This window comes from Ruegeria sp. F11, assembly GCF_056533855.1.
Genome location: NZ_JBQFOW010000018.1, coordinates 1 through 53,564, shown reverse-complemented (window position 1 = coordinate 53,564; position 53,564 = coordinate 1). Strand labels below are relative to the sequence as shown.

Sequence of the window (53,564 nt, the reverse complement as noted above, 5' to 3'; positions counted from 1 at the left end):
GCCGCTCACCCCGAAAGGCGCGCTCGACTTGCATGTGTTAGGCCTGCCGCCAGCGTTCGTTCTGAGCCAGGATCAAACTCTCAAGTTGAAAGCACATTGCTGCGCTATCCTTGACGTTCGAACCTCTGCACATCTTTAGTTGTGCTACCGCCTATTCGGCTACTTGAGCACGAGTAAGCAGTACACCCTCAGCCGGCTAGCCGAGAGTACAACTAAAAGTCATCTGTTTGATGTACACTGGTTTCATCAGAAACCGGTGAACCACTCAAACAGTGAAGCTGACACTGGTCATCGGGACATTCATCCCTACCAGCGCGATATACAGACATCCAATCCGTCGAAACGAACCAAACCGCCCACATATCTCTTCAGTTATCCATCAATGTCAAAGAACAAAACACCCAAGACCCAAAATCAGACCATAACGCCAATCACTCAGCGCCACCGCCCAACACATTCCCTCAGATGCCACCGTCTCTCCGATGTGTCTCAGCCGTCTCTCCGACCCGTCAACAACGCCTCAGCAGCGCCGGTGAAGGGGGTTCTAAGGTCTACAAACAACCGCCGCAAGCAGAAAATTACAAAAAGGCGATAATTTCCTGTGTTTCACTTTTTGGTGCTTATTATCAAATATTTAATCAACGGTGATCACGTCTATTGAGCAACAAAACCGGACCCCGACACACAGAATCGCAGCCGTAAACGGCTTATTCACACATTTGCCCACAGACTCATCGAAGACTCAGGCGGAATCGACCCGGCGGACCCGTGTGAACAGACGCGGCACGGGCAATCGGAGGATCAGAAGCGCTACAATCACAGTCAGATATATCAAGGGCTCAATCTGAAACCCCTTGGCCAGCATCACGTAGTGCAGCCCCCCAAGGAGGGCGGCGCCATAGACCAGTTTGTGCAGGTTGCGCCAACGCGGGCCCAGCTTTCGCACCGACCAGTTGTTCGAGGTCAAAGCCAAAGGCAGCATCAGCAGGAACCCGGCCATGCCGACCGTAATATAGGGGCGCTTGAGGATATCCGCCCAGATCTGACTGAGCACCTGAACATCCAGCACCAGCCAGACCAGCAGATGCAGCGCAACATAGAGGAACGCCAGTACCCCAATGGCGCGGCGGAACTTCATCAGGTTCAGCCCGAAATATTGCCGCAGAGGGGACACCGCCAGTCCCAGGATCAGCAATTGAAGGGCAAGCTCGCCTAGTTCATGTTCCAAAGCCTCGATGGGTTCGACCCCAAGCCCGCCGGTCTGGGCCAGATAAAACAGCCAAGGCACCGGCAGCACCCCAACCAAATAGATGGCCCATACCGGTATCCGGCAGAAGATCTGATTCACTGCGTGCATGGTCTTAGTAGTTCTTTTCCAGATCCATTCCTTCATAAAGGCCTGCGACGTCTTCCTCATACCCATTGAACATCAGCGTCGGCTCGCGTTTGGCAAACAGCCCCCCACCGATGCGGCGTTCGGTGGCCTGCGACCAGCGCGGATGATCCACGTACGGATTCACATTACTATAGAAACCGTATTCACGTGGGTTCGACATGTTCCAACTTGTCGGCGGCTCATCTTCGGTCAGGGTGATGCGGACAATCGACTTGATAGATTTGAAACCGTATTTCCATGGCACGACCAGACGCAGCGGCGCGCCATTCTGGTTCGGAATCGGGCGGTCGTAAATCCCCGTGGCCATAATCGTCAGCGGATGCATGGCCTCGTCCAGCCGCAACCCCTCGCGATAGGGCCATTCGAGGACGGGGAAGCGGACACCGGGCATTTCGTCCGGGCGCAGCGCCGTTTCGAAGGCCACGTATTTCGCACCTTCCTGCACGCCAACCATGTTCAGCAAGTCAGCCAGTTCAAACCCGTTCCACGGGATCACCATCGACCAGGCCTCGACACAGCGGAATCGGTAGATACGTTCCTCGACCGTCATCTCGGACATGACATCCGCAAACTCGTAGTCACCGGGGCGGTCGACCAGGCCGTCGATCTTGATGCTCCACGGCTCGGTCACCAGCGTATGGGCATATTTCGCCGGATCGTCCTTGCGTGTGCCGAATTCATAGTAGTTGTTGTAGGACGTGATTTCTTCCCACGTATTGGGCTCCAACGCATCCTGCGCCCGTGACGGCTTTGGCAAGGTCGCCAACCCAACGCCTGCCAGCCCGGCCATTACCTGCCGCCGGCTCAGAAACGCCGCCCTCGGGGTGACGTCGGCATGTGTCAAAGTGTTGGTCCAGCGATGCGCCATGTAAGTCTCCGTATTTATGCACCTCAGCTACGAGGTAGGCCGCTGATAGCACAGAGCAAAGGAAACAGGCGTAACGATTGAGAGACGGGATTGTAACGTATGGCCGGATGGAACGACCGTGATGGCCGCAATCTTTACAAGGCGTGTGCCAAACGTGCAGTCTTGCTCGCAAACAAAACAATAATGAAAAGGTAGCCCGATCCATCCGGACTGTTGAACAACCTCAGTGGGAGAAGACGAATGTGTGATATTTGCGTTATGAATGCGGTCAAAGACAAAATGCTGTCGCGGCGAAACTTCTTCAAAGTGACGGCAGCCTCGGGTCTTGCGGCGGCTGCAACAAGTGCGTCCGCGCCTGCCGCGCTGGCGGCAGGGCATGGCGGGGTTGAGGATATGACACACACGCTCAGCCCCGATTTCCCAACTTGGGGCGGCGATCCGGGCATCTCGGCAGAGCAGGTTTTCAACTTTGGGGATCATGGCTTCAACCTGTTCAGCCTGTCGATCAACGAACATACCGGCACGCATATCGATGCGCCTCTGCATTTCTCGGCGGATGGCACCTCGGTGGATGAAATCCCGGTCACCGATCTGATCGCGCCTTTATGCGTGGTGGATATCGCTGCCCGCGCTGCCGAAGACGCCGACACACGCGTTACGCCGGATGACCTGAAGGCGTGGATCGCAGCCAATGGCGACATTCCCGACGGGGCTTGCGTGGCGATGCACTCGGGCTGGGGCGGCAAAACGGCGACAGACGGATTCCGTAACTTCGACGGCGAGGCCCAGCATTACCCCGGCTTCCATGTGGAAGCAGCACAAATGCTGATGGAAGAAACCGGCGCACGGTCGATTGCCGTCGATACGCTGTCTCTGGATCATGGCATGTCCGCCGATTTCGCAACCCACTATGCCTGGCTGCCCTCGGGTCGCTTCGGGATCGAGTGTCTGGCCAATCTGGATCGCGTGCCAGCCTCGGGTGCCACGTTGGTGATCGGGGCACCCAAGCATAAAGGAGGCACCGGCGGCCCGGCGCGGATATTTGCCCTGATTTAGGGTGTGAAACACTGGCCCGCCTGTCTGGCGGGCCGCGAATGTTGGACCCCGGGTTCGATTTCCTGCTACCAAAACGGTGATCCTTTGACGCCGAGAACGTCCAATGGCCCAGCCGACCTCTGGCACCACGCTCCGCTATGACACTGCCGCGCCAAAGTGGCGGGATAAGATGCGCATGCTTGGTTATTATGATGCGTATCTCGGGTTTCTTTCAGCAGGGCGGCGCGCGCCTGATTTACACGATCGCGTGGTGGATATCGGGGCCGGAACCGCGTCTTTTGCCGAGGCCTGGGTCGCCATTCACGGGCCACTAGCCGAGATGACATTGCTCGACCCAAGCTCGGCCATGCTAGCGCATGGTCAGAGCGCTTTGCGAGCACGAGGCGTGGAATCGAGCATCGTGGAAGGTCTGCTGGGCGAGGTTGATCTGGAACCCGCGGATGTGGCGTTGGCCGCACATGTGATTGAGCACTGCCCGGACCCTTTGCAAGCGCTTGAACAGATTCGCGATCTTCTGCGCCCCGGTGGCCGCCTGTATCTTGTGGTGTCAAAACCGCATTGGTGCAACGCGATCATCTGGCTGCAATGGCGTCATCGCACCTTTGGCAGGTCGGAAATTCTGGCCCTGTTGAAGCAAGCGGGTTTCAACTGCACCAGCACGTACTCCTTTCCTGCAGGCCCGCCGTCGCGGACCAGTCGGGGCATCGTGGCGCAGCGTCGGGACTAGACCGCTCTGAACGAAAAGACCCGCCGGTGTGGCGGGTCTTTTCTGTTTGATTGATCAATGGACCACCGCATCGTCCGGGCGGGGGCGGTCGGACGTGCCCAGCCGGTCGCCGATGATCAGCCCCTCGGCCCCGGCGGTGACGGGAACGGTCTCGCCATCCTTGATCTCACCCCCCAGCAGCGCCTCGGCCAGAGGGTTCTGCAGGGCGCGCTGGATCACGCGTTTCAGCGGACGGGCCCCAAAGACCGGATCGTAGCCTTCATTGGCCAGCCATTCCTTGGCGCCATCATCCAGCGCAAGCTCGATCTTGCGGGTGGCCAGACGTTTCTGCAGACGCGCCATCTGGATATCGACGATGCCATCCATATCGGCCCGCTTGAGGCGGTCAAAGATGATGGTCTCATCCAGACGGTTCAGGAATTCGGGCCGGAAATGCGCCCGGACCGCATCCATCACATCCCGCCGCGCCTGCGCGCTGTCGGCCCCTTCGGGCAGTTGGCTGAGCGCCTGAGAGCCAAGGTTCGACGTCAGGATGATCAGCGTCTGCTTGAAGTCCACCGTGCGGCCCTGACCATCGGTCAGTACGCCATCGTCGAGAACCTGCAACAGCACGTTGAACACATCCGGGTGCGCCTTTTCGACCTCGTCAAACAGCACGACCTGATAGGGCCTGCGCCGCACGGCCTCGGTCAGCACACCGCCTTCGTCATAGCCGACATAGCCCGGAGGGGCCCCGATCAGACGGGCAACCGCGTGTTTTTCCATGAACTCGGACATATCGATGCGCACCATCGCGTTGTCGTCGTCGAACAGGAAGTTCGCCACGGCCTTGGTCAGTTCGGTTTTCCCCACACCGGTCGGCCCGAGGAACAGGAACGAGCCCAGCGGACGGTTCTCATCGTTTAGACCCGCACGCGCACGGCGCACGGCGTTGGCCACGGCGGTGACCGCCGCATCCTGACCGATGACGCGGGAATGCAGATCGTCTTCCATCCGCAGCAGCTTCTCGCGCTCACCTTCCAGCATTTTCGAGGTCGGGATGCCGGTCCAGCGTTCGACAACGCTGGCGATCTGTTCCGGGCGCACCGTTTCCTCGGCCATCATGGCGTTGCTTTCGGCGTTTTCGGCCTCGGTCAGCTTCTTCTCAAGCTCGGGGATGACGCCATAAGACAGCTCCCCCGCTTTGGCGAGGTTGCCTTCGCGCTTGGCGATTTCCAGATCAGCCCGCGCTTTGTCGAGCTGTGCTTTCAGATCACGCGCGCCCGCGAGTTTATCGCGTTCGGCCTGCCATTGGGCGGTCATCTCGGCGGATTGCTCCTGCAGGTCGGCGAGGTCCTTTTGCAAGGTGTCCAGACGGTCCTTCGAGGCCGCGTCATCCTCGAGCTTCAGCGCCTCTTCCTCGATCTGCATCTGCAGGATCTGGCGGTCCAGCTGATCGAGTTCCTCGGGCTTGGAGTCCACCTCCATCCGCAGACGCGAGGCGGCCTCATCGACCAAATCGATGGCTTTGTCGGGCAGGAACCGGTCGGTGATATAGCGATGCGACAGGGTCGCCGCCGAAACCAGCGCCGAATCCGAGATGCGCACACCGTGGTGCAGCTCGTATTTTTCCTTGATGCCGCGCAGGATGCTGATCGTGTCCTCGACTGTGGGTTCAGCCACCACAACGGGCTGGAACCGGCGCGCAAGCGCCGCGTCTTTTTCCACGTATTTGCGGTATTCATCCAGCGTGGTCGCGCCGATGCAATGCAGCTCACCCCGGGCAAGCGCGGGCTTGATCAGGTTGGCGGCATCCATCGCGCCGTCGGATTTGCCCGCGCCGACCAGCGTGTGCATCTCGTCGATGAACAGGATGATTTCCCCGGCGGCTTCGGTCACTTCGGTCAGAACGGCCTTGAGGCGTTCTTCGAACTCACCACGGTATTTCGCACCTGCGATCAGCGCGCCCATGTCGAGCGCCAGCAGCTTTTTGTCTTTCAGCGATTCCGGCACGTCGCCGTTCACGATGCGCAGGGCCATGCCCTCGGCAATCGCGGTCTTACCGACGCCGGGTTCCCCGATCAGGACCGGGTTATTTTTGGTCCGACGCGACAGAACCTGCATCGAGCGGCGGATTTCCTCATCGCGCCCAATGATCGGATCGATCTTGCCCTCAGCCGCAGCCTCGGTCAGGTCGCGCGCGTATTTCTTCAGCGCGTCATAGCCTTCCTCCGCCGAGGCGGTGTCAGCGGTGCGGCCCTTGCGGATGTCGTTGATCGCCTCGTTCAGTTTCTGCGCGGATACCGCACCGGCCTCCAAAGCGTCCTTGGCTTTGGATTTGACCATGCACAGCGCCATCAGCACCCGTTCGACCGGCACAAAGCTGTCGCCTGCCTTGGTGGCGATCTTGGCGGCCTCGTCCAGCACTTTGGCGGTCTGGCCGTCCATGTAGATCTGGCTGGCATCGCCGCTGACCTTGGGGATCTTGCCCATCGCGGCATCCAGCGCCTCGACCACGCGGTTCGGCGCGCCGCCCGCGCGGGTGATCAGGTTGCTGGCCAACCCCTGATCGTCATCCATCAATGCCTTGAGTATATGTGTGGGCTCCAGCCGCTGGTGCCCTTCGCGCAGCGCAATGGTCTGCGCCGCCTGCACGAAACCTCGTGCCCGCTCGGTGAACTTGTTCAAGTCCATAGCATTCTCCTTTTCCAAGCGCCCCGTGTTGACATGCCCGCCAGGCAGCACATGTCGGTCGAAGCCTCACATTCAATCTGGGAAATTTCTGACTGGGTTCAAGAGGCTATGGCGCAGAAACAGCGCTTATTCGCGCTGGATCGTGTAGACGGTGTAACCGCCGGTCTCTGCCACCTGAATTGCACCGAGGTCGTCCACCAGCGACTGCGCCGCAGCGCTGCCCGTCGGGCATGAAACGAGATCGGCAGTGTGGTCCAGAAACTCGCCGGCAAAGGCCGTTTCGCCGGTCAGCTGACACCAATCCTCCTCAGCCCGGTAGCCACCGACCAGCAGCAAATCATCGTTGGTTGGGGGTGGGGCCACCCCACTGTCGGATGCGCCGTTTTGCGCGGTCTCATCACAGGCCGCCACAGCCACAAGCAGCCCAAGTGCAACCAGTCGTTTCATATCCTGTCCCTTTTTCAAATCGCTCGCCGGAATTGGGATGCAGGATAGCACAGAAAAATCCACCGCGTGGTGCTGTTCAACGAGGTCCGCTGATGGACAGACCGCCCCGAACCCGCTAGGACGCAGACGTTTGCCAAAAAGCAGGAGCCCACCCCATGTCCGATGACCGCCTGATCGTAGCCCTCGATGTTCCGAACGCCCTGCAGGGGCTGGCCATGGCCGAACGGCTGGGGGATGCCGTATCCTTCTACAAGATCGGACTGGGGATGCTGACCGGCGGCGGGCTGGCGCTGGCCAATGAGCTGAAACATGATCACGGCAAGCGCATCTTTCTGGACATGAAGCTGTTCGACATCGGCAACACGGTGGAAAACGCCGTGCGCGGGTTGGCGCAGTTCGATCTGGATTTCCTGACCGTGCATGGCGATCCGCATGTGGTGCGCGCGGCCAAGGAAGGGGCTGCGGGCAAGGACCTGAAAATTCTGGCGGTGACCATCCTGACCTCGCTGAACCGCGACGATCTGGATGCCAGCCTGCTGAAAGCGGGCGACGTGCAGGAGCTGGTGGTAGAACGTGCGGCAATGGCGCTGGAGGCCGGGGCCGATGGCGTCATCGCCAGCCCGCAAGAGGCCGCGCTGATCCGCGCCCTGCCCCAGGCCGAAGGTCGTCTGATCGTCACCCCCGGCGTGCGCCCGGCGGGCGCGGCCTTGGGCGATCAGAAACGCGTCGCCACCCCGGCCAGCGCCATAGGAGACGGGGCCGATCATATCGTCGTGGGCCGTCCGATTTATCAGGCGGACGACCCCAAAGCCGCCGCCGAGGCTGTTCTGAACGAGTTAAATTCTTTGACACGCCACTAAACAGCGCAGGGGAATCAGCCTGATTTTGCCCCTAAAACGAGCGACAACCCGTTGACGTAAGGTCAATTTTTGCATCCGCCGCGCCAAATTGCCCCTGTGCCTGAAAACACACATCCAAAACGCGCGTTAGGTATGGGCTGTGTTCAAACTATCGCGTGAACGCAATTTGCGCGATTCTAGGGATGAGACACTCCCCAACGAACCGTCTCTTCCTGAGGTTCGTTACCTCCCCCCGCCAGTCGCGGGGGGTCTTCTTTTGGAAAACCCCGCACTCCTGACGGGCCTGTGATCATCCGCAAAGGGTGCTATAAGAAGCTTCCCGAACCCTGCGCATGTGGACGCAAATGCCCGGTCTGTGCCGAGATTGCCTGACTTCGCTCAACGATGAACGGCGCTGCCCCTCTTGCGGCAGCCCGCGTGTCAAATCTCATCCCGAACTGTTTGATCTGACCATCGCACATATGGATTGCGACGCGTTCTACGCATCGGTGGAAAAGCGCGACAATCCTGATCTGGCGGATAAGCCGGTGATCATCGGCGGTGGCAAGCGCGGCGTGGTGTCGACCGCCTGCTACGTGGCGCGGATCCGGGGCGTGCGCTCGGCCATGCCGATGTTCAAGGCGCTGGCCTTGTGCCCCGAGGCGGTGGTGATCAAACCGCGCATGTCGGTCTATGCCGGGGTCTCGCGTGAAATCCGCGCGATGATGGATGAACTGACCCCGGACGTTGAACCCCTATCCCTGGACGAGGCGTTCATGGACCTGTCGGGCACCCAGCGTCTACACGGCGCGCCGCCTGCGGTGATGCTGGCTCGGCTGGTCAAGCGTATGAAAGACGAACTGGGCCTGACCGGGTCCATCGGCCTGAGCCATAACAAGTTTCTGGCCAAAGTCGCCTCGGACCTCGACAAACCGCGCGGGTTTTCGGTGATCGGCAAGGCCGAAACCGCCGCGTTTCTGCACGACAAACCGGTGCGGCTGATCTGGGGCATTGGCCCGGCGGCACAGGAATCCCTGGACCGCGCCGGCATCCGCACATTTTCAGACCTCCTGCGCTGGGATCAGGAGGCGCTGACCGCCCGGTTCGGATCAATGGGCTATCGCCTGTGGCATCTGGCGCGGGGACAGGACAAACGCCGTGTGTCGGCCCATGAGCCGATGAAATCGATCAGCAATGAGATGACGTTTTTCGAAGACACCTCGAGCATCGAGATTCTGGACGGGCACCTGTGGCGCATGGCCCTGAAGGTCTCGGACCGGGCCAAGGCCAAGGGACTGGCCGGGCGGGTGGTCACGCTGAAGCTAAAGAAGGCCAACCACAAGATACTAACACGGCGGGTATCCCTGCGCGATGCAACCCAGATTGCCGACCGGATTTACCGGACCGCACGCGCGTTGTTCGATCAGGTCGGTGATCAGGGGCCTTACCGCCTGCTGGGCTGTGGGTTGTCCGATCTCTGCCCCGAGGATCAGGCCGATATCTCGGGCGATCTGCTGGACCCGGGCGCAGCGCGCCGGTCTCAGGCCGAGCGGGCGACGGACGAGATTCGCAAGAAATTCGGCACCGATGCCATCGTGAAAGGGCGGGCTTTGCGCTAGGGCTTATTCAGCAGCCAGACGCTGAGACTGCGCGCCGATACTGGCGATCTCGGCGATCACCTGCCGCAGCACTTTAGAAAACGCCATGAAATTGGCATTCGGCGTGATCTTTTCCTCATCCATGTACAAGGCCCGATCAATCTCGATCTGCACCGCATGCTGGTGCCGCCCCGGACGCCCATAGGTCTGCGTGACATAGGCCCCGGCAAAGGGCGCATTCCGCGCCACCGTCAGACCCGCCGAGGCAAAGGCTGCTTCGATCCGCTCGACAATCTCGGCCGAAGCGGACGCGCCGAACCGGTCGCCCAGCACGATCTCGGGCCGTTTACTATGCGCGGCGCTGGCCATCGCAACGGCCTCGTGCGGCATCGAATGGCAATCGACCAGAATTGCCTGTCCGAATTTCTCATGGGATTCTGCCAGCAGCGTTTTCAGGCGCGCGTGGTAGGGCCGCCAATAGGTGTCGATGCGCAAGCGCGCCTCGTCCATCGTCAGCTTACCGCGATAGATCGCGCGCCCGTTGGCAACGACGCGCGGAATCACCCCCAACCCCGAGGCGACGCGCGGGTTATGTCCATGCCTGCGCGCACCGCTGATCAGCACCGGGTCAAGCTCATCGGCGCTGCGGTTGAGGTCCAGGTATGCGCGCGGCATGGCGGCCTTGATCAGCGGTGCGCCACAGTCGGCCGCAGACGCAAAAAGCTGATCGACAAACGCATCTTCCGAGGATCGAATCATACTCGGGTTCAGCACCGAGCGCTTCAGAAAGGCCTCAGGATAGTCGCGCCCGCTGTGCGGCGAGGAAAAAACCGCGCAGGATGTGCGTTTGGCGGGCATATCCAGTGTGTAGGCTGCGTTCTGCATGATCACTCCGTCTTCGCAGCTAACATAGACCGGAAAATAGTTCTTCCAAACCCCTTGAACCCCTTTGCGACTCCTTTTATAGACCCCGCTACCGGCGCGGGTATCCGCGCCCCATTTCGTTATGGGGCAGGGCACGCAAAGGTTCGTGGGCGGTTAGCTCAGCGGTAGAGCACTTCGTTGACATCGAAGGGGTCACAAGTTCGATCCTTGTACCGCCCACCATCGTTTCACTGTTCCGGGCTTTCCGGGGCACCCGCTAACCCAGGCGCTGGCCACGTCTTTGATGAAGGCGCCGCAGATTGGAGACAGACCAATGAAGGTCAAGAACTCGCTCCGCTCGCTCAAGAACCGGCATCGTGATTGCCGGATTGTGCGTCGCAAAGGCCGCGTCTACGTGATCAACAAGACGCAGCGCAAGTTCAAAGCACGTCAGGGCTGAGAACTGCACAAACCGAATTGAAAGAACCGCGCCTTCGGGTGCGGTTTTTTTGTTGGCGGAAGGGATAAGTTAAGCACTGACCATCAAGCTGTCCCGCCTGAAACTTTGAAAGTTTCAGGGACGGTTTCTTTTCAAGAAACCGCTTTTCGGCGCAACAGTGACCATTTGACCAACTAAATTTGTCGGAAATCCTTGCATCCTCTAGGGAATCGTTTAATTGACCAAATCAGTCGGGTTATTACCCGCCACACATTTCAATGTTGGGACCAAAAGATGCTGAAATCCTCCACCTGCGTTGCCGCCGCCCTGACGGCGCTGATAGCCACCTCGGCCTCCGCCGAGGGTGAACTGAACCTGTATTCCTCACGCCACTACGACACCGACGAGCGTCTGTATTCGGACTTTGAAGAAGCCACGGGCATCAAGATCAACCGGATCGAAGGCAAAGCCGATGAGCTGATCGCCCGCATGGAGGCCGAGGGTGCGAACTCCCCAGCGGATGTGATGCTGACCGTAGACACCTCGCGTCTGGCCCGCGCCAAAGAGGCCGGTATCCTGCAATCCATCGACAGCGCCGTTCTGGAAGAGCGCGTTCCGGCCAACCTGCAGGACAGCGACAACGAATGGTTCGGCTTCTCGCAGCGCGGACGGATCATCTTCTACAACAAGGACAAGGTCGCCAACCCACCCGCCACCTATGCCGATCTGGCCAAGCCCGAGTATCAGGGGCTGGTCTGCATCCGCTCGTCCAGCAATGTCTACAACCAGACCCTGCTGGCCTCGATCATCACCCATGAAGGTGCTGATGCGGCCAAAGGTTGGGCCGAAGGCATCGTCGCCAACATGGCCCGTGACCCGCAGGGCGGCGACACCGACCAACTGCGCGGCATTGTTTCTGGGGAATGCGACATCGCCGTGTCGAACACCTATTACTTTGCCCGTTCGATCCGCAAAGACGTCAAAGGCCTGTCGGCGGACCGCGACATGATCGGCTGGGTATTCCCCAACCAGGACAGCTATGGCGCGCATATGAACCTGTCCGGTGGCGGCGTCGCAGCGCATGCGCCGAACAAGGACAACGCGGTTCTGTTCCTGGAATACCTCGCCAGCGATCAGGCGCAGCAGTATTTCTCGGCCGGGAATGACGAATTCCCCGCCGTCCAAGGCGTTGAACTCGCCGAGTCGGTGAAGGCCTTGGGCGATTTCAAAGCGGATGAGATCAACCTGTCCGAGGTGGCCAAGAACATCCCCGAGGCACAGAGGATCTTCAACGAGGTTGGCTGGAAGTAATCCTGCCTAAGTATCGAGCAGTTCTGGGGTGCGACGCGGGTTCGCACCCCTTTTTCGTTGCACAGTTTTATCATTTTCAGGATAATATTTTCATAATTGGAAAATTTTCCCGGATTCGATCTATGCTGGATACCCTCTCTGACCGCCTCGCCACTCGCCTGAAAGAACTCCGTCAGGGGCGTGGCTGGTCACTGGACCAACTCACCGACCACAGTGGCATCAGCCGCGCCACGCTGTCGCGGATGGAGAAGGGCGATGTAAGCCCGACCGCCGAAAGCCTTGGCCGATTGTGCGCCGCTTACGGCCTGCCGATGTCGCGCCTGTTGATGATGGTCGAAGACAGTTTCGATCCCAAAGTCCCCTTTGAACGTCAGCCCGAATGGCGCGACCCCGAGACCGGGTTCACCCGCCGCGCCGTGTCGCCCCCTGCCCCCGGACTGAACGCAGAGGTCCTGGAATGCCACCTGCCCCGCGACACGGTGATCACCTATGATACGCCGCCCAAGCCGGGGCAGGAACATCACCTGATCGTCCTCGACGGCGCGTTGACGCTGACGGTCGATGGCACCGCGCACGTTCTGAACGGTGGGGATTGCCTGCGCTATCACCTGTCAGGTCCGACCCGCTTCGAAACCGGTCCCGCGCGTGGTGCCCGCTACATTCTGGTGCTGGTATGATCACCCGGCTGACCGACGCCTATTTTGACGGGGCGCTGGAAGACCTGACCGAGATTCTGCACGCCTGCGTCCACACCGGCGCGAGCATTGGCTTCATCCTGCCGTTTTCGCACGACGATGCCCGCGCCTATTGGCAGACCCGGGTCCGACCCGACCTTGCCACAGGCGCGCTGGACCTGTTTGTCATCTATGACGCAGGGCGCATTCAGGGCACCGTCCAGCTGATCCCAGCCGCAATGCCGAACCAGCCGCACCGGGCGGACGTAGCCAAGCTACTGGTCCATCCGCAGGCCCGGCGGCGCGGATTTGGGCGGGCTTTGATGGCTGCCCTCACCGACCGCGCGTCGGAACTGGGGCGCTCGGTTCTGGTTCTGGACACCCGCAGCAGCGATCCCTCGCGCATCCTGTACCAGAGCCTTGGGTTCCAGATCGCCGGGGAAATCCCGAATTACTGCCGCAACCCGTTCGAAGAAAGGCTGGAGCCGACCACCTGTATGTACAAAAACCTTGCGGTCTGACGTGGTATTCAACCGTTACTCAGCGGCGGTGGCTTTCTCGGGAAACTTGTTGGGCAACAACCCCATCGCGCGGGCCTGTCGCACATCCGCAAGCAGATCGCGTTCGGCAGCGGCAAACAGGTCTTCGGGGTCGTCGAGGACGAAATACCCCATCTGATGCATGTCGATCCGGTAAGGCGTGCGCAGAATGGTCAGGATATCGAACGGGTCCCGGTCGGGAATGTCGCTGGTGACAGCATAAACAAGCTCGGTCGGAGACGAGGCTAACCCGGAGCCCAGCGCCTTGATCTGACCATCCTGACGGCGCAGCCCGAATTCGATCGAGAACCAATACAGCCGGATCAGCCAGGCATAATCCCCCACATCCGCCTGAACCCCTGCCTGCCCGATGGCATGGCTGAACGCGGCAAATCGCGGATCGCTCAACAGCGGCGTGTGCCCAAAAATCTCATGAAAGATATCGGGCTCTTCGATGTAGTCGAAATCCTCGCGCGAGCGGATGAAAGACGCCGCCGGAAACACCCGGTCCGCCAGCATGCCGAAGAAGGTCTTGAACCCGATCAGCGCGGGCACCGGCTGTACGCGCCAGCCGGTCAGGTCCAGCAGGCGCTCGGAGATATCTGCGCAGGACGGCACCTTTGTCTTGGGCAAGTCCAGACGTGCCAATCCGTCGGTGTATTCCCGCGCCATGTAGCGCTGCACATTGTCTTCCTGCGCAGCGTAAAGATCGGCCCAGACGCGGTCTTCATCGGCGGTATAGTCGATGTGACCCCGTGCATCGGCCACTTTAGCAACGTATTTGGTCGATTTGGGCATAGGTCTCCTCCTGCTTTCCAACAGGATAGCTGCTCGGATGCGGTGGAATTTGTTTTGATTCCGGGAAAATTTGGTCTATTTTGACGAATTCATTTAGGTTTCATCAAAAAAGCGAAACATATGCTTCAACCCGCCGATATTTCGATCCTGCGCGAATTGCAGATCAGCGGCCGCCTGTCGATGCAGGATTTGGCCGAAAAAACCGGCCTGTCGGCCTCGCAATGCTGGCGGCGGGTGCGCGATCTTGAGGCCTCGGGCGTTGTCTCGGGCTACCGCGCGCAGGTGGCGGCCAAGGCGGTGGGTCTGAACGCCATCGCCTATGTGCATGTCGCGCTACGGGACCATCAGGAGGACAGCATCGCCGACTTCCTGCGTCTGGTCGAGACCGAGCCGCAGATTGTCGAATGCGCGTCGATCACCGGGGATCACGACTTTATCCTCAAGGTCTATGCAAAAACGCCGGAAGATCTTGAGATGTTCATCATGCAGCGCCTGCTGAAATCCGGGCTGGTCCGCGACACCCGCAGCAATTTCGTGCTGCGCCAAACCAAGACGCGGGGGCCGCTCCCCATCCTTTGACCCCGCGCTCTTGGGCGACAACCGGGCCCTGATGTGGTATAGGTTTTCGAAACGACCGAGGCATCGCATACGCCAGGAAACTCCAACTTGGGAGGTATCGGTATGATTATGCGGATTTTTCAGGTCGTCACCCGCCCCGGCAAGGAAGCCGAATTTGCGAAGTTCTTTCACGAAACGGCAATTCCCTTGATGACCCAGACGGACGGGGTTGTCTCGGTCCTGCCCGGCGCGGCCCGGCAGGAGACCCCGCGCGAGTTCAGTTTTGTCATGGTCTGGCGCGATCTTGAGGCGCTCAAGGCCTTTGTGGGCGAGGATTACACGACGCCGCATATCGATCCGGCTGAGGCGGAACTGGTCGAGTCGCGCATCATCCGGCATTACGATCTGGTCGAAACCTGATCGCGCGACCCTAGGCCTCGGTCCGGGGGTTGGCTTTCACCTCGTTCAGCTTCAGCAAGACCTCGGCCTTCCAGCCCGCCTGAATTCTCAGCGACAACTGAGACGGCGGTCGGTGCGTGGGCGTCAGGATGGCATATTCATAGCGCAGGGGGGCCTGAAACGGCACGAATAGGATTTTGCCATCGGACAAGTTCATCTCGCGCTCGGTCGCGACGGTCAGCGGGTCAACGATGGAACAGCACTGACCGGAACTGATGAACGGGATCAGCGGCAGGAAATACTGGCAGGTGACGGTGGGGTTATATGTCGCCGGGGCGTTCTGGAATTCCTGCCGGACCTTGCGTTGGAATGGATGGGTGGCATGCAGACCGCCCATCGGGACCCCGTCCAGATCAGCGATCGTGATGAACGCGCGGGATGCCAATTCATGGTCCCGACCGATGGCGCAAAAGCAATCCGCACTGATGATCTCGGCTGAAAACTGAGGTTCCTTGCCGGTGGGATGTTCGAAATCGGCAAATCCGAAATCGATATTCTGACTGCCCGCAAGCTCCATGATCTGAGGCGAACTGCGCGTCGACAAGGTGATACGGACCTCGGGGTTTTCGCCAACCGATCCGCTGATGAAACGCGGAAACAGAAAGGCCGAGGGGCCCGGCATGGTGGCGATGTTCAGGCTGCCGGAGATTCCCTTGATCAAACCTTCCATCGTGCTGGAAATGGTCGATAGCCGTTCGAGAATGCCGGTGGTTTCGGCCAGCAGGTAATGCGCCTCGGGCACTGGAACCAGCCTGCGCCCGCGGCGTTCGAACAGGGTCAGGCCAAGGCTTTTCTCAAGGTTCTTCAGTGCCAGGCTGATCGCGGGTTGGGTGCGGTTCAGTTTTCTGGCGGTCTGAGAGATGGAGCCCGTCTCCATCACCTCGCGAAAAACGGTGAGCTGCGTCAGGTTCATGCCGGATACATAAGCGAAAAATTAGTTTTGTGAAATATAACAAATTTGAATTTATGAAAATTGCGTCTAGGCTGACAGGATTGAAATTCGGAAAAACCGAATCCAAATTTGGGAGACTGTAATGAATCTAGTGAAATGTCTGACCGGTCTGGCCCTGGCTGGCGCGCTTGCTGCGCCGGCGCTGGCACAGGACCCGACCTTTTTCCGCATCGGCACCGGCGGCGCGGGCGGTACTTATTTTCCGATCGGCGGAACTATCGCCAACGGTATCTCGGCCCCTCCGGGATCGCGCCCCTGTGAAGAGGGCGGCCAATGCGGTGTGCCCGGTCTGATCGCGATTGCGCAGTCCACGACCGCCTCGGTCTTCAACAACGCAGCCGTGCAAAATGGCGAATTGGAAGCCGGGCTTGCTGCGGCTGACGTCACTCGCTCGATGTATCTGGGCGAGGGTAAATTCGACGGTAAACCCCATCCCAAGCTGCGTATTGTCGCCAACCTGTTCCCCGAAGACCTGCATCTGGTGCTTCCGGCGGGTGAAACGATCACTGACCTGAGCGATCTGGAAGGCAAGCGCGTGGGCATCGCACAGGCGGGGTCTGGCACGCAAGTGGCCGTGCTGCAGATGCTGGATGCCTGGGGTGTCAATCGCGACAACATGGATGAGGCCGAACTGAACAACAGCCAAAGCGCCGAGCGTCTGGCGGATGGTCAGCTTGACGCCTATTTCTACGCCGCTGGCTGGCCCGTAGCCGCGATGGTGCAACTGTCCTCGACCAAGGGGATGAACCTGCATTCCTTCACCGACGAAGATATGGCCAAGATCAATGAGATCATTCCGGCTTATATCCCCTCGACCATTCCGGGTGGTGTTTATGAAGGCATCGACTCTGAGACCAAGACACCTGCGGTCAGCGCAATGCTGGTGGTGTCTTCGGACCTGTCGGACGATCTGGTCTACCAGATGACCAAAGCTCTTTGGAACGACAACACCCGCAAGCTTCTGGACAATGGCCACGCCAAAGGCAAGCAGATCACACCCGACACGGCGCTGGACGGGGTCGAGGCCCTGGGCGTGCCGCTGCATCCGGGGGCCGAGAAGTTCTATAAAGAAGCCGGTCTGCTGCAGTAACCCGAACCTGCTGAATACAACCATCCGGTGCCCTTTTCAGGGCACCGGATTCTCCAAACGCGCGATCTCAGGGGGCCATCATGTCCGAGACCCAGAAACTTGATGACCACGAACTGACGGCCGAGGAACTGGCCGCGATCGAGGAACAGTTCGACGAAGGCGCCGCCGTCCGGCAGGTCACGCCGACGGCGGGCAAGGTCCTGCGGGTCGTGGCCCTGATCTTTGCGTTCTACGAGTTTTTCACGGCGGGTTTCGGCCTGCCCGCCGATCACTGGCATATGGGCATCTATCTGGCCCTGCTGTTCATTCTGGTCTACGCGACGATCCCGATCGTGGGGTCCAAAAACCTCTATGCGCTCAAGGTCAGCCGGTTTCGGATCGGGAATATCCCACTTTACGATCTGGTGTTCATGGCGCTTGGCATCATTGCTGCGCTTTACGTCGGCGTTGCCTGGCGCGGCATCCCGTTTCTGGGGATCGAGGAACAAACCTTCCGCATGGGCAACCCCAACACCTATGACGTTGCTCTGGGCGTCGTCATCATCCTTCTGGTGCTGGATATCGCGCGCCGCACGCTGGGATGGGTGCTGCCGCTGATCATCTGCGTGTTCATGTCGTATGCCCTGCTGGGCCCCTATTTCCCCGGTCTGCTGCAGCATCCGGGAGTTAATTTCAAAACCTTCGTCTCGTCGATGTATTTCCCGCAGGAAGGCATCTATGGCGTCACGCTGTGGGTCGTTTCAACCATCGTGTTCCACTTTGTGCTGTTCGGCGTCATCGCCCAGCGCACCGGTTTGGGGCAGTTGTTCATCGACAACGCAACCATTCTGGCTGGGCGTTACACCGGCGGGCCTGCGAAAGTGTCCGTCGTATCCTCGGCCTTTTTCGGAACCATTTCGGGCTCGTCGGTTGCCAACACCGTCTCGACCGGGGCGCTGACCATTCCGAACATGAAGCGTCTGGGCTATCCCGGCCATTTCGCAGGCGGGGTCGAGGCCGCGTCTTCGGCTGGGGGCCAGATCACCCCGCCGATCATGGGGGCCGCAGCCTTCATCATGGCTGAATTCCTCGAGGTGCCCTATACCACCATCGTGATCGCCGCGATCTTCCCAGCGATCCTGCATTATGTCGGCGTCTTCGCCGTTGTGCACCTGATGGCGCGCAAGCTGAACCTGCAGGGTCTGGCGAAAGAGCAGCTGCCGCAACTGAAAGCGGTCTGGGCCGAGGGCTGGGCCAATATCGTCCCACTGATCGGCCTGCTGGTGGTGCTGTTTTCCGGCTACACGCCGTTCATGTCGGCTTTTTGCGGCATCTCTCTGGCGGTGATCGCGGGCATGTCGCGAATCAAGCAGCCACCGACCCTGATCTACGCGGCGGCGTTTCTGGCCTTTGTTCTGTGGAAATTCTCGGATGGCGGCTTCGATCTGACCATGACCGCAACCCTGTGTGCGCTATCCGTCGTCGCCACGCTCAACCCGCAAAAACGCATCGAAGTGCCCGAGATGCTGCAGGCGGTCGAGTTGGGCGTTAAATACTCGCTGGCCGTTGGCGCGGCGGCGGCGGCCGTGGGCATCGTAGTGGGCGTGATCAACACCACCGGCATCGGCTTCCGTATCGGGTTCATGGTGACGCAGGGCGCGGGCAATCTGGCGTCGGATCTGTACAACATGATCTCGTTCGGCAGCTTCCAGCTGTTTGCCATGGAAGACCTGCAACTGTTCATCTCCTTGGTCTTTATCGCGGTGGTCTGCATCCTGATGGGCGCGGGCATCCCAACGACGGCGCTTTACATCATGCTGGTCTCGGTCGCGCAGCCTGCGCTGGCGCAACTGGGGGTGCCGCCGATCGCAAGCCACTTGTTCGTGCTGTATTACGGCGTGGTGTCCGAGATTACGCCACCGGTGTGCACCTCGGCCTATGCGGCGGCGGCGATTGCCAATTCGAACCCGTTCCGAACCGGCCTGTCAGCTTTTACCCTCGGGCTTGGAAAGGTCATCGCACCGATGGCCTTTGTCTACGCCCCGGTTTTGCTGTTCGTGTCTTCGACCGGGTTCAACCTGTGGGAATTCACCTATACCGCATCCAGTTGTATCGCCGGTGTGATCGCCCTGTCTGCGGCTGTGGTCGGCTATTGGCTGCAACCCCTGAACGTGGCGTCGCGCATATTGATGGCGATCGCCGGGGTGATCTTTGTCGCGCCCTCGCTGACCGCTGACCTGATCGCGCTGGCCGTGGCGTCGCCGGTGATCGTGACGCAACTGATCGCGCGCAACCGCAGCCATTCCACGGCCTGATCTGATGGCCGAGCAGGTTACAATCATCGGGGCCGGGATCGTTGGCATCTGTTGCGCCCTGTCGCTGCAGGATCGGGGTGTCCGGGTTCGTCTGATCGACCGGGGTGAGCCAGGTCAGGAAACTTCCTTTGGCAACGCAGGCGTGGTGTCGCCCTGGTCAATCATCCCTCAGTCCACGCCCGGCATTTGGAAGAAGCTGCCCCACATGCTGCTGGACCCCAAAAGCGCCTTGTCGGTCCGGATGTCGTTCTGGCCCAGAATGATCCCGTGGGGCATGCGGTTCCTTGCGAATTCCGGCGAAAAGACCGTGCGCGCAACCGCCGACGCGATGGAGTTGCTGTGCCGCCCGTCTATCGAGCTTTACCGCATGCATCTGCAGGGCACCGGCCAGGAAAACCTGATTGTCGACAGCAACTACATTCACGCCTACCGCCGCCCCGAACAGGCCAATCTTGAGGGTCTGGATTACCTGATCCGCACCGAAAAAGGCAGCGAGTTAGAGCGTGTTGACGGCGATGAGCTTCGCCGCATTGAACCTGCGCTGAGCCGGGACTACAAGGCCGCCGTTGTAATCAAAGGTCAGGCGCGGATCACATCGCCCGGTCGGGTCGGCGCGGTTCTGGCCGAGAAGGCTCGTCAGCGGGGTGCCGAGATCGTAAAGACCGAAATCACAGGGCTGACAAGTGCCGACGGTGGGGGCTGGCATCTGCAAACCCCTGCCGAGGCCTTACACGCGAACACGGTCGTTCTGGCCGCCGGTGTCTGGTCCGCCGACCTTCTGAAACCGCTGGGGTTGCCGGTGCCGCTTGTGGCCGAACGGGGATATCATGTTGAGTTCCCATCCCCATCGGCCTGTCTGAACAACTCGGTGATGGATGTGGATGCGAAAGTGGTCGCAAGCTCGATGCAGGATGGTCTGCGGGTCGCGGGCACTGCCGAGTTTGGCAGCATCGACGCTCCTGCCGACCCCCGCAAACAAGCGATCCTGACCGATCAGGCAAAGGCGATGATACCCGATCTGGATAGCAGTCAGACGCGGTTCTGGATGGGGCGACGCCCGTCCTTTCCCGACAGCCTGCCCGCAATCGACCAAATCGACGGAAAACCTGGGCTTTTCACCGCCTTCGGACATTCGCATTACGGGCTGATGATGGCCCCGAAAACCGGCGAGCTTGTGGCAGATCTTGTGTCCGAGCGCCGTCTGAACGTCGACTTGAGCCCCTATTCTCTGGCCCGGTTCTGAGGGGCCGTACACGATCACCGAAAGGACCTGAACTCATGCCGATTTACCAAGGCGGACAGAATATCTGCGGGGCATCCATTGGGGTTCTGTGCCTTGAAAGCTATTTCCCGAAACCGCCGGGGCATATCAAGAACCCCTCAAGCCTGCCCTTCCCCGTTCTTTACGAAATGATCGACGGGGTCACTGTTCGGACATTGCTGAACAACCCGAGCCCCGATCTTCTGGACCCCTTCATCAAGGGCGCGCAGCGGCTCGAGGCCGAGGGCGTGCGCGCCATCACCGGCAGTTGCGGCTTTCTGGCCTTGTTTCAAAAGGAACTGGCCGCCGAAGTTTCCGTGCCCGTCTTCGCGTCGAGCCTGATTCAGGTGCCGCTGGCCTATCACATGACCGGGGCAAGCGCGCCGGTTGGGGTTCTGACAGCGGACGCCTCGGCCCTGACCCCGCGCCATTTCGCGGGCGTGGGCGCGGCCGGCATTCCGGTGGCCGTGAAAGGGCTGGAAGCCACGCAGGAGTTTGCCGAGGTCATCCTGCGCAACACCCGCACCCGAATGGACACCGACCTGATCGAGGCCGAGGTGCTACAAGCCGCCCGAGACCTGAAACGCGATACGCCCGAAATACGGTCCATCGTTCTGGAATGCACCGATTTGCCGCCCTATGCCGCGCAAATTCAGCAGGCGTTGGAGCTGCCGGTTTTTGACCTGACAACCCTTGCGCAGATGGCGCACACCGTGACCACGCGTGCGCCCTATTCCGGGATCATGCCCTGGGGGTGAAGGGTGGTTTCAGGCGTCGCCGAAAAAGGCTAAACCACGCCCGGTCACAGACGTTACTAAGGGGAAAAGGTGCCCGCAGAACTCGCCATCCTGATGATCGCCATCTGCCTCGGCGCGATGCTGCAGGTCGGGATCGGCATCGGCTTCAGCATCGTCGCGGGCCCGCCGATGATGATCCTGCTGGGCACGGCCACCGCTGTTCCGGCGCTGTTGTTGCTCAACACCATTGTGTCAGCCGTCGCCACAGATTGGCGCATTGTCAGCGCGGAGCAAAAGACCATATCCACCGCGATCCTCGGATGCCTTGCGGGCGTGATCCTCGGGCTGGCCATCTATCCGTGGCTGAGCGAACCATTCGTGCTGGCCCTGACCGGAACTCTTCTGCTGATCGGCGTGCTGACAACGCTGATCCCGGCGCGGACGGCCATCGGCACAACCGGGTTTGCCACCGTTTCGGGCTTGTCCGGGCTGGCCACGGTCTGGGCCGCGACGCCAGGGCCGCTGATGGTGTTTGGCCTGATGGCCAAGGGCCGCCCGGCCCGCGACGTTGCGCGGCTGGTGCAACCCATCGCGCTGGTGGCCTATGGCATCGCCTTTCTGCTGCACAGCCTGTCAGACTGGCAGTCAATCCCGCTTGGTCCGCAGCTTTGGGCCTTTGCGGGGATCACGGTGCTGGGCAGCCTCGGCGGGCGCATGGCCCGGCCCTACCTGCCGCAAGCCGCGATCAAGACGGCAATCCGGGTGATCTCGGTGATTGCCTGCTATGTTCTGTTTCAACGCGCCTATGGGATGGCGTGAACCGGGTGGATGCATGATGACACAGACCGATCTGTTGGCACAATTTCCAAGGGCGCACCTGATGTCCGGCCCGACCCCGCTGGACCGGTTGGAGCGCCTGTCCGACGAACTGGGGATCGACCTCTGGCTCAAGCGTGACGATCTGACCGGGCTTGGGTTCGGGGGCAACAAGACCCGGCAGCTCGAGTTCTATTTCGGTGATGCGCTGGCGCAGGGGGCCGATACGATCCTGATCACAGGCGCGGTGCAGTCGAATTACGTTCGGTCTGCTGCAGCGGCCGCGGCGCGCCTGGGCATGAAATCCGTTCTGCAGCTTGAGGAACGGGTGCCGAATATGGGGCCGGACTATTACACCTCGGGCAACGTGCTGCTGGCGAAAATTCTGGGCGCCGAGCATATGAGCTATCCCGTCGGGGAAGACGAGGCCGGGGCCGATGCCGCCCTGCATGCCCGCGCGGATGAGTTGAAAGCGCAAGGCCGCACACCTTATGTCATCCATCTTGGGCTGCACCATCCGCCGCTGGGTGCGCTTGGCTATGTTGCTGCGGGGCAGGAGCTCTGCGCGCAGATGCCGGATTTTGACGCGGTCGTTGTGCCATCTGGCAGCGGCGCGACCCATGGCGGGCTTCTGATCGGGGTCGCGTCATCAGGTTCCAAGGCGCGGGTGTTCGGCATCTGCGTGCGCCGCGATGCCGATCAACAGCGCGCGCGCATGTCTGTTGTCCTGCAAAAGCTGGCGGACCTGCTGAAGATTGATCCGGCGCTGGTGGCCGACAGGGTCGATGTATGGGACGGCGCGCTGGCTCCGGGCTATGGTCAGGTGGGTCCAAAAACGCGATCGGCGTTAGAGAGAATGGCCCGGACCGAGGGCATTTTCCTCGATCCTGTCTATTCGGCCAAAACCTTTGCCGGGTTGCTGGATCTGGTCCACGAGGGTCAGGTCACAACGGGTCAAAAGGTGGTCTTGCTGCATACCGGCGGGCTGCCCGCCCTGTTCGGGTATCAGAGCGAAGTGCTGGCCTCACACGAGACGTAGCGAAGTTTTACCCCCACGGCCCACTGCCGGGTCGGCGGGCTCTTTCCGGTTTGGGCGCGCGGGACGAACCTGCCTCTCCGGCCATCTTGCGCAAGGCCGCTATCCGGTTCGCCGTCGAAGGGTGCGTCGAAAACAGTTTGTCGCGCGTATGCACATGCAGCGGGTTGATGATAAACATATGTGCCGTCGCCGGGTTCCGCTCGGCCGCATCATTGTCGATCCGGGCCGCGCCCTGCTGGATCCGCTCAAGCGCTGAGGCAAGCGCCAGCGGCTGGCCGCAAATCTCGGCCCCCAGACGGTCGGCGGCGTATTCCCGTGTCCGGCTGATCGCCATCTGCACCAACCCAGCAGCCAGCGGGGCCAGGATCATCAGCGCGATGGTCCCGACCAACCCGACCCCGCTATCCCGCCGCCCGCCAAAGAACAGCGCGAAATTCGCCAGCATCGTGATCGCACCCGCGAAGGTCGCGGTGACGGTCATGATCGCGGTGTCGTGGTTCTTGATATGGGCAAGCTCATGGGCCACAACACCCGCCAGTTCCTCGCGCGACAGGGTCCGGATCAGGCCCGAGGTCACGGCAACGGCGGCATTGTTCGGATTGCGCCCGGTTGCAAACGCGTTCGGCTGCGGGGTGTCCAGCAGATAGACTGCGGGCGTCGGCATCCCGGCATTGCGCGCCAGATCATGCACCATCTGCGACAGGCCCAGCCGATCCCCGCTGGGAACGGGTTGCGCATTATGCATACGCAGCACCATTTTATCCGAGTTCCACCAGGTGAACACGTTCATGCCCGCGGCAACGACCAGAGCCAGAACCATGCCGCCGGTCCCGGCCAGAAGATACCCAAGCCCCATAAACAAGGCGGTCATGGCGGCCATCAGCAGTGCCGTTTTTGTGTAACCCATCTGTTGCAAACCCTCAGGATGCGCCCGTGGCAGAGCCGTGAACGCGGTGTGATTGAGGTAAGTATTGCCCCGATCCGTGACAATACCGGGAACCGCGCGCCCGGTGCGAGCCTCACGGCCTGTGGACAAAAAAACCTCCGCAAACCTCTCATTCCATTGAAACAGTGTGAAGTGTTTCACTTTGGCACGAATCGCTTTGCGGTAGTATGCTTGAGCCGTGGTGAGTGAATAGTGTGAGTTTTTTGATGTATTTGTCGAAGGTCGACGGGCGCAGTGACGCCGTCAGAAACACCCAGAAAGACGATTTCGCGCGGGATTATCCTTTGCTGGATGACAGCGCCGTGCACGCTCGGTGGAAGGGTGGCGCGTGGCATCTGACGCGGATCGGCGATATCTGGAAACGGACCGGAAAGGTACTTTCCCTGCCTTATCAAGGCACTGACGCCTACCCGTCCTTTCAGTTCGCCGAAGATGGCACGCCCCTGCCGCTGATGGAGAAAGTGCTGCAAGCCCTGCCCCACAGCATGACACCGTGGCAGCGCGCTTTCTGGATGACCTCACCCAAGAAAGAACTTGGTGGTGCGGTCCCGGCGCAATGCATCAAGGCTGGCGATGACCGCGTGATCAAGGTTGCCGGACAGGCCTGCGAGATTTTCTGAACCCAGGCTCCCAAGGCAGCCTAGGATTTGCGGCCACAGTCGCGGACATCATCTCCGGATTGACGCCTTTAGGCGAACAATCTGTGCTAGTTTGTATCTGAGGACATTCTAGCAGGAGTTTTCCCGTTGCTGACCAAGCCGCTCCGCCTTGCCGCCGTTATGGCTGTCGCATTCTCGTCAACCATTGCCCACGCGCTATCGTCCGACATTCCTGCCTGGCTGCAGAAACATGTGGGAACCGGCGAAGGCCAGATCGCACCGGTAGTTCTGCAACGGGCGCGGGCACTTTATCAGGAAAAACGTCGGCAGGGGGTGGTCAGAAACCCCTGCTACCTCGCCAAGGATGCGACCCGCCCCAGCACCTCGCCCGGGGGCAATCCGGGGCGGCGGTTTTATGTGATTTGCGAGTCTCAGAAGGTCTTCCGCGCCGTGTCCTCGGGCTATGGCAACGGGCGCAAATTGCAGCGGGCCAATTTCTCGAACGGTCGGCAATGCGCAAAGAACTTCAGCAACGCCGAGGGATCGAAGCTGACGGCGGGCGGGTCCTACATGACGGCGGAAACGCGCACCTCGTTCAAAGGTTACTACAACCAGTCGGGCAAACGCACACCGTTCTACCGCACCTTCCTTCTGTTCGATGGCGAGGGTGAAACGAGCAATGCAAGGGAACGGGCCATCGGCGGCCACCCCGCCGTTTTCCTTAAATGGCAATGCCGTTTCAAAAACCCGCAAAGCCCGCATGCCGATGCCGAAGGCTATGTTCCCTACGGAAGACTGGTGAACTACACCGGCGGCCGCAGCAATGGCTGCACAACCTGGTCCCAATCCGCGTCCAAGGACATCCTGGCGCTGGTCGAGGGGAACCCGACAACGCTGTATATCTATCCGGAATCCAAAGACATCAATGCGGTGGCAAAAGCGGTGAAAAAGGGGCGATCCCTGTCCCGCGCCGGGCTTTACTGGAATGCTGCCTGCCTGCAGGCCATCGGCGCGCCTAAGTTCTGGCCCAAAAGCAAGTTACAGCCGGTCATAAACCAATGGAGGCAGTCTCTGCCAAAACAACCTCCGTTGGTGTTGCCGATCTGTAAATAAGCGGCGTGGCGGCGAGGGCCGCTAGAAATCCAGGTTTTCCACGCTCAGTGCGTTCTGCTGAATGAACTCGCGGCGGGGCTCTACCACGTCGCCCATGAGTTTGGTGAACAGATCGTCAGCCTCGACCATGTCATCGACGCGGACCTGCAGCAGCGTGCGCGCATCCGGGTCCAAAGTGGTTTCCCACAGCTGGTCCGGGTTCATCTCGCCCAGGCCTTTGTAGCGCTGCAGCGATAGGCCCTTTTCGCCCTCTTCCAGAATCGCGCGCAGCAGATCCAGCGGGCCGTGGATGGCTTGCATCCGATCGCGGCGTACCAGCGTGGCGGGCGTGTTATAGACCTCTTGCAGGCTTTGCGTGAACGACCCGGTCTTTCGCGCCTCACCCGAGCGCAGCATGGGGCCGTCCAGTGTTCGGACCTCTTCGACGCCGCGCAGGATGCGGGCAAGGCGGATACCATGATCCTGCGTGATGCGGCCTTGCCAGCCGCGTTCGTATTCCAGCGCGATCAGGTCGAGACGGGCCGCGACCTTGTCGGCCACACCCTGCAGGTCGGCGTCAACCGCGCCCGGCACGAAAGCTCCGGCCACCGCGGCCTGTTCCAGAATGTGACGCGGGTAATGCGTCGGGAAGGCGTCCAGCACGCGTTTCAACTGCCGCGCTTCGTCAACCACGCGGGTCAGATCCTGACCGATGATTTCCTCGCCCGAGCCCAGCTTCAGCACCGCACCTTCGACGCCCTGATTGATCAGGTAGTCATCCAAAGCGGCCTGATCCTTCAGGTAAACCTCTGATTTTCCACGCGAAACCTTATAGAGCGGCGGTTGCGCGATGTAGAGATATCCGCCCTCGATCAGCTCTGGCATCTGGCGATAGAAGAAGGTCAGCAGCAGGGTGCGGATATGCGCCCCGTCCACATCCGCGTCAGTCATGATGACGATCTTGTGGTAGCGCAGCTTTTCGATGTTGAACTCGTCGCGACCAATGCCGGTGCCCAGCGCCATCACCAGATTGCCGATTTCCTGCGACGACAGCATCCGGTCAAACCGCGCGCGTTCGACGTTCAGGATTTTCCCGCGCAGGGGCAGCACCGCCTGCGTCAGACGATCCCGACCGGTCTGGGCTGATCCACCCGCTGAGTCCCCCTCGACCAGAAAGACTTCGGTCTTCGAGGGGTCTTTCTCGGAACAATCCTTCAGCTTCCCGGCCAGATAATTCACATCCATCGCCGTCTTGCGACGGGTCAGTTCGCGGGCCTTGCGCGCAGCCTCACGCGCCAAGGCGGCTTCGATGATCTTGCCGACGATGGTCTTGGCCTCATTGGGGTTCTCCTCGAACCACTCGGCCAGCTTTTCATTCATAAGACCTTCGACCGCCGGGCGGACTTCGGACGACACCAGCTTGTCCTTGGTCTGGGATGAGAACTTGGGATCCGGCACCTTGACCGACAGAACGCAGGTCAGACCTTCGCGCGCGTCATCGCCGGTGAAGCTGACCTTTTCCTTCTTCGCAATCCCGCTGGACTGCGCATAATTGTTGATCGTCCGGGTCAATGCGCCCCGGAAACCGGCCACATGCGTCCCGCCATCGCGCTGCGGAATGTTGTTGGTAAAGGGCAGCACCGTCTCGTGATAGCTGTCATTCCACCACATGGCGATTTCGACGCCGATGTCGTCGCGCTCGCCCTTGATATAGATCGGTTCGGGCATCGCCGGGGTTTTCGACCGGTCGAGATATTTGACGAATTCCTTAACGCCGCCTTCATAGAACAGCTCGGTTTCCAGCCGCTCTGCCGGACGTTCATCAATCAGAATGATCCGCACACCCGAATTCAGGAAGGCCAGTTCGCGCAGGCGCTTTTCCAGCGTCTCAAACGAGTATTCAAGGTTCGAGAACGTGTTGGTCGAGGCCAGAAACCGAACCTCGGTCCCGGTGCGGTCGCCGCATTCGCCCACGACTTTTAGATGCTCCGCCGTCTCACCGCCCTCAAAGCGCGCCACATGTTCCTTGCCCGCACGCCAGATGCGCAGCTCCAGCCAGTCGGACAGGGCATTCACCACCGAAACACCCACTCCGTGTAGGCCACCTGACACCTTATACGAATTGCTGTCGAACTTCCCGCCCGCATGCAGCTGGGTCATAATGACCTCGGCCGCTGAAACACCCTCTTCCGGGTGAATATCGACCGGGATTCCGCGCCCGTTATCGCTGACCGAAACGCTGGAATCCGCGTGGATTTTGACGGTCACATGGTCCGCATGGCCGGCCAAAGCTTCGTCAATTCCGTTGTCCACAACCTCATACACCATATGGTGCAGACCCGAGCCATCATCGGTGTCGCCGATATACATCCCGGGGCGCTTGCGAACCGCTTCTAAGCCTTTGAGAACCTTGATGGAATCCGCGCCGTATTCCTGCGGTGCCTGTGCGTCTTCGGACATTAAGTCAGTACCTATATTATTTTGGTAACTTATACGTTTTCTGGTGGGCATTGTCACGCGATCCCCCAACATTTTGTGTCGGAATCTGAGGGTTGGCGAGGATCAAAGCCGATCCAGATCCGCCGCGATATCAGCGGCAATTTCCGCCGCATTCACGTCGCTGCGCTCCGCCGACAGACGCAGGCCCAGAATGTCAGACTGATAGCGCGCGGCCAGACGATCAGGGTCGTGGTCAGGTCCGATTTCCCCAGCCTCCTGCGCCCGGCGAAACAGCGTCGCGAAACTGTCCTTCATCTCGGCCATATGGCATCCAGCCTTGTCGGCCAGATCGTGCCCCCTAGCCTGTAATTCCGCATAAGTCTTGGCCAGCATGCAGGCGCGCGCGGGCATTTCGCTTTCGTCGATCACCACATGCGGCTGCGCCTTGAGCGCCGGCAGCGGCCCGATCTCATCGGCCAACGCCATCAGACGGGCCACGCCATCCTGCGCGTATCGTTCCAGCGTCAGCGCATACAGCGCATCCTTGGACCCGAAGGCGGCATAGAAACTGCCGGGTTTCAGGTTCAGGTCCCGCTCCAGATCCTTCAGCGAGGTCCCGGCCCATCCCTGCCGCCAGAATAGATCCCGGGCCTGCGCAATCAGCGCATCGCGGTCATATGAGGGCTTACGGGGCATCGGCTTCACCAATTCTTGAACGTTCGCTCAAATATATACTTGAGTGATCGCTCAAGAAAGCCTAAATACGACTCATCGCGCCAGAAACAGGAGCTTTGACATGGCAAATTTCCCCTCTCATGACCTCGAAACCGCCCCGGAAGGGTCGAAACCGCTGCTGGAAAAGTCACAGGCCGCGTTTGGCCGCCTGCCTGGGCTGCACAAAGTGATGGCGGAAAGTCCGCAGCATCTTGAGGCCTATCAGGTCCTGCACGGCCTGTTCCTGCAGACCGATTTCGACGATGATGAGAAAACCGTCGTCTGGCAGACGATCAACGTGGCGAACGAGTGCCACTACTGCGTGCCCGCCCATACCGGTATCGCCAAGATGATGAAGATCTCGGATGACATCACCGAGGCTCTGCGCAACGAAACCCCGCTGCCCTCGGCCAAGCTTGAGGCACTGCGCACATTCACCCTGCAAGTGATGGAATCCCGCGGCAACCCGACCGAGGAACAACTGCAAGCCTTCTTCGACGCCGGTTACTCGCATCGCGCGGTTTTGGACGTGGTACTTGGTCTGGCGCAGAAAACCATGTCGAACTACGTCAACCAAATGGCGCAGACCCCGGTGGACGAAGTCATGCGCGGCTTCCTGTGGGAACGTAAAGTCGGCGAGCCCGCCTAAGCCACGACCGAGCCTTCGTCGCCGTCGCTGACGATCAACGTCTGGGCCCGGTTGCCCAGTTCCGCAAACAGCTCAGGCCCGGTGCCCGTCATCCAGGCCTGAGCGCCCAGCGCGCAAATCTCGTCATACAGCGCCGCACGCCGCCCGGCATCCAGATGCGCGGCCACCTCATCCAGCAACACAATCGGCGGTGCCGCAACCATCCCGGCCAGCGCCCGCGCGTTGGACAGGATCAACGAAACCAGCAGCGCTTTTTGTTCTCCGGTCGAGCAATCCTTTGCAGGTACCCCCTTGGCGGCAAATACCCCATACAGGTCCGACCGGTGCGGTCCCACCAAGGTCCGTCCTGCGGCCAGATCGCGAAACCGGCTTTCATCCAAAGCCTCACGCAAATCTTCCGCCGTCTCTGGCATCGCGCCCTCGGTCTGTACCAGATCCAGATCGGCCGAGGGAAACGCCGTTTCCGCCTGATCCTGCGCAGCCCGTAAATGCCCCAACGCTTTTAGCCGAGCGGCATGGATACGATGACCCATTTCAGCCATCTGCCCCTCCAGCGCCGCATACCAATGCGCATCCCGCACCTGCTCTTTCAACAGCCGGTTCCGCTCGCGCATCGCCTTTTCGTAGGTCAGCGAGGCTTCGGCGTGCGAGGGATCAAAACTCAGCGCGATCCGGTCCAGAAACCGCCGCCGCCCCTCGGCCCCTTCGATCCAAAGCCGGTCCATTGAAGGGATCAGCCAGACGACTCGCGCCAGCTTGCCCAGATCTATTTGTGTCGCAGATTTCTCATCAATCCGAACCTGCCGCGCCGCGCCGCCCTCGGACCAGGTCTGGATTTCAGACCGCTGGCCGCGGACATCCAGAACACCTGATAGTTTCCACCCCAGCGCCTCAGGCCGCCGCGTCATCTCAGCCGCGCTCGCCCGCCGCATCCCACGCCCGGGTGAAAACAATGACACCGCTTCAAGGATATTGGTCTTTCCCGCCCCGTTCGGTCCGTGAATCGCCACCGGCCGTCCATCCAATGACAACCGCGCCAATTTATGAGACCGAAAATGCGAGACCGTAAGCTCGGTCAGGGCCAATCCCATGACCCCTCCCTTCTTCTGTTCAAAAATACCTCCGCCGGAGCCATCGCGCGCCAGCGCGATCAGACGCGCATGGGCATGACAACATAAACCGCGCTCTGATCATTGCCCTCGCGCATCAGGGTCGGGTCGCCCGCCGAGTTGAACAGGAAAACCGCATTCTCGCGATCCACCTGCGAGGCAATCTCCAGCAGATACTTCGCGTTGAACCCGATCTCCAACCGCTCGTCGCCATAGGCCACGGCCAGTTCTTCCTCAGCCGCCCCGCTATCCGGCGCATTCACCGATAGAACCAGTTTATCCCCGTCCAGTTGCAGCTTCACCGCACGCGAGCGTTCCGACGAAACAGTCGCCACCCGGTCCACCGCCTGCGCGAACTCGGCGGCATCCACTTCCAGTTTGCGGGTATTGCCCTGTGGGATCACGCGGGTGTAGTCGGGGAAGGTGCCATCAATGACTTTCGAGGTCAGCGTGATATCCGGCGTGGCAAACCGCACCTTGGTTTCGCTAACCGAGACGGCGATGTCCATCTCATCATCGTCCAGCAGTTTCCGTAGCTCACCCACCGTTTTGCGCGGCACGATCACGCCCGGCATGTCCGCCGCGCCATCCGGCAAATCTGCATCGATCCGCGCCAGACGATGCCCGTCGGTGGCCACGCATCGCAACACTTTGCCGCCGTCCGACCCGTCAGTCACATGCATGTAAACGCCGTTCAGATAGTACCGCGTCTCTTCCGTAGAGATGGCGAATTTCGACTTGTCGAACAACCGCCGCAACAGCGCTGCCGAGGTGGTAAAGTTCGACGCATATTCCGAGGACGCCATCACCGGAAAATCCTCTTTCGGCAGAGTCGCCAGCGAGAAGTTCGACCGGCCCGCCTCGACCGTCAGACGCCCCGCAGCACTATCGGCGGTCAACGTCACCAGCGCGCCATCGGGCAGCTTGCGGACAATCTCGTGCAGGGTGGTTGCGGCGACGGTCGTCGCCCCGGCTTTCTCGACCTGCGCGGGGGCCTTGTCGACCACTTCGATATCCAGATCGGTGGCACGGAATTGCACCTGATCGCCTTCGGCCTCGATCAGCACATTGGCAAGTATGGGAATAGTGTTGCGCCGTTCGACAACAGATTGAGCCTGCGAAACGGCCTTGAGAAGGGTGCCGCGTTCGATGCTGATCTTCATACCCTCAATTCCTCTGACTTGCGTGCCGAAATAGGCGGGACTGGCACGTTAGCGGTTCCGCCCTGAGGCACAAGGATTTTTTACCGATTTCTGGGTCGGAATGCCGCAACCGTCAAGGGTCGCGTAGTCGTTGCGACACAGTTCATTCCCTGACCGTGGAGAAATGCGCACAAGAAAACGCCCCGGGCCGATGGTCCGGGGCGTTTCTGAGTGGTTTGGGGATGTGACTCAGGCTTCCAGCGACCGGCGCAGCATCTCGACATCTTCGGCAATCTGGCCGTCGGTCAGCTTCAGCTCTTCTATCCGCTTGACACCATGCATCACGGTGGTGTGGTCACGACCGCCAAAACGGCGGCCAATCTCGGGCAGGGACCGGCTGGTCAGCTGCTTGCACAGGTACATCGCCACTTGACGCGGGCGGGCATAAGACCGCAGGCGCTTGGGGCCGATAATGTCGGACAGTCGGATGTTGTAGTATTCGGATACCTTGCGCTGAATTTCCTCGACAGTGATCTTACGCTCGGACATCCGCAGTACATCGGCCAGACAATCCTGCGTCAGGTCCATGTCGATCTCACGCCCAACCAACGAAGCAAAAGCAAAGAGACGGGTCAGCGCCCCTTCCAGCACCCGCACATTGGTCGAGATGCGCTGTGCGAGGAATTCCAGTACCCCATCAGCGATGGTCAGGTCGGGATAAGTGTTGCTGTAATGCTGCACCTTGTTCTGCAGGATGCCCAGACGCAGTTCATAGTCGGTCGGATGCAAGTCCACCACCAGCCCGCATTGCAGGCGCGATTTCACGCGGTCTTCAAGGTCCTTGATTTCCCCCGGCGCACGGTCGGCCGAGATGATGATCTGCTTATTCTGGTCCACCAGCGCGTTGAAAGTGTGGAAGAATTCCTCCTGCGTGGAATCCTTTCCGGCGATGAACTGCACGTCGTCCACCATCAGCACATCGACCGAGCGGAACAGATGTTTGAAATCCATCATCCGACGCTCGCGCAGGGCTTTCACGAAACGGTACATGAACTGCTCGGCAGACAGGTAGAGCACGTTCAGTTCGGGGTGCTTGGTTTTCAGCTCCCAGGCGATCGCGTGCATCAGGTGGGTCTTACCAAGGCCCACACCACCATACAGAACCAGCGGGTTGAAAGTGACCGGACCGCCCTCGGACACGCGGCGCGCAGCGGCGTGGGCCAGTTCGTTGGGCTTGCCGACCACAAAACTGTCAAAGGTGAACCGCTTGTCCAAAGGCGCGGCCTGCAGCGACTCGAACGCGTCCGGTGTGGCCTCTGCCTGTGGCGTGGCAGGTTCGGCGGCTTTGAATTCCGACTTGGCTTCCGCAACGGGTGAGGGTCGCGTAGGTGAATTGGCGGCGACACGGAAATCCAGGCGCTGCACTGTCTCACCCGAGGTGTTCAGCTCGTATAAAATGAGGTCCGCAAAATTTTGGCTGACATAGTTGCCCATGAAATTCGTCGGCACCGAGAACACGGCCACACCATCCTGCAACTCCTGAAATTCCAGAGGTTCGATCCAGGTGGTGTAGTTGTTCCGACCAACAACCTTGAGCAACTTGTTACGCAGTAGTCCCCATTTCTCTTGTGTCATTCAGCGCCTCACGCATCCCATTCTTTATTGGCCTGTCGGCCTTATTGACTATGTCCCGGTCGCCCGGTTTACGGATTCACACGCGCAAAGGTATCCCGTCGCCGGACCTGACGGTTCGGCGGGTCTGTCCTAAGAAACGCTCTGCAACCCGGCAAGTGGAACGGCCCATACCAGGATCGTCCGGCGAACCGGTGCGCAGATCGCATTCGCATTTTTGACAGGGCCAGGACCAACGGTTACCCGAGATCCGTGGCAGATCGGCAGCCCAGCGTTAGCCGGATCACGACTATGATTCCACAACCCTCCTGATGCCCGTCATTCAGATCGTGGAAACAGCCTGTCCCCCCAAGCGAGTGAATCGCTAGATTAGTGGTAACAAGACGAGACCCGGCGCGGCAACGAAACTCTGATATTGACTCGGGGTTCGGGGCGAAAGAATCTCTCGGTTTTGTGAAGGCGCGGTTTTCTGGCAACAGGTGAAAAAAAGCGCCGCTTGCGCGGCGCCTTTCAAATTGGTTCAGCTTTTCTGACGTGACCCAAGGTCAACCAGATAGCTTAGCCCAGCGCTTTGACCCGTGCCGACAGGCGGGACATTTTGCGCGATGCGGTGTTCTTGTGGAAGACGCCTTTGGTGACGCCGCGCATCAGTTCAGGCTGAGCGGCGCGCAGCGCTGCGGTGGCCGCGTCCTTGTCGCCGGATGCGATTGCTTCTTCAACTTTACGCAGATAGGTACGGATGCGCGAACGGCGTGCTTTGTTTACGGCGAAACGCTTTTCGTTCTGACGGGCGCGCTTCTTTGCCTGGGGCGAATTTGCCATGTGACTTTGACCTTTGTTCGGTACGGTTATCTTGGATTGCGCGCCACGGGAATTATCCGCACCGGATCAGAAATCACGAGTGTGAGTCGGGCCAGGCGGGCCGCACGCGCATGTATAGCGGCGGCTTCTATCCAAATTGTCCGGGTTTGCCAAGCGGATTCTTGAACCCGCGTTGCGGCCATGAAAAAGGCGGGCAAAAGCCCGCCTGACCATCCGTCGTGACGGCCGCTTACTTGTCGCGGAACTGCGCCGCGCGTTTTTCCAGAAACGCGGCCATGCCCTCTTTCTGATCTTCGGTGGCGAACATCGAATGGAACACACGGCGTTCGAACAGCATCCCTTCGCTCAGCGGCAGCTCATAGCTGCGGTTCACAGCCTCTTTCGCGGCCATTGCAGTCAGCTGCGATTTCTCTGCAATTTTCTGCGCCGCGCCCACGGCCTCTTCGACCAGCTTCTTGGCGGGGACGATGCGGCTGACAAGGCCCGCACGCTCCGCCTCTTCGGCATCCATGAAACGACCGGTCAGGTTCATATCCATCGCCTTGGACTTGCCAACAAAGCGGGTCAGGCGCTGGGTGCCGCCCAGACCGGCAATGACGCCCAGATTGATCTCGGGCTGGCCGAACTTGGCGGTATCTGCAGCGATGATGAAATCGCACATCATCGCCAACTCGCATCCACCGCCCAGCGCATAGCCTGCAACAGCGGCGATGATCGGTTTGCGGATGGCGGTGATCCGGTCATTTGCGTCCCCGAACAGGTTCTGGCCATAGACCTGAACAAAACTCATCTCGGACATTTCCTTGATGTCCGCGCCCGCGGCAAAGGCCTTGTCCGACCCGGTGATGACGATGCACCGCACCTTGTCGTTCCCGTCCGCGTCCTCCAGCGCGGTGCACAGCTCAGTCATCAACTGGGTGTTCAGCGCATTCATCGCGTCGGGGCGGTCGAGTTTGATAAGGGCGACGTGGTCTTCGATTTCGACGATGATCGTCTCAAAAGCCATGAGGTGTAAGCTTCCGGTTGTTCCGTTCAGGTACGATTCCTTACCACGCGCATGGGCTGGATCAAGTTATCTTTGGCATTGCGCGCAATAGAAAGATGAGCGACCGGATTGAGTGATTCTCCGGATCGTCTCCCTGCAGCCTTCGGTGCGGCAGGGTTCGCCCTCGCGGCCATAGACATCGAACTTGTGTTGAAAATATCCAAGCTCTCCATCAGCTTGGCGGAAATCGCGCAGCGACGATCCGCCCGCCTCGATGGCGTCCTGCAGCACCTGCCGGATGATCGGAACCAGTGCTGCAACGCGCGACGCAGAAATCTGGCCGGCCTTGCGCCGAGGAGACACCTTGCCGCGATAAAGCGCCTCGCAAACGTAGATATTCCCCAACCCGGCAACGATTCCCTGATCCAGCAGCGCCGATTTGACCGGAGTGTTCTTGCCTTTGAACGCGTCAATCAGGTGCTGTTCGTGAAAGTCATTGCCCAGCGGTTCCGGTCCAAGAACTGACAGCAGCTTGTGCTGCTCCGCCGATGCTGTCGACAACAAATCCATCGCCCCGAACCGGCGCGGGTCATTAAAGGTAATGCGCGCGCCGTTGGCCATGTGAAAAACCACATGGTCATGATTTTGCACCGCCGGATGGTCATGCACGAACTGCCCCAACGGATCGCCCGACACAGTCATCCGCCCCGACATGCCTAGATGAATCAGCAGGGTCTCTCCACTACTGAGATCGGCCAGAATATATTTCGACCGCCGCCGCAGGCGCTGAACTGTCTGCCCGGTCAACCGTTCCGCCATCCCGTCAGGAAACGGCCAACGCAGATCGGGGCGGTTCACATCCGCCCGTTCAATCACCGCCCCCTCCATCGCCGGGGATAGGCCGCGTCTTACTGTCTCGACCTCGGGCAATTCGGGCATTACATGGCTCCTATTCCAAAGGGCCGCATTGTGCCCGCCTCTTATGGCCCTATAACAGAGGCGAAATTCGACGAACGGCAAGGCAAATGTCCGACAACAGCGACAAGACCACTCATTTCGGGTTCGAAACCGTGCGCGAGGCTGAAAAAGCCGGGCGCGTGCAGGGCGTGTTCAACTCGGTCGCCTCGAAATACGACGTGATGAACGATGTCATGTCGATGGGCATCCACCGGGTCTGGAAAGACGCGATGATGGATTGGCTCGCCCCGCGCCCCGGTCAGCGTCTGCTGGACGTTGCAGGCGGGACCGGAGACATCTCGTTCCGTTTCCTCAAACGCGCAGGTCACGGCCATGCCACCGTTCTGGACCTGACCGAGCCGATGCTGGTCGAAGGCCGCCAGCGCGCCGAGGCAGACCAGATGGCCGACAGCTTGAACTGGGTCGTGGGCGACGCCATGGCGCTGCCCTTCGAGGACAACACATTCGACGTCTACACCATCTCGTTCGGCATCCGGAATGTGACCCGCCCGCAAGAGGCGCTGAACGAGGCCTACCGTGTGCTGAAACCCGGCGGCCGCCTGATGGTGCTGGAATTCAGCCAATTGCCCAATGACGGGCTGCAAAAGCTCTATGATCTCTACAGCTTCAACGTCATCCCGCGCATGGGCAAGCTGATCGCCAATGATTACGACAGCTACCAGTATCTGGTGGAATCGATCCGCAAGTTCCCCGATCAGGACACTTTCCTGTCGATGGTCCGCACCGCCGGATTCGAAAACGCCAAATACCGCAACCTGAGCATGGGAATCGCCGCGCTGCATTCCGGCTGGAAAATCTAGATGCGCGGCCCCCACAACATCATCCGCCTGATCCGCACGGGCGCCACTTTGGAGCGCACCGGTGCCATGAATGTGGTGCTGGATGCGTTCGAGGCCCCACGCGCCCTGCGCATCGTAGCGCACGCGTTGGGCAAACCGTTCCAATGGCTGGGCTACAAGGGCGACCCCGAAATGCCGCCCGCAACTCGCGCGCTGACGGCTTTGGGTCCGGCCTACATCAAGTTCGGTCAGGTTCTCTCGACCCGCCCCGATGTGGTCGGCGACGAGTTGGCCGCGCAATTGCGGGTGCTGCAGGACAAGCTGCCCCCCTTCTCCAAGGCCGAAGCCATGGCCGAGGTCGAACGCGAACTGGGCCAGCCCGTCTCGGAAATCTTCAGCGATTTCAGCGAACCCATCGCCGCCGCCTCTATCGCGCAGGTGCACAAGGCCAAACTGACCAGCACAGGCGAAGATGTCGCTGTCAAAGTCCTGCGCCCCGGCATCGAGCGTGCCTTCCGCAAGGACGTCGACGCCTTCTATTTCGCCGCCCGCATCGTAGCCCTCTGCGCTCCCGGCGCGCGCCGCCTGCGCCCGATGGAGGTGATCGAGCATTTCGACGGTGTGGTCCGCGGAGAACTCGACCTGCGCCTCGAAAGCGCCGCCGCCTCCGAATACGCCGCAAACACCAAGGACGACGCAGGCTTCTGGCTGCCGCCCGTTGTCTGGTCCCTGTCTGCCCGCCGGGTGATGACCCTCAGCTGGGCCGATGGCATTCCACTGGGCGACAATGACGCGCTGGATGCCACAGGTCACAACCGCCGCGATCTGGCGGAACGGGTCCTGCGCCTGTTCCTGCTGCACGCCCTGCGCGACGGCTATTTCCACGCCGACATGCATCAGGGCAACCTCAAGGTCGCCGCGAACGGAGACATCATCGCCTATGACTACGGCATCATGGGCCATATCGACGAATACACCCGCAGGGTCTATGCCGAGATCCTTTTCGGCTTCATCCGCCGCGACTATAAACGCGTGGCCGAGGTGCATTTCGAAGCCGGCTACGTCCCCGCCAACCAGGACGTCGACGAATTCGCCCGCGCCCTGCGTGCCGTCGGAGAACCCATCTTCGGCATGGATGCCACCCACATCTCGATGGGCCGCCTGCTGAACTACCTGTTCGAAGTCACCGAACGCTTCGGCATGGAAACCCGCACAGAACTGATCCTGCTGCAACGCACCATGGTCGTGGTCGAAGGCGTCGCGCGCTCGCTCGACCCGCATATGAACATCTGGGAAGTCGCCCGCCCCGTGGTCGAGGACTACATCAAGCAATCCATCGGCCCCCGCGCCGCCCTGCGCGATTTCGGCAAGACCGCTCTGGTGCTGGCCCGCTTCGGCCCCCGCCTGCCCACACTTGTGGAAAACGCGCTGATCGCCCAGACCCAGAAAGACGACACGGATCAGTCCTTGCTCAGGTCCTCGGCCCTGCCCGCCGCCATCGGCGCAGCCGCAGGCGCGGCCATTGTTCTGATCCTGACAGCCCTCAGCTAGCCTCGATCCGCCCCTTCATCTGTCTGAAAATATCCTCGGGGGGAATCGCGCCAGCGGCGCGATGGGGGGCAGACAGCCCCCCTGCAACGGTCCCGATCAGAGCCGCTCGATGGCAAGGGCAATCCCCTGACCGCCCCCGATGCACATGGTAATCAGGCCTTTCGACCCACCCGTGCGCTCCAGCTCATACAGTGCCTTCAGCGTGATGATCGCCCCCGTCGCACCAACCGGATGGCCCAGAGCGATCGCGCCGCCGTTGGGGTTCACCTTGCCCGCGTCCAGCCCAAGCTCCTTGTTCACGGCCAAAGCCTGCGCCGCGAAGGCTTCGTTGCTTTCGATCACGTCGAAATCGGCAATCGAAAGCCCCGTCTTGGCCAGCAGGTTCTGCACCGCCGGAACCGGACCGATCCCCATCACCTCGGGCCGCACGCCAGCATGGGCATAGCCCAAAATCCGCGCCTTGGGCTTCAGCCCCGCTTTCTCGGCCGCATCCGCCGTGGCCAGAACCATCGCGGCAGCCCCATCGTTGATACCCGAGGCGTTGCCCGCCGTCACACGACCCTCTTTCTTGAAGACCGGACGCAAGCCCGCCAGTGTCTCGGCGGTGGTGGCCTTGGGATGTTCGTCGACCTTGAAATCGACCATGTCGCGCCGGACCTTCACCTGAACCGGAGCGATCTGGCTGTCAAAATACCCAGCCTCGATTGCCGCAGCCGCGCGGGTCTGGCTGGTGACGGCAAAGGCGTCCATCTGTTCGCGCGTGATCTGATGCTCATCGGCGACGTTTTCGGCCGTGACACCCATATGACCGGTCCCGAAGGGGCAATTCAGCGCGCCAACCATCATGTCCAGCGAGGTGACATCCCCCATCTTGGCGCCCCAACGCGCCTGCGGCACAATGTAGGGCCCGCGCGACATGCTTTCCGCGCCACCCGCCAACGCGAATTCCGCATCCCCCAGCATCAGCGACTGCGCCGCCGAGACAATCGCCTGAGCGCCCGAACCGCACAGCCGGTTCACGTTCATCGCCGGGGTCTCATCGGACACGCCAGCCTGTTTCGCAGCGGCCCGTGACAGATACATATCGCGCGGTTCGGTGTTGATCACATGGCCAAAGACAACGTGGCCTATCTGTCCACCCTCGACACCTGAACGCTCTAGCGCAGCTTCGGTCGCTACGGTGGCAAGATCGATGGGGGCGGTCGATGCCAATGCACCTCCGAACGTCCCGATGGCGGTGCGGGCACCATCCAGAATCACTACGTCATTCATATCTCTCTCCTCCAGAATATGCGCGCATTATGCTCCTGCAGCATAGTCTGACTATTGGACTCACTGTCACGCCCGGAATTGACATCACATCCGGAAAGGCGCATGAGATTCCGTGATGACGGAAGACACAGACGATATCCTGACACGCCTGCCCGCCCGCCTGAAAGAGGCGCGCCGCGCCAAGGGGCTCTCGCTGGAAGCGGTGGCCAACCTCAGCGGCGTGTCCCGGTCGATGGTCAGCCAGATCGAGCGCGGCGAAAGCAGCCCGACGATCTCGACCCTGTGGAACCTGACCCGCGCGCTTCAGGTCGATTTTGCCGGACTGCTGGAAGACGGCGAAAACACCGACCGTATCGAAGTGTTGCGCAGCGCCGAGGTGCCCAGCATCGACAACATGGGCGAGAAATGCCGGATCCGCATCCTCTCTCCCCCGGAAGAAGCCGGCGGGCACGAGGTCTATGACATTCAGTTCGACGCCGGTGGGGCCCTGAACAGCCAGCCCCATGCACGCGGCGCGCGCGAGCAACTGACCGTGCTCGAGGGCGCGGTCCGCGTCACCTCGGGCACGGCGATCTCGGACCTTGGGCAGGGCGATACCGCACGCTATGCCGCCGATATCGCGCATTCCATATCAGCCGCCGAACCGGCGCGGGTATTCCTGATCGTCAAGAACGCCTGACATCAGCAGTATTCCACCTTCACGGATATTTTTCCTTCATATTGTAATTCTCCTATTTGGGAATTACGTCCGCTATGTTAGACACGCGACTCAGACAAACCGGAGACCGCCATGGCAGATGCATTCCTGTCCCACATCACGGACACCCTCGCCCAGATCGAAGCTGAAGGTCTGTATAAACGCGAGCGAATGATCACCTCGCCTCAGGGCGGTGAGATTACGGTGGGCGACCGGCAGGTCATCAACCTGTGCGCCAACAACTATCTGGGGCTGGCCGACCACCCAGCGTTGATCGACGCCGCCAAAGGCGCGATGGAGCCCAAGGGTTTCGGCATGGCCTCGGTCCGCTTCATCTGCGGCACGCAGGACATTCACCGCGAGTTGGAACAGAAGCTGGCCGCATTCCTGAACAAGGACGACGCGATCCTGTTCGCCGCTTGCTTTGACGCAAATGGCGGTCTGTTCGAACCGCTTCTGGGACCCGAAGATGCCATCATCTCGGACAGTCTGAACCACGCCTCGATTATCGACGGGGTGCGGCTGTGCAAGGCCAAGCGCTATCGTTACATGAACAATGACATGAACGATCTTGAGGCGTGGCTGAAACAGGCGCGCGAGGATGGCGCGCGGCACATCATGATCGCCACCGATGGTGTGTTTTCGATGGATGGCTATCTGGCCAACCTGCCAAAGATCCGGGAACTGGCCGACAAATATGACGCCATCGTCATGGTCGATGATTGCCACGCCACCGGCTTCATGGGGCCGAACGGGGCGGGCACGCCGGATCATTTCGGCGTCGATGTGGACATTCTGACGGGAACTTTGGGCAAGGCACTTGGGGGGGCAATCGGCGGCTATATCGCCGGGCCGCAGCCAGTGATCGACCTGCTGCGGCAGCGGGCGCGGCCCTATCTGTTCTCAAACTCGCTGCCGCCGTCCATCGTCGCCGCCGGTCTGGAAGCCATCCGGCTGGTGGAAGAGGGCGACATGCTGCGCGCGCAACTGTTCGGCAACGCCAAATACTGGCGCGCGGGACTGGAGAAACTGGGCTTTGACCTTCTGCCCGGCGAACACCCGATCATCCCGGTGATGCTGGGCGAGGCAACGGTGGCGCAGGAGATGGCGTCAAAACTGTTTGACGAGGGCGTCTATGTCTCGGGCTTTTTCTTCCCCGTTGTGCCCCGCGGCAAGGCCCGGATCAGAACGCAGATGAACGCGGCTTTGACCAAGGACGAATTGGACCGCGCGCTGGCGGCCTTTGGCAAGGTCGGCAAAGAGTTGGGGATAATCTCGTGATCCACCCCTCTGTCATCGAGGCCATTGAAAACACGCCTCTGGTCGAGTTGACCCGCATTTGTCAGTCGCTCGATCTTGAGGGCCGGATTCTGGCCAAGCTGGATTATCTGCTGCCCGGATTTTCCAAGAAGGACCGCGCGGCCCGCTCTATCATCGAACTGGCCCGTGCGGATGGCACGTTGTTACCGGGGCAGACCGTGGTCGAACTGACCTCGGGCAATATGGGAACCGGGCTGGCGATTGTCTGCGGTATTCTGGGCCACCCGTTTGTCGCCGTGATGAGCGCGGGAAACTCGGTCGAACGCGCCCGCATGATGCGGGCCTTGGGGGCCGAGGTCATCATCGTCCCGCAAGCCGAGGGCAGCAGGCCGGGCGAGGTTTCGGGGGCCGATCTGGCGCTGGTCGACGAGGCCGCCCAACGCATCACAACGGAACGCAATGCGTTTCGCGCAGATCAGTTCGGACATTCGGGCAACCCGAAAGCACACGCCACCGGCACGGGCCCCGAAATCTGGAAGCAATCCGGCGGAGCGGTAACAGCGTTCTGTGACTTCGCCGGGTCCGGTGGCACCTTGGCCGGGGCAGCCGAATACCTCGGCCCGCTGGGCGTGCGCTGCTATGCCGTTGAACCCGAAGGCGCGCGCGCAATTGCCGGAGACACGGTCAGCACCCCCGATCACCCGATTCAGGGGGGCGGTTACGCGATGAGCGATCTGGTACATCTGAGCGGGACGACTCTGAACGGTCACTTGGCCGTATCCGGAAACGCAGCGCGGGACTGCGCCCGGCTACTGGCACGAACCGAAGGGATTTTCGCCGGTTATTCGGCCGGGGCAAATCTTGCCGCCGCCATTGATCTTTTACGTGGCCCCGAAAAGGAGGGCTGCGTTGCAATTGTCATGTGTGACAGCGGCCTGAAATACCTGTCCACCGATTTGTGGGAGTAAACCTATGCGACCCAACACCATGAAAGCGCTGGAAAAATCCAAACCCGAGGAAGGCTTGTGGATGGTGCAGGCCCCGGTGCCCGAGATCGGCCCGGATGAGGTTCTGATCCGCGTCAACAAGACCGGCATCTGTGGCACGGATATCCATATCTGGAACTGGGATGAGTGGGCGGCAGCCACGGTGCCGGTGCCAATGATCACCGGCCACGAATTCGCCGGGGAAATCGTCGAGATCGGACGCAACGTGACCGGCCTGGACGTCGGGCAGCGATGCTCGGGCGAGGGGCATCTGATCGGCACCGACAGCCGCCAGAGCCGTGCGGGTAAGTTCCATCTGGACCCCGGCACGCGCGGGATCGGGGTGAATGAACAGGGGGCCTTTGCCCAATACCTGAAACTGCCCGCCTTCAACGTGGTCCCCCTGCCCGATGATGTCCCGGATGAGATCGGAGCCATTCTCGACCCTCTGGGAAACGCCGTTCACACCGCGCTCAGCTTTGATCTGCTGGGCGAGGACGTGCTGATCACCGGCGCGGGCCCCATCGGCATCATGGCTGCCGCCGTCGCCCGTCATGCCGGTGCACGGCATGTGGTGATCACCGATATCAACCCCGACCGCCTGAAACTGGCCGAACATGTGGTGCCGACGGTGCGCACCGTGGATGTTTCGAAAGAGGATCTGCAGGACGTCATAACCGAACTGGGCATGACACAGGGCTTTGACGTGGGGCTTGAGATGTCGGGCTCGCAAATCGCGCTGGACCAGATGGTCGAGGCGCTGGTGATGGGCGGCAAGATCGCGCTGCTGGGGATTCCGCCCGGCAAATCCCCTGTGGACTGGTCGCGCATCGTGTTCAAGGCCATCACCATCAAGGGCGTCTATGGGCGCGAGATGTTCGAGACCTGGTACAAGATGATCGCCATGTTGCAGAACGGTCTGGATGTCAGCCGGGTGATCACTCATCAGATGAAGGTGGATGACTTTGCCAAAGGCTTTGCCGCAATGAAATCCGGCCAATCCGGCAAGGTTGTGCTGGACTGGACCTGAAAGCGGTTGATTTCACGCACGGGCTGCACAAGGAATACCCTATCGAAAAAAGAGGGCGTTCCATGCTGTATCGCGGATTTTCACAGGACGAACTGGATCAGGAATATTCGCCCCGATCCATGATCGGCGGCGACCTGACGCCCTATATCGACAGCTATGCCGCGCTGAGCGCGCAGCACCGCGCCCAGATGACCTGCCACGAAAATCTGGCCTATGGCGACAGCCCCGCGCAGGTGCTGGATTTCTTCCCGGCCAAAGGCGCGGGCGCGCCGCTGCATGTCTTTGTCCACGGCGGGTACTGGCAAGCCCTCAGCCAGCGTGAGTCGGCCATGATGGCCCCTGCCCTGATCGAGGCCGAGCACTCCTTCGCCACCCTGAACTACACGCTCGCACCCGATGCGCGCATCGGGGACATGGTCGAGGAATGCCGCGATGCGCTGCTGTGGCTGGCCTCGCAGGCGGGTGCGCTGGGGTTCGACCCCTCGCGGATCACCCTGTCAGGACACAGCGCGGGCGCGCATCTTGTGGCGATGGTCATGGCGACCTCGGCGGATGCGCTGGCGCGGGCCGGATTGCGTGTGCGCGATGTCATTCTGATCAGCGGAGTTTATGATCTGGAACCGATCAGCCTGACCCCGGTCAACGACCCGCTGCAGCTGACCCCGGTCGAAGTCCACGACCTGTCCCCCAACCTGCACCTGCCCGCCCCCGGCCCCCGCTATCGCGTAACCGTGGCCGAGCGCGACACGCCCGAATTCGTCCGCCAGAGCCGGGATTACGCAGAACGGCTGCGCAAGGGCGGGCACTCGGTCAGTTTCGATCTGCAGAAGGGGATGCAGCATTTTGACATCATCATGCATCCGGGAACGTTTCTGCCTGTATCGCAGTAGCCGCGTGTGTTGAACGCCCCACAGGGCTGACATTTGCATCGCAACCTACCGCCACCAACCGGACGTTTATGGCTGAAGCAAGAAGGCCCGGTCCAGCCCAATCTAGACATTGACGTTGGGCTATGCGCACCTTGAATCATGTCGCTGACGGAAGACCTGAACCAAATTCTGGAAACTGTCCTGCCAACCGACCCCAGCTTCCGGCGGATCGAAAAAGCCGTGATAGACAGCTGCATTGCGGACTGCCGACGATACGCTTTGGAGGGTGTCACCGAAGCCTTTCTGTTATCCGCGATGCGCCTGTTGGCCCTTCCAGAGAATGGACACACACGCCTGATCCCCAATGATGCGATCTCGGTGGTAACGCTGAGGTTCGTGAGCGTTGGGCAATCCGTGCACCTCATTGGTACAGCACCAGGGGTAACTGCACCGCAAGGCGAGTTGATTGCAATCAACGGCACAGCTTTGAGCCAAATCGAAGCGGCTGCGGCGAGATTTCTTGCGGGAACACGCCAAAGGAAACGAGTCATCGGACCCATTCTTCTGGCTTGGCCTTACGCTTTGGCGCATTTGGGGTTTTCGTCAGACGACGGTACGACCGAGTATCATGTGCGGGACAAAAACGGGCAGATAACAAATCTGAAAGTGGCAAATGGAGATACTGTTCCTGCATCGACGCTCTACCCAAGAAATGAGCACGGCAAGGCTGATCCAACCTGGAAACCCGTGACCTTTGTGGAACTGCAGGACTGGCAGGAGCTTGGCCTATCAATAGCGTTACCAAGCTTCTTTGATCCGAGTGAGAATGCGCTGCCTAAAGCCATCTCAGATGCAGCGGCCCGCGTGCGCGCTTGCACGAACAAAACACTCTTGATTGACGTTCGCGGAAACACTGGCGGCGATTTTCTTCTGACGATGCCCCTGATCGACGCGGTCTCGCAAAGCGCAAGTCAGCAGGTTGTTGTACTGGTCGATAAATTCACGTTTTCCGCAGCGATCGTTTTTGTGGCCATCCTTAAACATCGTTTGGGAAAAAGGCTCAAACTCATCGGCGAAGAAATGGGCGACGGGTTGACGTTCTTTGCCGAGGGCGGGTTGCTCGATTTGCCGACGAGCGGAGCAGTCGTTCGATACTCATCTGCCTTTCACGATTGGAAGAATGGAACGACCGACGAAACCACACCACCCGAGATCGCGCGGCAAATCGTACCCGCAGGGGTGCTGAACTTGGATCGGGAGTTGATTGTAAGACCTGCAGGCGAAGATGCACAAAGCACGTTCTATCAACGCGTTCTCAAAGGGGTGAGTGACTGGACAAACGGTCGGTGAGTCCTGATCGGCTTTTCGACCGCGTAGTTTAGACGCGATGGCCAACTCCGGGTATTGAGTTGACAGCCCAAAAACTGCCGCATTTCTCCGATACCCGCTTTAGAGATACTATTTTAATTCGATGGGTCCAAAAGCCTGTCGGTAGACATACTTGGAGAACACGATGTGTGGATATTGCGCACGGGAATTGAACCCTGAACTCATCGCCAGATTGAGAAACGAACTTCCCGACACTACTGCCGCCACCGTTGATGCTAACAATTCCGGAAACGCCGCTTTGGTAAACGCGGAAACCGTCGTTGCCAGTGGCGGTTTCCAATTGCAGGATGAGGGGATTTCATTCCGACCAGCCGTAGCGGGACCCTCTGCAAATAAGCTGGCCGACAACGACGCATTTGTTTTTGACACTCCGAAGCTGGTCGCCGGAAATGGCTCATTGACCAGTTGGTTGGAACTCAGGCTATCGAACTTGACGGAACAGGAGGTCCCGTCAATGTCCCTGCCAACTACAGACTCACCTGAAACTGCGTTCTGGACGTATCAAGCGCCCCTCTCAATAGAGGATTGGCTTTTCTAGGGCGGATTTTAACCAAAAGATGTGAGCCAGTCGGTCAAAAGTGATACCTGGAAATCGTGTGCTTAAACAAGTGCGACGGGCTTCATGTTATGGCGAAACAGCTCAAATCGATAGGTGTCCTGAGGACAAGGCAGATTTCTCGAACCACTCAGAATGCACGTGCCGATAAAGAAGCTGCCTCGAAAACCGTGGCGACTTCGATCAATTGTGAACATCTTGTGGTCTAGTTCTAGTTTCTGGAAAGCCACTAAAAAAGAACTCAAGAGCCCCAAGAGCAGCCGTTCGATTAAGAATAACGAATAGCTTCCTTAGGCCGCGCATACGAAGTTAAATCGGACCGACCGCATAATTGGCATAAGCCGATAAGACGCGCGGTACCACTTGGATTCAGAAAACATCGCACATCCAGCCGAAGGCCAGCGACCTTCCCCAACAAAAAACAGCGGCCCCAAAGGAACCGCTGTTTTCAATCTCTATTCGGAACCGGATCAGTCCAGTGTCCGCGTAACCTCTTCGCGCTCGAAGATTTCGATCACGTCGCCTTGACGGATATCGTCGTAGTTCTCGAACGCCATACCGCATTCCTGACCTGACTGAACCTCGGCCACTTCGTCTTTGAAGCGCTTCAGCGTCTTCAGCGTGCCTTCGTGGATCACCACGTTGTCACGCAGCAAGCGCACGCCAGCCGAGCGGCGGGCCACGCCTTCGGTGACCAGACAGCCGGCTACCTTGCCGACACCGGTGACCTTGAAGACTTCGCGGATCTCGGCGTAACCGATGAACTTTTCGCGGATTTCGGCGCTCAGCAGGCCCGATGCGGCGGCTTTCACATCGTCCACCAGGTCATAGATCACCGAATAATAGCGGATCTCGACACCCTTCTGGTTCGCCGTGTTCCGGGCCGAGGCATTGGCACGGACGTTAAAGCCCATGACCGGCGCGCCCGAGGCTTCGGCCAGGCCGATATCCGTCTCGGTGATCGCACCCACGCCCGAATGCAGCACGCGCACGCGAACCTCGTCGTTGCCGATTTTCTCCATCGCCTGAACGATAGCCTCGGCAGAGCCTTGCACGTCGGCTTTGACGAGGATCGGCAGCTCGGCCACGTTCTCGTCTTCCTTGGCCTTCTGCATCAACTGCTCAAGGGTGGTCGCGGCACCGGCGGCGGCGCGTTTGTCCTTGGCGGCTTGCTCACGATAGGCAGCGATCTCACGGGCCTGCGCTTCGGTCTCGGTCACGTTGAGAACGTCGCCCGCTTCGGGCGTGCCGTTGAGACCCAGAACCTCGACCGGAACCGAGGGGCCAGCTTCTTTGACGCGGTCGCCCTTGTCGTTGATCAGCGCACGGACCTTACCGTATTGCTCACCCACAACGAAGATATCGCCTTGGCGCAGCGTGCCGTTCTGAACCAGAACGGTTGCGACAGGACCGCGGCCCACATCCAGCTGCGCCTCGATCACGGCTCCTTGGGCGGCGCGGTCGGGGTTGGCTTTCAGCTCCAGAATCTCGGCCTGCAGCGCGATGGCTTCCAACAGCTCGTCAAGGCCCTGACCGGTCATGGCCGAAACCTCGACGTCCTGAACTTCACCGGACATCTTCTCGACGATCACTTCATGCTGCAACAGATCGGTGCGCACCTTGTCGGGATTCGCCTCGGGCTTATCGATCTTGTTGATCGCCACGATCATCGGCACCTGAGCCGCCTTGGCGTGGTTGATCGCCTCGATCGTCTGCGGCATCACGGCGTCATCGGCGGCAACAACCAGAACCACGATATCCGTGACCTGAGCACCGCGAGAGCGCATCGACGTAAACGCCGCGTGGCCCGGGGTATCCAGGAAGGTCAGCGTGGTACCGCCATCGGTTTTCACCTGATAGGCGCCGATATGCTGGGTGATGCCACCGGCCTCACCTGCCACAACGCGCGCGTCGCGGATTGCATCCAGCAACGAGGTCTTACCGTGGTCAACGTGACCCATGATGGTGATGACCGGCGGACGCGGCTGCAGGTCGTCATCGCTGTCTTCGACCTCTTTGATGACGTCTTCAACATCCGAATCGGATACGCGGGTGACCTTGTGACCAAATTCTTCGATGATCAGCTCGGCGGTGTCGGCGTCGATAGTCTGGTTCTGCGTGACCATCATGCCCATCTGCATCAGCGATTTGACAACGTCAGCTACACGCTCGGCCATACGGTTGGCCAGTTCCGAGACCATGATCGCCTCGGGCAGCTGTACGTCGCGGATCACCTTTTCCCGTTCAACCGGAGCACCCATGGCTTTCTGACGCGCACGCTCCTGCTTGCGCTTCATTGCCGCCATCGAGCGCTGGCGGTTGCCCTCGCCACCGGTGGCCTGGCCCAGTGTCAGCTTGCCCGAGCGACGATTGTCGTCGCGGCCTTTGCCACGGCCGCGCTGCTCGCGTTCGCGGTCCTGCTTGCGCGGGGCTGCGGCGGGCGCGGGTTTGCTGGCCGGTCCACGGGCTGCTTTGGGTTCTTCGGACGGGGCCGGTGCTGCAGCAGCGCGTTTGGCGGCTTCTTCTGCCTCAACGCGCTTGCGTTCTTCCTCTTCGGCCTTGGCACGAGCCTTTTCTTCGGCTTCCCGCTGCTCGCGTTCCTTGGCCTCTTGTTCGGCACGGCGGCGGGCGCGTTCTTCTTCCCGCGCCTTTTCCTGTGCCTCGCGTGCGGCGGCCTCTTCGGCCTCGCGCGCTTTGGCGGCCTGCAACGCCTTCATCCGGCGCGCCATTTCCGCGTCAGAGATCCCCGCAGGACGACGCGACGGATCACCCGAAGGCGCAGCCCCGCCGCTTGGCTTGGCCGCACCCGGCTTGGGAACCACCACGCGTTTGCGTTTGGTTTCCACCACGACATTCTTGGTGCGTCCGTGGCTGAAACTCTGTTTCACATTTCCGGGGCGTGCCCCGCCACGAAGACCCAATGTCTTTTTGCCGTCAGTATCGCTCATAAAGCTTCTTACCCTTCCGCGCGGCCCCTGCCGCCGTCATCCGTTTCGCGCAAGCCACGCAGGCGCTGCGCTTCCTCTACAACACGTTTGGCGAGTCCGCCAGAGGCCAAGGCCGCATGAATCACGGTTTGGCGCCCAAATGCCGCCCCAAGCTCGTCCGCCGTCAGCCAGCCGATGTATTTGCCGAAGTGCGGCGTGCTGAGTTTCGACTTGCCGCGCCCCGACCCATCGCTGGCCTGAATCAGCACGCTTGCCTCTTCCCGGTCCAGCCACGTCTTGACCTTTTCATACCCGGCGACCGCGTCACCGGACTTGCGCGCCAGGCTGAGCAATTCAACCACACGGCGCGCGATCTGTTTTTCGACCTCGTCGGTCAGGTCCTTCGACGCGCTCACCTGCGCCTTGAACCCGCGCGAGAACAGTTTCTTGCCGACGGCCTTGTCCAGCGCGGCGCGATCCGCCGCCACATAGACCCCGCGCCCCGGCAGTTTCGCCGCGACATCGGGATAGACCTGACCATCCGGCCCCGTCACAAAGCGGATCAGCCCGTATTTGGGCTGAACCTCGCCCGTGGCGATGCACTTGCGCTCGGGGCCTTCCGACCGATCCTTATGGACGCCACCGCGACCCATGTGCGCCACCCGAGGCCTGAGATCAGGCCTCGACCTCCTCGTCGGTCGCTTCGTCGTCTTCTTCGGCCTGCTCCAGTTCAGCCGGATCAACCCAACCCAGCATGATGCGGGCGGTCATGACCAAGTCCTGAGCCTCTTCCAGCGTCACGCCGAAAGGTTCCAGAACACCGTCATCCTTGATGCGTTCGCCGTCGACCGTGGTCCAGCCACCGGCCAGTTCCCAGTCGGCACAGGTTGCGAAGTCTTCCAGAGTCTTCACATCATCCTTGGCCAGCGCTTCTACCATCTGGGGTGTCAGGCCTTCGAATTCAATGAGGCTGTCCTCGACGCCTAACGCACGAGCGGCATCCAAGGCCGCCTTTGCCTGCGCCTCGAGGAATTCGCGCGCGCGGGTCTGCAATTCCTGCGCGGTGCCTTCGTCCACACCGTCGATGACCAGCAGCTCGTCGATTTCGACATAGGCTACCTCTTCGAGGTTGGTGAAGCCTTCCGAGACCAGCAGCTGGGCAAAGAATTCGTCCAGATCCAGCGTTTCCATGAACAGCTGGGTGCGGGCTTCGAATTCCTTCTGACGACGGGCCGATTCCTCGGCCTCGGTCATGATGTCGATGTCCAAACCGGTCAACTGGCTGGCCAGACGCACGTTCTGACCGCGGCGACCGATGGCGAGGGACAGTTGTTCCTCGGGAACCACCACTTCGATCTTGCCGGCTTCTTCGTCCAGAACCACCTTGGAGACCTCGGCGGGCTGCAGCGCGTTCACCAGGAAGGTCGGCTGATCTTCGTTCCACGGGATGATGTCGATTTTCTCGCCCTGCAGCTCGTTCACAACGGCCTGCACACGGCTGCCGCGCATACCCACACAGGCGCCAACGGGATCAATCGAGCCATCATACGAGATCACAGCGATCTTGGCGCGCGAGCCGGGGTCACGGGCCACGGCCTTAACCTCGATGATACCGTCATAGATTTCCGGCACTTCCATCTTGAACAGTTCAGCCATGAATTCCGGCGCGGTGCGCGACAGGAAGATCTGGTGGCCACGCACCTCGCGACGCACTTCCTTGATATAGGCGCGCACGCGGTCATTGGGGCGATAGCTTTCGCGGCCGATCTTGTCGTTGCGGCGCAGAACGGCTTCGGCACCACCCAGATCGACAATGACATTGCCGAATTCCTCGCGCTTGACGGCACCGTTGATGATGGTGCCTGCACGATCCTTGAATTCTTCGTACTGACGATCCCGCTCGGCTTCGCGGACCTTCTGCAAGATCACCTGCTTGGCGGACTGAGCAGCAATACGGCCCATTTCAACCGGCGGGACTTCTTCCACGAAGACATCACCGACCTCGGGGTTTTCCATGTATTGCTTGGCCTGTTCGACGGTGAACTCGGCCTGATAGTTCTCCAGCTCTTCATCCTCGACCACCGTACGGACGCGGGTAAAGGTCGCCTTGCCGGTCTTGCGGTCGATGGACACGCGGATGTCCATTTCCGCGCCGTAGCGGCTCTTGGCGGCACGGGCGAGCGATTCCTCCATCGCTTCGACAACCAGACCGGGGTCGATCATCTTTTCGCGGGCCACGGCCTCGGCGGTCTGCAGCAGCTCCAGCTGGTTGGCTGAGGTGATTGCCATCAGTTCGTCTCCTCTTCGGACCCTTCGGTCTCAATCTCGTCGAAAGCGTTTTCGTTTAAGGATCCAGCGTCTTTACGCTGGCGCAGCATTTCCTTGATCAGATCATCGGTCAGAACCAGCTTGGCATCGCTCAGCCAGTCAAATTGCAGACCGATGGTAATGGTCTCGTCCCCTTCGGGAATGTTGATCAGAACCTCATCCCCTTCGATCCCGGCCAGCTCACCCTTAAAGCGGCGGCGGCCGTCGATCAGCTCAGCGGTTTCGATCTTGGCCTCATACCCTTCGAACGTCTCAAAGTCTTTGAGGCGGGTCAAAGGCCGGTCGATGCCGGGGCTGGATACTTCCAACGTATAGGCATCTAGGATCGGGTCCTCGACGTCCAGCGTGGCGCTGACCGCGTTGGAAATCTCGGCGCAATCATCCACTTCGATGCCACCATCGGGCTTGTCGGCCATGATCTGCATCGTGGTGGTCTTGCCACTCATCAGACGGATGCGCACCAGCTCATACCCCAGATCCTCGATCACGGGGGCGATGATCTCGGCCAGTCGCCGGTCGATGGCAGCTTTGGCTATCAGGTCGTTTGTCATTCGGGTCTCTACCCTTCAATCGGGCACAAAAAAACGGGCGCGCGGCCCGTGGAAACTTCCGGTGGAGCCTTGAACCAGAGGTTCAACGCGCCGCTGTTGGAGATGCATATACGCAGGAGTTTCCGAGTCTGCAACCCCCGGCGCAAATCGTGATCTAAATCAGGCGATCCACCACCGTTCGGCGATCCGTCCGTCATCCAATATCTGACCCCGTCCGATCTGGCGCGGCATGCCCACTTGGGGCGCAACCGCCAACGACATCTCTGCCTCGGACGGGTGATACCGCAAGCCGCGGATACGGCGCATGTCATCGGGGTTCGGCAAGGCGGCCACATCCACATAGCCGTCGCGCAGCGCCTCGGCCCGGACACGGGCATCCGGGATCACGATGATCTCAATCGCATCGAGCCAACCCGCCTGACCGGTTTTGTAGTGATCCGCAACGCGCCGCCCCAGAAAATGCCGCCCGTCCTCGGCGCGCTCGACCTTGTAACAGCCGGTGCCATTCGCGGCGTTCAGCGGCGTTACGTCCTGCCCGTCGCGCGTGATGACAAAACGGCTGTCGGCCAACAGGAACGGCAGACCCGGATTGGCCTGTGCAAGTTCCAGACGCAGGCGGTTGGGGCCCAGCGCCTCAGCCCGACCAAAACTCGACAACACGGCGTGGACGTCCTGCACCTCCAGCGCGGTGCCGTCGTGGAACACAACGTCGGGGCGCAGGTCAAAGGTCCAGACCCGCGCGTTGGCATCGATGTACCAGCCGGTCGCCAGCTCGCAGCCCAGAGTGGCGTCGGGGGCAATCTCAGTCAGCGTATCGAACACCACCC

Annotated in this window: 49 protein-coding genes, 1 tRNA gene and 1 rRNA gene; 28 read left to right on the top strand and 23 right to left on the bottom strand. The window is 60.4% G+C overall.

The genetic code is table 11. The features are described from left to right. The 3 genes from ACR0NJ_RS19235 to msrP all read right to left on the bottom strand — a co-directional run. Positions 1-88, bottom strand: a 16S ribosomal RNA gene (locus tag ACR0NJ_RS19235); the annotation flags it as partial. A gap of 654 nt (positions 89-742) precedes the next feature. Further along, positions 743-1,357 (bottom strand): protein-methionine-sulfoxide reductase heme-binding subunit MsrQ, encoded by a 615-nt coding sequence (gene msrQ, locus ACR0NJ_RS19230; RefSeq protein WP_480818709.1) that lies wholly within the window; start codon positions 1,355-1,357, stop codon positions 743-745. A 4-nt stretch (positions 1,358-1,361) separates the two neighbouring features. After that, positions 1,362-2,264: a protein-methionine-sulfoxide reductase catalytic subunit MsrP gene (gene msrP, locus ACR0NJ_RS19225; RefSeq protein ID WP_480818708.1), complete on the bottom strand. Its 903-nt coding sequence runs from the start codon at positions 2,262-2,264 to the stop codon at positions 1,362-1,364. 240 nt (positions 2,265-2,504) lie between these two features. Between msrP and ACR0NJ_RS19220 the strand changes: the two genes are divergently transcribed. Beyond that, a complete protein-coding gene (locus ACR0NJ_RS19220) occupies positions 2,505-3,320 on the top strand; it encodes a cyclase family protein (protein ID WP_480818707.1) in 816 nt (271 codons plus the stop codon). Between the two features lie 103 nt (positions 3,321-3,423). Continuing rightward, positions 3,424-4,047 carry a class I SAM-dependent methyltransferase gene (locus tag ACR0NJ_RS19215; protein WP_480818706.1) on the top strand — a complete coding sequence of 208 codons (624 nt, stop codon included), beginning with the start codon at positions 3,424-3,426 and terminating at the stop codon, positions 4,045-4,047. 54 nt (positions 4,048-4,101) lie between these two features. Here the strand turns inward: ACR0NJ_RS19215 and clpB are convergent, their stop codons facing one another. Both clpB and ACR0NJ_RS19205 read right to left on the bottom strand, forming a co-directional pair. Further along, the gene (gene clpB / locus ACR0NJ_RS19210; RefSeq protein ID WP_480818705.1) at positions 4,102-6,720 is read right to left on the bottom strand and encodes an ATP-dependent chaperone ClpB; all 2,619 of its coding nucleotides are present in this window, start codon (positions 6,718-6,720) and stop codon (positions 4,102-4,104) included. A gap of 126 nt (positions 6,721-6,846) precedes the next feature. Beyond that, positions 6,847-7,167, bottom strand: coding sequence for a hypothetical protein (locus ACR0NJ_RS19205; protein WP_480818704.1), 321 nt, complete (start codon positions 7,165-7,167; stop codon positions 6,847-6,849). 155 nt (positions 7,168-7,322) lie between these two features. Here ACR0NJ_RS19205 and pyrF point away from each other — a divergent pair, with 155 nt between their 5' ends. Both pyrF and ACR0NJ_RS19195 read left to right on the top strand, forming a co-directional pair. Continuing rightward, on the top strand, positions 7,323-8,027 hold the full coding sequence (gene pyrF, locus ACR0NJ_RS19200; RefSeq protein WP_480818703.1) for an orotidine-5'-phosphate decarboxylase: 705 nt from the start codon (positions 7,323-7,325) through the stop codon (positions 8,025-8,027). Between the two features lie 344 nt (positions 8,028-8,371). Beyond that, the gene (locus ACR0NJ_RS19195) at positions 8,372-9,625 is read left to right on the top strand and encodes a DNA polymerase IV (protein ID WP_480818712.1); all 1,254 of its coding nucleotides are present in this window, start codon (positions 8,372-8,374) and stop codon (positions 9,623-9,625) included. Between the two features lie 3 nt (positions 9,626-9,628). Here the strand turns inward: ACR0NJ_RS19195 and ACR0NJ_RS19190 are convergent, their stop codons facing one another. Continuing rightward, a complete protein-coding gene (locus ACR0NJ_RS19190; protein ID WP_480818702.1) occupies positions 9,629-10,489 on the bottom strand; it encodes an N-formylglutamate amidohydrolase in 861 nt (286 codons plus the stop codon). 147 nt (positions 10,490-10,636) lie between these two features. On the opposite strand from ACR0NJ_RS19190, the gene ACR0NJ_RS19185 reads away from it, so the two are divergent. The 5 genes from ACR0NJ_RS19185 (at position 10,637) to ACR0NJ_RS19165 (ending at position 13,413) form a co-directional block, all read left to right on the top strand. After that, positions 10,637-10,711: transfer RNA gene (locus ACR0NJ_RS19185), tRNA-Val, on the top strand. Positions 10,712-10,802: 91 nt separating this feature from the next. Then, the gene (gene ykgO / locus ACR0NJ_RS19180; protein WP_008755722.1) at positions 10,803-10,928 is read left to right on the top strand and encodes a type B 50S ribosomal protein L36; all 126 of its coding nucleotides are present in this window, start codon (positions 10,803-10,805) and stop codon (positions 10,926-10,928) included. 273 nt (positions 10,929-11,201) lie between these two features. Beyond that, positions 11,202-12,218 (top strand): Fe(3+) ABC transporter substrate-binding protein, encoded by a 1,017-nt coding sequence (locus ACR0NJ_RS19175; protein WP_480818701.1) that lies wholly within the window; start codon positions 11,202-11,204, stop codon positions 12,216-12,218. Between the two features lie 122 nt (positions 12,219-12,340). After that, positions 12,341-12,895: a helix-turn-helix domain-containing protein gene (locus ACR0NJ_RS19170; RefSeq protein ID WP_480818700.1), complete on the top strand. Its 555-nt coding sequence runs from the start codon at positions 12,341-12,343 to the stop codon at positions 12,893-12,895. Next, the gene (locus tag ACR0NJ_RS19165) at positions 12,892-13,413 is read left to right on the top strand and encodes an N-acetyltransferase family protein (RefSeq protein WP_480818699.1); all 522 of its coding nucleotides are present in this window, start codon (positions 12,892-12,894) and stop codon (positions 13,411-13,413) included. The genes ACR0NJ_RS19170 and ACR0NJ_RS19165 overlap by 4 nt, the downstream gene beginning before the upstream one ends. Before the next feature lie 15 nt (positions 13,414-13,428). Here ACR0NJ_RS19165 and ACR0NJ_RS19160 read toward each other — a convergent pair whose 3' ends face one another. After that, on the bottom strand, positions 13,429-14,229 hold the full coding sequence (locus tag ACR0NJ_RS19160) for a phenylalanine 4-monooxygenase (protein WP_480818698.1): 801 nt from the start codon (positions 14,227-14,229) through the stop codon (positions 13,429-13,431). Positions 14,230-14,349: 120 nt separating this feature from the next. On the opposite strand from ACR0NJ_RS19160, the gene ACR0NJ_RS19155 reads away from it, so the two are divergent. Both ACR0NJ_RS19155 and ACR0NJ_RS19150 read left to right on the top strand, forming a co-directional pair. Next, entirely contained in the window at positions 14,350-14,808 is a 459-nt protein-coding gene (locus ACR0NJ_RS19155) for an Lrp/AsnC family transcriptional regulator (RefSeq protein ID WP_480818697.1), read from the top strand. Between the two features lie 102 nt (positions 14,809-14,910). Beyond that, the gene (locus ACR0NJ_RS19150; RefSeq protein ID WP_480818696.1) at positions 14,911-15,207 is read left to right on the top strand and encodes a putative quinol monooxygenase; all 297 of its coding nucleotides are present in this window, start codon (positions 14,911-14,913) and stop codon (positions 15,205-15,207) included. A gap of 10 nt (positions 15,208-15,217) precedes the next feature. Here the strand turns inward: ACR0NJ_RS19150 and ACR0NJ_RS19145 are convergent, their stop codons facing one another. Further along, a complete protein-coding gene (locus ACR0NJ_RS19145; protein WP_480818695.1) occupies positions 15,218-16,159 on the bottom strand; it encodes a LysR family transcriptional regulator in 942 nt (313 codons plus the stop codon). A gap of 121 nt (positions 16,160-16,280) precedes the next feature. Between ACR0NJ_RS19145 and ACR0NJ_RS19140 the strand changes: the two genes are divergently transcribed. The 6 genes from ACR0NJ_RS19140 to ACR0NJ_RS19115 all read left to right on the top strand — a co-directional run bounded on the left by ACR0NJ_RS19140 (position 16,281) and on the right by ACR0NJ_RS19115 (position 23,435). After that, complete coding sequence (locus ACR0NJ_RS19140) at positions 16,281-17,288, top strand: TAXI family TRAP transporter solute-binding subunit (RefSeq protein ID WP_480818694.1); 1,008 nt, start codon at positions 16,281-16,283, stop codon at positions 17,286-17,288. Positions 17,289-17,368: 80 nt separating this feature from the next. Beyond that, a complete protein-coding gene (locus tag ACR0NJ_RS19135) occupies positions 17,369-19,582 on the top strand; it encodes a TRAP transporter permease (RefSeq protein WP_480818693.1) in 2,214 nt (737 codons plus the stop codon). 4 nt (positions 19,583-19,586) lie between these two features. Continuing rightward, positions 19,587-20,825 (top strand): NAD(P)/FAD-dependent oxidoreductase, encoded by a 1,239-nt coding sequence (locus tag ACR0NJ_RS19130; protein WP_480818692.1) that lies wholly within the window; start codon positions 19,587-19,589, stop codon positions 20,823-20,825. Between the two features lie 35 nt (positions 20,826-20,860). Continuing rightward, complete coding sequence (locus ACR0NJ_RS19125; protein WP_480818691.1) at positions 20,861-21,601, top strand: aspartate/glutamate racemase family protein; 741 nt, start codon at positions 20,861-20,863, stop codon at positions 21,599-21,601. A 69-nt stretch (positions 21,602-21,670) separates the two neighbouring features. After that, on the top strand, positions 21,671-22,399 hold the full coding sequence (locus ACR0NJ_RS19120) for a hypothetical protein (RefSeq protein WP_480818690.1): 729 nt from the start codon (positions 21,671-21,673) through the stop codon (positions 22,397-22,399). Between the two features lie 16 nt (positions 22,400-22,415). Further along, positions 22,416-23,435 (top strand): D-cysteine desulfhydrase family protein, encoded by a 1,020-nt coding sequence (locus tag ACR0NJ_RS19115; protein WP_480818689.1) that lies wholly within the window; start codon positions 22,416-22,418, stop codon positions 23,433-23,435. A gap of 7 nt (positions 23,436-23,442) precedes the next feature. Here the strand turns inward: ACR0NJ_RS19115 and htpX are convergent, their stop codons facing one another. Then, positions 23,443-24,342 (bottom strand): zinc metalloprotease HtpX, encoded by a 900-nt coding sequence (gene htpX, locus ACR0NJ_RS19110; protein ID WP_480818711.1) that lies wholly within the window; start codon positions 24,340-24,342, stop codon positions 23,443-23,445. A gap of 245 nt (positions 24,343-24,587) precedes the next feature. Between htpX and ACR0NJ_RS19105 the strand changes: the two genes are divergently transcribed. Both ACR0NJ_RS19105 and ACR0NJ_RS19100 read left to right on the top strand, forming a co-directional pair. After that, positions 24,588-25,001: a hypothetical protein gene (locus ACR0NJ_RS19105; protein WP_480818688.1), complete on the top strand. Its 414-nt coding sequence runs from the start codon at positions 24,588-24,590 to the stop codon at positions 24,999-25,001. A gap of 126 nt (positions 25,002-25,127) precedes the next feature. Further along, positions 25,128-26,093 carry a hypothetical protein gene (locus ACR0NJ_RS19100; RefSeq protein ID WP_480818687.1) on the top strand — a complete coding sequence of 322 codons (966 nt, stop codon included), beginning with the start codon at positions 25,128-25,130 and terminating at the stop codon, positions 26,091-26,093. A gap of 21 nt (positions 26,094-26,114) precedes the next feature. On the opposite strand, the gene gyrB is transcribed toward ACR0NJ_RS19100, so the two are convergent. Beyond that, on the bottom strand, positions 26,115-28,532 hold the full coding sequence (gene gyrB / locus ACR0NJ_RS19095; RefSeq protein ID WP_480818686.1) for a DNA topoisomerase (ATP-hydrolyzing) subunit B: 2,418 nt from the start codon (positions 28,530-28,532) through the stop codon (positions 26,115-26,117). A 102-nt stretch (positions 28,533-28,634) separates the two neighbouring features. Continuing rightward, positions 28,635-29,207: a TetR/AcrR family transcriptional regulator gene (locus ACR0NJ_RS19090; protein WP_480818685.1), complete on the bottom strand. Its 573-nt coding sequence runs from the start codon at positions 29,205-29,207 to the stop codon at positions 28,635-28,637. A gap of 100 nt (positions 29,208-29,307) precedes the next feature. On the opposite strand from ACR0NJ_RS19090, the gene ACR0NJ_RS19085 reads away from it, so the two are divergent. After that, a complete protein-coding gene (locus tag ACR0NJ_RS19085; protein ID WP_480818684.1) occupies positions 29,308-29,874 on the top strand; it encodes a carboxymuconolactone decarboxylase family protein in 567 nt (188 codons plus the stop codon). Here the strand turns inward: ACR0NJ_RS19085 and recF are convergent. From recF to mutM, 6 genes are all read right to left on the bottom strand, one after another. Further along, on the bottom strand, positions 29,871-30,965 hold the full coding sequence (gene recF, locus ACR0NJ_RS19080) for a DNA replication/repair protein RecF (RefSeq protein WP_480818683.1): 1,095 nt from the start codon (positions 30,963-30,965) through the stop codon (positions 29,871-29,873). The two genes, ACR0NJ_RS19085 and recF, sit on opposite strands and share 4 nt — an antisense overlap. 59 nt (positions 30,966-31,024) lie before the next feature. Continuing rightward, complete coding sequence (gene dnaN / locus ACR0NJ_RS19075; RefSeq protein ID WP_480818682.1) at positions 31,025-32,146, bottom strand: DNA polymerase III subunit beta; 1,122 nt, start codon at positions 32,144-32,146, stop codon at positions 31,025-31,027. Positions 32,147-32,374: 228 nt separating this feature from the next. Continuing rightward, positions 32,375-33,760, bottom strand: a complete 1,386-nt coding sequence (gene dnaA, locus ACR0NJ_RS19070; RefSeq protein ID WP_480818681.1) for a chromosomal replication initiator protein DnaA — start codon at positions 33,758-33,760, stop codon at positions 32,375-32,377. Positions 33,761-34,315: 555 nt separating this feature from the next. Then, a complete protein-coding gene (gene rpsT, locus ACR0NJ_RS19065; protein WP_142638226.1) occupies positions 34,316-34,579 on the bottom strand; it encodes a 30S ribosomal protein S20 in 264 nt (87 codons plus the stop codon). A 229-nt stretch (positions 34,580-34,808) separates the two neighbouring features. Further along, complete coding sequence (locus ACR0NJ_RS19060; RefSeq protein ID WP_480818680.1) at positions 34,809-35,585, bottom strand: enoyl-CoA hydratase; 777 nt, start codon at positions 35,583-35,585, stop codon at positions 34,809-34,811. 66 nt (positions 35,586-35,651) lie between these two features. Next, a complete protein-coding gene (mutM, locus tag ACR0NJ_RS19055) occupies positions 35,652-36,503 on the bottom strand; it encodes a bifunctional DNA-formamidopyrimidine glycosylase/DNA-(apurinic or apyrimidinic site) lyase (RefSeq protein ID WP_480818679.1) in 852 nt (283 codons plus the stop codon). Positions 36,504-36,589: 86 nt separating this feature from the next. Between mutM and ubiE the strand changes: the two genes are divergently transcribed. After that, the gene (gene ubiE / locus ACR0NJ_RS19050; protein WP_480531666.1) at positions 36,590-37,342 is read left to right on the top strand and encodes a bifunctional demethylmenaquinone methyltransferase/2-methoxy-6-polyprenyl-1,4-benzoquinol methylase UbiE; all 753 of its coding nucleotides are present in this window, start codon (positions 36,590-36,592) and stop codon (positions 37,340-37,342) included. Beyond that, the gene (gene ubiB / locus ACR0NJ_RS19045; protein WP_480818678.1) at positions 37,343-38,872 is read left to right on the top strand and encodes a 2-polyprenylphenol 6-hydroxylase; all 1,530 of its coding nucleotides are present in this window, start codon (positions 37,343-37,345) and stop codon (positions 38,870-38,872) included. A gap of 96 nt (positions 38,873-38,968) precedes the next feature. On the opposite strand, the gene ACR0NJ_RS19040 is transcribed toward ubiB, so the two are convergent. Beyond that, a complete protein-coding gene (locus tag ACR0NJ_RS19040; protein ID WP_480818677.1) occupies positions 38,969-40,144 on the bottom strand; it encodes an acetyl-CoA C-acyltransferase family protein in 1,176 nt (391 codons plus the stop codon). Between the two features lie 115 nt (positions 40,145-40,259). Between ACR0NJ_RS19040 and ACR0NJ_RS19035 the strand changes: the two genes are divergently transcribed. The 6 genes from ACR0NJ_RS19035 (at position 40,260) to ACR0NJ_RS19010 (ending at position 46,336) form a co-directional block, all read left to right on the top strand. After that, positions 40,260-40,823: a helix-turn-helix domain-containing protein gene (locus tag ACR0NJ_RS19035; protein WP_480818676.1), complete on the top strand. Its 564-nt coding sequence runs from the start codon at positions 40,260-40,262 to the stop codon at positions 40,821-40,823. 111 nt (positions 40,824-40,934) lie between these two features. Then, entirely contained in the window at positions 40,935-42,122 is a 1,188-nt protein-coding gene (locus ACR0NJ_RS19030; protein WP_480818675.1) for a glycine C-acetyltransferase, read from the top strand. After that, a complete protein-coding gene (locus ACR0NJ_RS19025) occupies positions 42,119-43,069 on the top strand; it encodes a PLP-dependent cysteine synthase family protein (RefSeq protein ID WP_480818674.1) in 951 nt (316 codons plus the stop codon). The genes ACR0NJ_RS19030 and ACR0NJ_RS19025 overlap by 4 nt, the downstream gene beginning before the upstream one ends. Positions 43,070-43,088: 19 nt before the next feature. Further along, the gene (gene tdh, locus ACR0NJ_RS19020) at positions 43,089-44,117 is read left to right on the top strand and encodes an L-threonine 3-dehydrogenase (protein ID WP_480818710.1); all 1,029 of its coding nucleotides are present in this window, start codon (positions 43,089-43,091) and stop codon (positions 44,115-44,117) included. 62 nt (positions 44,118-44,179) lie between these two features. Further along, the gene (locus ACR0NJ_RS19015; RefSeq protein WP_480818673.1) at positions 44,180-45,007 is read left to right on the top strand and encodes an alpha/beta hydrolase; all 828 of its coding nucleotides are present in this window, start codon (positions 44,180-44,182) and stop codon (positions 45,005-45,007) included. A gap of 138 nt (positions 45,008-45,145) precedes the next feature. Further along, positions 45,146-46,336, top strand: a complete 1,191-nt coding sequence (locus tag ACR0NJ_RS19010; RefSeq protein ID WP_480818672.1) for a S41 family peptidase — start codon at positions 45,146-45,148, stop codon at positions 46,334-46,336. Positions 46,337-47,401: 1,065 nt separating this feature from the next. Here the strand turns inward: ACR0NJ_RS19010 and infB are convergent. The 5 genes from infB to ACR0NJ_RS18985 form a co-directional block, all read right to left on the bottom strand. Then, on the bottom strand, positions 47,402-49,879 hold the full coding sequence (gene infB / locus ACR0NJ_RS19005) for a translation initiation factor IF-2 (RefSeq protein ID WP_480818671.1): 2,478 nt from the start codon (positions 49,877-49,879) through the stop codon (positions 47,402-47,404). Between the two features lie 8 nt (positions 49,880-49,887). Further along, a complete protein-coding gene (locus ACR0NJ_RS19000; RefSeq protein WP_480818670.1) occupies positions 49,888-50,511 on the bottom strand; it encodes an RNA-binding protein in 624 nt (207 codons plus the stop codon). 22 nt (positions 50,512-50,533) lie between these two features. Further along, on the bottom strand, positions 50,534-52,147 hold the full coding sequence (gene nusA / locus ACR0NJ_RS18995; RefSeq protein ID WP_480818669.1) for a transcription termination factor NusA: 1,614 nt from the start codon (positions 52,145-52,147) through the stop codon (positions 50,534-50,536). After that, complete coding sequence (gene rimP / locus ACR0NJ_RS18990; RefSeq protein WP_480818668.1) at positions 52,147-52,737, bottom strand: ribosome maturation factor RimP; 591 nt, start codon at positions 52,735-52,737, stop codon at positions 52,147-52,149. The genes nusA and rimP overlap by 1 nt, the downstream gene beginning before the upstream one ends. 159 nt (positions 52,738-52,896) lie before the next feature. Beyond that, a partial coding sequence (locus tag ACR0NJ_RS18985; protein ID WP_480818667.1) for an ABC transporter substrate-binding protein occupies positions 52,897-53,564 on the bottom strand: 668 nt, incomplete at its 5' end.

Excerpts from the sequence above, each read along its gene's own strand:
- ACR0NJ_RS19090 (WP_480818685.1), bottom strand. The coding sequence starts at position 29,207 with ATGCCCCGTAAGCCCTCATATGACCGCGATGCGCTGATTGCGCAGGCC.
- ACR0NJ_RS19135 (WP_480818693.1), top strand. The coding sequence starts at position 17,369 with ATGTCCGAGACCCAGAAACTTGATGACCACGAACTGACGGCCGAGGAA.
- nusA (WP_480818669.1), bottom strand. The coding sequence starts at position 52,147 with ATGGCAATCACCTCAGCCAACCAGCTGGAGCTGCTGCAGACCGCCGAG.
- ACR0NJ_RS19030 (WP_480818675.1), top strand. The coding sequence starts at position 40,935 with ATGGCAGATGCATTCCTGTCCCACATCACGGACACCCTCGCCCAGATC.
- ACR0NJ_RS19175 (WP_480818701.1), top strand. The coding sequence starts at position 11,202 with ATGCTGAAATCCTCCACCTGCGTTGCCGCCGCCCTGACGGCGCTGATA.
- dnaN (WP_480818682.1), bottom strand. The coding sequence starts at position 32,146 with ATGAAGATCAGCATCGAACGCGGCACCCTTCTCAAGGCCGTTTCGCAG.
- gyrB (WP_480818686.1), bottom strand. The coding sequence starts at position 28,532 with ATGTCCGAAGACGCACAGGCACCGCAGGAATACGGCGCGGATTCCATC.
- ACR0NJ_RS19205 (WP_480818704.1), bottom strand. The coding sequence starts at position 7,167 with ATGAAACGACTGGTTGCACTTGGGCTGCTTGTGGCTGTGGCGGCCTGT.
- tdh (WP_480818710.1), top strand. The coding sequence starts at position 43,089 with ATGAAAGCGCTGGAAAAATCCAAACCCGAGGAAGGCTTGTGGATGGTG.
- ACR0NJ_RS19060 (WP_480818680.1), bottom strand. The coding sequence starts at position 35,585 with ATGGCTTTTGAGACGATCATCGTCGAAATCGAAGACCACGTCGCCCTT.
- ACR0NJ_RS19215 (WP_480818706.1), top strand. The coding sequence starts at position 3,424 with ATGGCCCAGCCGACCTCTGGCACCACGCTCCGCTATGACACTGCCGCG.
- msrP (WP_480818708.1), bottom strand. The coding sequence starts at position 2,264 with ATGGCGCATCGCTGGACCAACACTTTGACACATGCCGACGTCACCCCG.
- ACR0NJ_RS19170 (WP_480818700.1), top strand. The coding sequence starts at position 12,341 with ATGCTGGATACCCTCTCTGACCGCCTCGCCACTCGCCTGAAAGAACTC.
- ACR0NJ_RS19145 (WP_480818695.1), bottom strand. The coding sequence starts at position 16,159 with ATGAACCTGACGCAGCTCACCGTTTTTCGCGAGGTGATGGAGACGGGC.
- ykgO (WP_008755722.1), top strand. The coding sequence starts at position 10,803 with ATGAAGGTCAAGAACTCGCTCCGCTCGCTCAAGAACCGGCATCGTGAT.
- ACR0NJ_RS19130 (WP_480818692.1), top strand. The coding sequence starts at position 19,587 with ATGGCCGAGCAGGTTACAATCATCGGGGCCGGGATCGTTGGCATCTGT.
- ACR0NJ_RS19165 (WP_480818699.1), top strand. The coding sequence starts at position 12,892 with ATGATCACCCGGCTGACCGACGCCTATTTTGACGGGGCGCTGGAAGAC.
- ACR0NJ_RS19220 (WP_480818707.1), top strand. The coding sequence starts at position 2,505 with ATGTGTGATATTTGCGTTATGAATGCGGTCAAAGACAAAATGCTGTCG.
- ACR0NJ_RS19015 (WP_480818673.1), top strand. The coding sequence starts at position 44,180 with ATGCTGTATCGCGGATTTTCACAGGACGAACTGGATCAGGAATATTCG.
- ACR0NJ_RS19000 (WP_480818670.1), bottom strand. The coding sequence starts at position 50,511 with ATGGGTCGCGGTGGCGTCCATAAGGATCGGTCGGAAGGCCCCGAGCGC.
- htpX (WP_480818711.1), bottom strand. The coding sequence starts at position 24,342 with ATGGGTTACACAAAAACGGCACTGCTGATGGCCGCCATGACCGCCTTG.
- ACR0NJ_RS19155 (WP_480818697.1), top strand. The coding sequence starts at position 14,350 with ATGCTTCAACCCGCCGATATTTCGATCCTGCGCGAATTGCAGATCAGC.
- rpsT (WP_142638226.1), bottom strand. The coding sequence starts at position 34,579 with ATGGCAAATTCGCCCCAGGCAAAGAAGCGCGCCCGTCAGAACGAAAAG.
- ACR0NJ_RS19140 (WP_480818694.1), top strand. The coding sequence starts at position 16,281 with ATGAATCTAGTGAAATGTCTGACCGGTCTGGCCCTGGCTGGCGCGCTT.
- ACR0NJ_RS19035 (WP_480818676.1), top strand. The coding sequence starts at position 40,260 with ATGACGGAAGACACAGACGATATCCTGACACGCCTGCCCGCCCGCCTG.
- msrQ (WP_480818709.1), bottom strand. The coding sequence starts at position 1,357 with ATGCACGCAGTGAATCAGATCTTCTGCCGGATACCGGTATGGGCCATC.
- rimP (WP_480818668.1), bottom strand. The coding sequence starts at position 52,737 with ATGACAAACGACCTGATAGCCAAAGCTGCCATCGACCGGCGACTGGCC.
- dnaA (WP_480818681.1), bottom strand. The coding sequence starts at position 33,760 with ATGACACAAGAGAAATGGGGACTACTGCGTAACAAGTTGCTCAAGGTT.
- ubiE (WP_480531666.1), top strand. The coding sequence starts at position 36,590 with ATGTCCGACAACAGCGACAAGACCACTCATTTCGGGTTCGAAACCGTG.
- ubiB (WP_480818678.1), top strand. The coding sequence starts at position 37,343 with ATGCGCGGCCCCCACAACATCATCCGCCTGATCCGCACGGGCGCCACT.
- ACR0NJ_RS19195 (WP_480818712.1), top strand. The coding sequence starts at position 8,372 with ATGCCCGGTCTGTGCCGAGATTGCCTGACTTCGCTCAACGATGAACGG.
- ACR0NJ_RS19085 (WP_480818684.1), top strand. The coding sequence starts at position 29,308 with ATGGCAAATTTCCCCTCTCATGACCTCGAAACCGCCCCGGAAGGGTCG.
- ACR0NJ_RS19105 (WP_480818688.1), top strand. The coding sequence starts at position 24,588 with ATGTATTTGTCGAAGGTCGACGGGCGCAGTGACGCCGTCAGAAACACC.
- pyrF (WP_480818703.1), top strand. The coding sequence starts at position 7,323 with ATGTCCGATGACCGCCTGATCGTAGCCCTCGATGTTCCGAACGCCCTG.
- ACR0NJ_RS19010 (WP_480818672.1), top strand. The coding sequence starts at position 45,146 with ATGTCGCTGACGGAAGACCTGAACCAAATTCTGGAAACTGTCCTGCCA.
- ACR0NJ_RS19190 (WP_480818702.1), bottom strand. The coding sequence starts at position 10,489 with ATGCAGAACGCAGCCTACACACTGGATATGCCCGCCAAACGCACATCC.
- clpB (WP_480818705.1), bottom strand. The coding sequence starts at position 6,720 with ATGGACTTGAACAAGTTCACCGAGCGGGCACGAGGTTTCGTGCAGGCG.
- recF (WP_480818683.1), bottom strand. The coding sequence starts at position 30,965 with ATGGGATTGGCCCTGACCGAGCTTACGGTCTCGCATTTTCGGTCTCAT.
- ACR0NJ_RS19150 (WP_480818696.1), top strand. The coding sequence starts at position 14,911 with ATGATTATGCGGATTTTTCAGGTCGTCACCCGCCCCGGCAAGGAAGCC.
- ACR0NJ_RS19040 (WP_480818677.1), bottom strand. The coding sequence starts at position 40,144 with ATGAATGACGTAGTGATTCTGGATGGTGCCCGCACCGCCATCGGGACG.
- ACR0NJ_RS19125 (WP_480818691.1), top strand. The coding sequence starts at position 20,861 with ATGCCGATTTACCAAGGCGGACAGAATATCTGCGGGGCATCCATTGGG.
- ACR0NJ_RS19115 (WP_480818689.1), top strand. The coding sequence starts at position 22,416 with ATGACACAGACCGATCTGTTGGCACAATTTCCAAGGGCGCACCTGATG.
- infB (WP_480818671.1), bottom strand. The coding sequence starts at position 49,879 with ATGAGCGATACTGACGGCAAAAAGACATTGGGTCTTCGTGGCGGGGCA.
- ACR0NJ_RS19160 (WP_480818698.1), bottom strand. The coding sequence starts at position 14,229 with ATGCCCAAATCGACCAAATACGTTGCTAAAGTGGCCGATGCACGGGGT.
- mutM (WP_480818679.1), bottom strand. The coding sequence starts at position 36,503 with ATGCCCGAATTGCCCGAGGTCGAGACAGTAAGACGCGGCCTATCCCCG.